The sequence below is a fragment of the Ktedonobacter robiniae genome (assembly GCF_016587375.1).
Taxonomy (GTDB): domain Bacteria; phylum Chloroflexota; class Ktedonobacteria; order Ktedonobacterales; family Ktedonobacteraceae; genus Ktedonobacter; species Ktedonobacter robiniae.
In genome coordinates this window covers 115,344-171,953 of sequence record NZ_BNJG01000006.1, presented here as the reverse complement: position 1 = coordinate 171,953, position 56,610 = coordinate 115,344, and the positions used below count along the sequence as shown (strand labels likewise).

Here is a 56,610-nt window from a genome sequence, read left to right as displayed (position 1 = left end):
TGAACGGCATGCGAATACTTGATGTGGCTGCTGGCAAAGGCGCCATTTTGTTTCCAGTCGCTGAACACATTGGACCTACGGGACATGCTGTTGGCATCGACCTGTCAGAGCAGATGGTGCAGGAAACGAACGCCGAGATTATGAGACGAGAGCTGAGAAATGCCGAGATCCATCTTATGGACGCGGAGCAATTGAACTTTCCCGATGCCTCCTTTGATGGTGTATATTGTGGCTTCGCGCTATTTTTTCTTCCTTCCATAAACGACGCCTTAGCTGAATGCCACCGTGTCCTGAAGCCTGGTGGGTATATCGCGGTCTCGACCTGGGGAAAAGACGACACACGCTGGTCGTGGTATGGAGAACTGCTCAAAGCCTCCAACATCTCATGGGACGCTGCCCCCTGGGTACGGTTTCAGGCCCTCAACAATGAGAAAGATGTGCACAGAGTTCTGACAGAGGCTGGATTTCAGGATCTTCATACCATAACGGAGGAGCGAGAGTTCGTGTATACCCATGAGGAAGAGTGGTGGAACATTCAGTGGTCACACGGGATGCGCCATATCCTGGAAACGCTCTCGCCCGTTGCCCTCCAGGATTTCAAGCACGAGACTTTTCATAGAATGCAAGCACTCAAGCAACCTGATGGCTTGCACCAGATTTACACTGCCCTGCTCACCTGGGACAAGAAGCCATTGTAAAGGAAACAAGTGAGAAGACGCTGCAATCCCGCTGGTTGGGTGATGCAATGCGACCTCTCGTAGTCTTCAGAAGCGTGTAAAAAGGCGAACATTGCGCCCTCACCCTCAAAATGGCAAGCACTCTCTCGAAAAAAGAGACCCTTGGAGATTGAGAAGCTTGACAGGGTCCTCTGAATGTTCTATTATGGACTCAATGAGTCTGTAATAAAAAGGAGAGAAGAGTGAAGTATTCACAGGCGACCAATTATGCGCTCCATACGATGCTATACTTTGTGGCTCTCCCGGTGGGGACCACCATCGGTGTCCAACGATTGGCAGAGCTGCAGAGGCTTTCCCCGACGTATCTCTCCAAGATTTTGACCAGGCTCGTGAAGGCAGGCATGATCGAGTCTACTCCTGGGATCAACGGAGGATACCGATTGAGAAGAAACAAAGCCGATCTTTCTTTCCTGGAGGTCATTCATGCCATTGAAGGGACTGCCTCCCTGTTTCATTGTGCTGACGAACTTGATCATCGAGGATGCTTGATTCAGCAGGTGATGACGCAGGCAGAACAACAGATGGAAGATTACCTCAAAGAGTGCAAGCTGGTTGAACTGGTTGGCCAGGTCGGTGATGTGACCTCACTTGTGTGAATACGCCTCCGTGTTTTTTTACGCTTATTCTGGACTCTATGGATCTCTAAAGTCTTTGATTGCAAAAGAGAGGGAAAACCATGATTGATGGAACAGCCTTGGGCCGAGGCGAATGGTACGATGTGGTCGTCGTCGGCGGGGGAGCCGCTGGATTGAGTGGAGCGTTAGCGCTCGTGCGTGCGCGACGTTCGGTGCTGGTGGTGGATGGCGGCCAGCCCCGCAACGCTTTGGCAGTGCATGTTCACAATTACCTGTCGCGCGACGGAGCCACGCCCTCGGACCTGTTGGCCGCTGGTCGCGCCGAGGTGACTGGGTACGGCGGGCAGATCATTTCTGGTGATGTCACCTCGGTCGAGCGTTTGGACAGCCAGAGCGACCGCGTCGGCTTCCGGATGGTGCTGGCCAATGGGGACAGCGTCTATGCGCGGCGGCTGCTGGTGGCGACCGGGCTGGTAGACGAGTTGCCCGACATTCCAGGGGTAGCCGAGCGGTGGGGACGTGACGTGCTGCACTGCCCGTATTGTCACGGCTGGGAAGTACGTGACCAGGCTCTCGGCATCCTTGGCACCGGGCCGATGGCCGTTCACGGGGCGCTGCTGTTTCGGCAGTGGAGCGCCAACCTGATCCTGTTTCAGCATACCTCGCCCGCCCTGTCCCAGGAGCAGGCTGAGCAACTGGCGGCCCGTGGTATCACGGTCGTTGAAGGGGAGGTCTCGGCTCTTGAAGTCCACGACGACCAGCTCGTTGGCATACGACTGCGCTCCGGCGAGTTCGTTCCACGCCAGGCTGTCGCGGTCACGCCCCGTTTCACAGCACGCGCCGAGATACTCAGCACCCTGGGGCTCTTAACAACCGACCTGGAGATCGCCGGTTCCGTCCTCGGCAGCTACGTTCCCGCCGATGCCAACGGAGCCACTTCTGTTGCAGGGGTGTGGGTCGCTGGCAACGTCTCCGATCCGATGGCTCCGGTTATCACCGCAGCCGCCACAGGTCTGAAGGCCGGGGCAGCGATCAACGCCGACTTGATCGCAGAGGACACGGCCCACGCTGTGGCTGCCCTCCGCGCTCGCGAACGAGCCAGCTCCACGCCTGCATAGAGCAGCACTCGCTGATGCAGCCGATGAATGATAGAACGATACCTTTCTGTTCTCGCTCATCGGCTGCATCATCTGCGCGGTCCTGGCCATCTTTCTTGGTCGCGATCCCGCGCTCGAAGCCGCCAGGGCAGCCCACAAGCGCGGAGAACATGTTGAGGTAAAAGCACCTGCTTCCATCGGCGACGAACTCCGATGGTGGAAATGGAACAAAGTTCTCCTTTCATCGAACAGGTACACGTGAACTATTGTGAAGCAAGGAAGGATAGATCAGATATGAGCCATGAGAGTACCCATCGACACACAGCAGATCAAGACGATCCGCACAACCACAAGCATACGGGAACGTCAGCGTTTCTGAATCGCTCCGACCGTTTTTTTGCACCACTCGATAAACACATTGTCGCATGGCTCCAGCTTGCACCGGGGAGCCGAGTGCTGGATGCCGGGTGTGGTGGTGGCGGCATGACCCGGCTCCTGGCCCAGGCGGTTGGGTCAGGTGGTGAAGTGGTCGGGCTGGATGCCAACCCTCAATTGATCGAGTGGGACCGGCGTCACGTAAAAGAGACAGACGTGGCCGGACAAATACAATTTCAGGAGGGCGATGTGTTGCATCTGCCATTCGCGGATGGCACGTTTGATCTCGTCTGGTGTAGCCGCGTTGTTCACGGTCTGAGCGATCAAGTTGCTGGGGTACGCGAACTCGCACGAGTCGTACGACCAGGCGGGCGCGTCGTGCTGCGCGAGGGCGGACTGCCCACGCAGTTCCTCCCCTTTGACGTGGGCCTGGGCGATCCAGGCTTGGAGGGACGGCTAGGGGTTTCACACGCGCAGCGGTTCGCCAACTGGCGCGGTTCGCTGCCGAAGGGGGTTGCCTACCCCTACGGCTGGAGCCACATGTTGCGTGAAGTCGGGTTGAACTCGGTGATGCCCAAGAGTTTTTTGCACGAGTTCGCTTCGCCCCTTGAAGCGTCTCAAAAGGACTATTTAGAGGCCTGGTTGAGCGGCTGCCTTCACGATCCAGAGCATAAGCACCGGCTTTCGACCCAGGATATCTCTACCCTCGAACAGTTGCTCGATCCAGCGAGCCCACAGTATGTTTTCGCCCGCGATGACTTGCATGGTATTGTGGTCGAAACCATGTATGTAGGCTCTCTCTCGGACGGAAACCATGTGTGAGCTGTTTCTTGCAAGACAATGACACGATGGGTATGATACAAATCCCAACAGTATTATGGCGAAAATCCCACAAGTATCCTGGTGAGTAAACTATCTCGAACGACTTGCTCACCAGGTGACCATCACCCAGATTTGTGGAGCCCAGAAGCGCGAAGGAAGTGACGAACGGGGCACCTACATACGGACGACTTACCGTCTCCGGTTCTTGGACGGCTAGCCAAACAAGTCAAGTTCGCTCTCAAGCAGTTCATAGAGCACCACGTATGGCGCCTCCAGAAGCAGGTCTTTTTGTGTCTCAGGCTGATAGAGATCATAGGTTGCGATACAGGCTTGCAGGTCAGCCTGTGTATTCCAGAAGGAGTGTACTTCTAGCGCCTGCGCATCTCCGTCCTGCCTACACAAGATCTGAAGGCCACGATTCCCCCGCGCCTGGCGATACTGTTGAGTACAGTCTATCCGCAAATGCCTGAGATAGTTCGTCAGGTTCTCACTGGTAATTCGGCCGTGCCATATGCGTATCAGCATACTACTCATCCTTCTCCAGGTGAGATCAGTGTAGTCCTGGCCCCGCTTGCCAGGACCACACCGGTTTGAGAGAGGCTTTTACCTGGCTTGCTCTCGCGTCGATATCGGCCAGCGTTCTGGTGACTCAGGGCGCTCACGAGCCTCTGCCACCGTTAGAGCCCTTCCTCCAAGCCTCTTTCCATTCAGTTGCTCGATAGCGGCTCTGGCATCTTGCTCATTCAACATATCCACAAAGCCAAAACCTTTGCTCCGTCCAGTCTCCCGCTCCGTGACCACACGGACCCTCTGCACTCGACCAATCTGCGCAAAGAAATCACCCAATTCCTGGTCGGTTATCCGATATGACAAGTTTCCTACATACAGTCTCATGCTTTCTTGTCTCCTGTCTGTTCACGCTCTCCGCAGCAACAGAGAATCTCCTTGTAGAGCATGTTATTCCAGGAAAGAGTCTTCGCTGGCACACCGCTACCCAATAATGATATACTGTATCATTAGTAATTGCAAGCATCTTTGAGATCTTTTTCAACCGCATATGGCTTTACCTTATGCACAGGAGGAACATATGACGCAACCATTTCATCACGAACGCACTCAACACCCTTTACACCTCAAGAAGCAGGGAGCCACGCTTTTCAATCAACAAATGTGGTGTTGGGGGCAGGATATTCGCCGTGCAGAAGGCAATCTCTTACTCGAATATGGCTTTACCCGTCGGAGACCGCCAGAAGGGGTCGTGGGCAGCAGTTCCTATGTTCTTCAGACGCAAGAACAGCACACCGTTACCCTCTGGGGATTTGGTCTCTTTTACACCCATTCCCCCTCTGAGGGCATCTTTCTCAAACGGTATAGCTTCACGCCTCGCCTGGCTCTCAATGTCGAATGGCCTCTGGACGCCTGGGCACTGGATCAGCTTCCGGCGCTCTCGCTTCCATCAAGCCCGCGAAAATGTCAGGCCGTCAATTCTCTCCTCACTTCTTTACTCTCCTGGATCAGTGCCTACGAGACCTGGGTGCTTCAAACGCAAGGCCTGGCCTATAGCTATCAGTGTCTCGCCGCCTGGGGAGAAGTCGCTTGTCCCGCTGAGGCGATAGTGTCTCAATGGCAGCACCTTGCGGATGCCTATACAGCACGCTCCAGAGCTGAGAAGAGTAGGTAGAACATTTCTCGCCTCCAGAAAGTCTCAGCACGATCAGCTCCTCTCTCTCCTCCCACCTATATGAGCATCTGTTCATGTAATAAAGTAGTGACTTTTACTAGAAAATTTGCGCAAATAGGCTTATTTTCCCTTGACATGGCTATTGAATGATGGTACAGTGTCTCGGAAGTTAATGATATTGCGTATCATTAACGTAGCAAATTCCTTTTCTCTTTGGAGGATATATGTCACGTATGGAGAAGGCGTTGCAACCCAAACGCCGATTGTCAGTCAGCCGTCGCTGTTTTGGCATCTTGCTGTTCCTTGGTCTGCTCCTGCCATTGGCGGCCTGTGGAGGAGAGAGCCAGGCCAGCAACGCCAGCGGATCGAAAGTCGTAAGCGTCGTCGCGGGCGAAAACTTCTGGGGCAGTATCGCCACACAAATCGGTGGCAAACACACTTCCGTCAAGAGCCTGGTGAGCTCACCAACCGGCGACCCACACGACTACGAGAGCACCAACGACGATGCGCGTGCTATCGCTCAGGCGGATTACGTCATACTCAATGGCGCGGGCTATGATACCTGGGGTAGCAAGCTGCTGGATGCCAACCCCTCCGATACGCGCAAGCTGCTCGATGTGGGCAAGCTGGTGGGCAAGAAAGAGGGCGATAATCCCCACCTCTGGTATAACCCGGAGTATGTGCAACAGGTCGCCAAACAGATCACCGCTGACTATAAGGCGATTGATAGCGCCGATGCCAGCTATTTTGATCAGCAATATAGCGCCTTTGAGGTGGCTTTAAAGCCCTACCTCGACAAGATCACCGAGATCAAGTCGAAGTATGCAGGGAAGCCCATCGGTATCTCCGAATCCATCTTTATCTACATGACAGACGCCCTGGGACTCAAGGTGATCACGCCGGAGGCTTACTACACCGCCGAGGCCAATGGTTCTGAACCTCCTGCGAACACGGTCGCCGAGTTTAACGACCAGATTACGAAGAACGAGATCAAGGTCTTCATTCTCAATGTGCAGACCATCGATAACAGTGTCAAGAACCTGCAACAACAGGTGGCGAAGGCTGGTATTCCTGTTGTCGAGGTCTCCGAGACGGTACGCCCCGCCAATGGCAAATTCCAGGATTGGCAGCTTGCACAGCTCGACAAACTAGAGCAGGCCCTGAGCCAGAGCCACAACGGCTAACCAGAGAAAGGCAGTGATGACATGACAGGTCCAGCAGAGACAGAACGCGCGCCACAAGGCCAGGCAACGACCACACTCTCGCAGGAACGCGATGTGCGCAACCCCGTGCTTGAAGCGCATGGCCTGACGGTGCGGCAGGGAAGCCGTACCATCTGGCGCGACGCCACCTTCGCCATTCATGCTGGTGCGTTTGTCTGCGCGCTTGGCCCCAATGGCGCAGGCAAAACCACCCTCTTGCGCCTGGTGCTTGGTCTGATGCCACCAGCGCAAGGGGAGATACGCGTGCTGGGAGCGCAACCGAGACGCGGCAATCCCTTGATCGGCTATGTCCCGCAGAGGCGCACCCTGGACGCGCACCTGCGAGTGTGCGCACGCGATTTTGTCATGCTGGGCCTCGATGGGCATAAATGGGGCATTGCCTCGCCTTTTGTCACCCAACAACAGCGTCAAGCGCGCCGCGAACTGGTGGAGGCGGCGTGTGAGGCGGTCGGAGCGACCGGGTACATCAATCGTCCGGTCGGACAGCTCTCGGGGGGTGAGCAGCAGCGCCTGCTCCTGGCTCAGGCCATTCTGGGCCAGCCACGCCTGTTACTGCTCGACGAGCCACTGGCGAGCCTGGATATCCGCAACCAGTACGCCATCGCTCGGCTGGTTGGCAAGGTCACCCAGGAGCGTCAGATGACGGTCCTCCTGGTCACTCACGATATCAACCCGCTGCTGTCAATGACGCAGCAGGTGCTCTACATCGCACAGAAGCAAATCGCGCTCGGCACGCCCGAGGAGATTATTTCGACTGAGCGTCTCTCGCGTCTCTACCGCGCACCCGTTGAGGTCATGCGCGATAGCCGGGGGCGCGTCCTGGTCTCTGGTTTAGAGTTGGGAAGATGAATACTGACACAGAAGAGAGAAGGAAGGAACTTCAGACTGATGCTGCACACGATCAATTTGCTTCTCCCATTCCTGTCCCAGCTACAGGTAAGACACGGCCTGGTCGTAGCGAGTAGCCCGACCCTGTCCTGGAATCTGCTCGCCGACTTCGGGGAGATCTTTCGCTATGCCTTTATGCGCAATGCGTATCTCGCGGGGACGCTGGTGGCGATTGTCGCTGGCATTGTTGGCTATTTTGTGGTCCTGCGCGGACTCTCCTTCGCTGGCCACTCGCTCTCGCACATCGGCTTCGCGGGTGCGACTGCGGCGATCCTCGTAGGGGTGAGTTCGCTCTACGGCCTCCTGGCCTTCACCATTGGCAGTGGCATGATTATGGGATGGCTGGGGAAACGCTTGCAGGGGCGCGACGTGGTCACAGGGATTGTCCTGGCCTGGATGCTGGGCCTGGGGGTGCTCTTCCTCTCACTCTACAAGGGGTATGCGACCGAGGCCTATGCCGTGCTCTTTGGGCAGGTGCTCGGGATCAGCCAGCGCGACGTCATCATTACCTTGATCACGACCATTGTGACGCTCGTCGTCTTGTTTGCGATCTACCGCCCCTTGCTCTTTGCCTCTCTCGACGAAGAGATCGCCGAGGCGCGAGGTGTGCCAACCCAACTGCTCTCATTGCTCTTTATGGTGGTGCTGGCCCTGGCAGTGACCGCGGCTACCCAGGTCGTCGGCGTCCTCATGATCTTCGCCCTCCTGGTCACGCCCGCTGCGATTGCCGAGCGCCTGACCTCACGCCCTCCTCTCACGATTCTCTGCTCCGTCGTGCTCTCCATCCTCTTCACCTGGCTGGGACTGACGGTCTCGTATTATCTCCCCTACCCCGTGAGCTTCTTTATTACCACCTTTGCCTTTGTGACATACGTCCTGGTACGCCTTCTCCCCATGCTCCTACGCAAGCGAGGCGCGCAGCGCGAGGCTCTAGAAGAGCCAGGAGACGAGACGCTGTTCGCGCCACAGGACACAGAACTATCGCTCGCTCCTTCACAGGGCGCTTGACAATCACTAAAGATACAATGTATCATTAGATTATGACAGAACCGAGGAACCCCATACCACAACCGAGCCGTGCCACGCCTACTGTCTTGACACCGATTGACCCGGAGACCCTGGAGGGTGCGCGTTCTTCTGCTCCATCAGAAGAGCTCCTTTCCCTGGTGGTCACGATGTTTCAGGCCCTGGGCGACTCCACCCGGCTTCAAATACTGTACGCGCTCATGCATCATACGCTCTGTGTGCGCGACTTAGCGATTCTGGTTGGTGTGTCGGAGTCGGCGGTCTCCCATCAGCTGCGGCTGCTACGTGATCGACGGCTCGTCCGGCAATGCCGTTCGGGCAACATTATCTATTATTCGCTCGACGATGAGCATCTCGCGGTCCTTTTTCGCGAGGCTGAGTATCACGCCGATCACGTCTACCAGAATCTTCCCCCTCATCCCTACACAGGATGAAGCGAACCATTATGCCCTGACAGAATACAACGGCGACACGTCGCCAGGAGAAGAGAGAGACCATGCTGAACAACTTTTTTGAACCCAGGCACCAAAGCGATCCTCGCCTCGTCGAACAGGTGAAAAGCTGGGTTCACCAGGCACTTCATCCAGATGAAGATACCTCTATCATGGTGACAGAGCTACGCTGTTCCGAACCTGGATGCCCTCCCATTGAGACGGTCATTGCTCTGTTGAAAACAGCTCATCCAACCAGCCAGTACAAGATCCATAAGACCATAGCTGAAATCACGCAAGAGGATATTGCGACTCTTACACAGCCGACAGATTAAGCCCACTTTGAGGCTTCCACGAATGTGAAGATGTTCATTCCTTATGAGCAAAGAGAGGCCATATGATGGGGTCCCTCAGGTATAGCAATAGAATGTTCTCCCAGTAGACAAAACAGGCGTCCTTTGGATATATTAGGTATTACAAATGCAGTATACGCATGAGATTCAGAATCATTTTTCATGGATGTAAGTGCACAAAATAACATTATTGCAGACCCTCACGTTGCGGAGAGCACGAGACAGGAGAACAGGAATGCAAGCCGAAGAGCACGATATCCTCAAAAGGCTCAACTATATAGAAGGGCATATCGCAGGTATTCGAAAAATGGTGAAGGAAGACAAATACTGTGTTGATATACTGCGCCAGACATATGCCGTGCGTAAGGCCATCGAGAAGCTTGAGATAGCGATCCTCAGCGAGCATCTGCAATTGTGTGTTGTTGAAGGCATCAAAGAGGGCCGGGAAGAGGCTGTGATCAATGAATTACTTCAGCTCTACAACATCGCAGGCAATAAATAAGTGCCTATTGCTCTCTACAATGAGCTGTCTATAACTCGCTGCCCTTCCACGCTATACTTTTTACCACCTGTCTCGTCATTAGAGCAGAGTGTAAAACCTGAAACCAATGACAAACTTCATAGGCACAAGGTCTCATCCCCTTTAATGGAGAGAAGAGCAGGCAGCGAATAGGTATTCTCCCTTCCGCCCGCCCTCCCTTTTCTTCATACTTGCCTATTATCCCTTTTCAGTCTGAGTAATGTGGATGTCCAGAAACGTATCCCTCTTCGGCTCAATAAATACGAGTGCTGCCACATCCTCGCACGTGATGTCCATGAGGGTCTTATGGATTTTGTATCGATAGACAGGGCGGCCCTCATTCATGAGATAGATCATCGTCCGGAAAGGAGGGCAGTCAGGCGTGGTACAACGCATCTGCTTGATCAGGAGAGACGTATCCTCCTCAAGAGCAAGCAGATCAGTAACCCAGCGTGTCACTTGCTCCAGAAGCTGAGCCTCCCTATCGTTTGTCTCAATCAATGTGTCTCGCTGCATGTTGATTTCTCTCCACGAATGCATTCTTTATCATACAAGTACCCAGGCACTCTGCTTGACAAAATTAATGATACATTATATCATTAATTTTGAGGAAGAACAAGGAAGACATGGCAGGCATGACAGCGAGGATGCGTCTGCACATGGCAACCAGTCAGGATTGAGAGAGTAAGACTATGCTTGCGAAGAATATTCAGACCGCCTTTGACCGGGCCGGACAACGCATAACGCGCCCACGCCGCTTGATTGCGGATCGCCTGGCGGAGCTGGCTGCCAGCGGCACAGATTTCTCGATTGACAATCTATGGCAGGATCTGCGTCAACAAGATCCTCATTTTGGACGTGCGACACTCTATCGCTCGATTGAAGTCCTGGTCAAACAGGGATTGCTGGATCGAATTGCGTATGCCGATGGGACACATCGTTATCATGTCTGTCACGATAACACCCATTATCACCTGACGTGTGTTCAGTGTCGGCGCTTTGTTGAGGTCGATCTGGATGTCTCCGTTGAGCAGTTCGTCTCCGCATGTCACCAGACCGACTTCTCGCTCGAAGGGCTGACCTTGACACTCTTCGGACGCTGTGCGCAATGCCGAAGCCAAGCCTATCCTTCGTCACAGTTAGAGGCCTGTTCTCCAGGCGAACCTCCAGAAGAGATGAGAGAAGATGCTCCACGGAGAAAGGACCGCTCATGAACAGCAGAGAGAGCAATACTGATATCGTCCTCAACGTCATGAATGCGCTTGAGGTCAATGATCAAGAGGTTGTCGAGAGCTACCTGGCAGAAGCCTTCACCTTCTCCGGCTGGACGCCTCAACCACTTGGAAAGCCAGGCTTTCTCAGCCTGATCAGGCACCTGAAAGAGGGGATACCAGGACTCATATTCAACCTGCATAATATTCTGGAGGAGGACGAGACGATGCTTACGGGGACATTACGGATCTCCGGTTATCAAAGCCAGAGCTTTTCCCTGCAAGACATCGGACTCCCAGATGTTGCGCTCCAGGGACGCAGTATCGCATTGCCCTCCGAAGACGTCACCTATCGCTTTGAGCAGGATCAACTGGTAGCGTTCGCCATTGAGCCTGTACCAGGAAGCGGTCTCGCAGGGCTTCTGCATCAATTAGGGGTCGATCTTCCTGTCATCCAGTAGTGCAGGTCACTCGACCGGGAGAAGAGAAGACCTGTCTCCCTCGACGGGCGCAAATCCGTCGAAGATACACTCTTGTAAGTCTTTGGGGAGAGGAACATCACCAAGCAGACGCGCCTCAATATATTCGTAGAGCGCGAGAATCTGCTCATGTGTGTTGAGCGAGTGGAACCAGGTGGAGGTGCCGTCGAAGATGAGCAAGGCCACATTGGCCAGTGAACATGGTCCCAGGCACGCTGAAAAGGTCAGATGGACCTTGTTCCGCAGTTTGCGTCGCTCCCACTCCTGGTGATAGAGGTCCTCGGGGACGGGAGCGAAACCGCGCTCGGTCTTTCCACAACAACACCCATGTGCACAGATAAAGAGCTGTCCTCGTTTCTGCACTACTTTGATTAATTTTCCATCTTCTCGCACAACTGGCGTGCTTGTTACGCGCATTGAACGTTCCATCTGTTACCTTTCTGGACATACGAAAGAGAAAAACTCGTCGCGTGCCAAGGGAGGTCAACGGCACACGACGAGTCACGAAGAGCAAGAACTAGTTGGAGGGTATCTTTGTCTGCTCAGGAGTAGCTGGCTGCGTGCAGGTTTGGAGCTGTTCCGCAAGCCCGGCTTTCTCAAGATTTTGCCCGATGAAGACAGCACGCAACAAATCGCGCCGCTGCAACTTGAAGGGGCGAATACGCAAAAAGCCAGGGGTGAACTGGAAGACATGAATGGCCTGTGGATCATCCACAAAGGTCACGAAGCCCTTGGCACGATAGATCTCCTCGGGCAACTCACGCAGGAAATGCTCAAACCTGGCGCGCTCTACCGGCTGATCAAGGGGCAAGCCCACGGTATGAAGAGATTCATGAGCGTGTCCATGCTCATGATGATGCTCATGTGCGTCATGTTCATGCTCATGCTCATGATGATGCTCGTGTGCATCATGTGTGCGCTCGTGCTCCTCCTGATGCTGAGGAGCGGGAATATGCTCCAAACGCTTCTCTCCCAGATGCAGCGCGTGCAGAAGCAAGGCCTCGACGCCCTCTTCGGGTAATCCCTCGACGGCGGGAAAGACCTGCGCTTTGGGGGCATAACGTGGTACCCACTCCAGCAGGGCTTGGCGCCACTCCGGGTCGATTAAGTCACATTTGTTCATAACCAGGACATCAGCAAACTCAATCTGCTTACGCGCCAACTCCAGATTGCCTGCCAGTTCAATGATGCGCTTGCTATCCATCACCGAAATGATGCCGCCAACAACCACCTTCTGCCAGAGGAAGGGAGCCGTCAATTCGTCAAGCATATCTGCCGGATCAGCCAGGCCTGTTGCCTCCAAGAAGACCAGGTCAACATCTGGGCGGCGTGCCATCTCCAGAATCGCGGGGACCAGTTCCTCGCCCGCCGTACAGCACACGCAGCCATCGGTCAACTCGGTCATCGCGAGTCCCTCGTCACGGAGCGCCTCGCCATCGATGGAGACATCGCCAAACTCATTGATAATGAGACCTGGCTTGAGGCCCTGCTCGACGCACCAGCCAAGCATCTCACCCAGCACAGTGGTTTTGCCACTCCCCAAAAAACCGACGAGCACATACACCGGAATGCGCTGATCAGTACGCTTGTGTGCGAGCATGCTCATATGCGTCCTCTCTTTCTACTTGCCTCGTGGTGGTGTACACACAGTGACCAGTCCGCCCTCAGTGCCAATCGCGACATACTGATCGTCGGGCGACCAGGAGAGTTGGCTGATACCGGAGCCGAAGTCGGCCTGCACCAGTGGGCGGCGTGGACGCTCAACATTCCAGAAGATCACTTTTCCCTCGTTGCTGGCGGTGGCGATGAGTGAGCCTTTGTGCTGAAAGGCGAGCGCCGTAATCAGGTTGGCGTGCCCCTCAAGCTCAATGGGCTTACTTCCAGCTGGTCCCTTGCCCGAGCAGTCCCAGACCGTCGCCGTCTGGCTGCCACCCGTTGCCAGGTAGCGCCCGGTACTGTTCCAGGACAACTCGCGTACCTTGGTTGGATAGCCCCACATTTGCAGGTCTTCGCCGCTCTGGAAGATCCAGAAATGCACGGTCGCATCCTGGTCGCCGGTCGCGATATGCTTGCCATCGGGACTCCAGGCCATCGTCAGGATCGAGCCTTTCCACTCGAAGCGCTCCAATGGCTCATCTTTGTCGATGCTCCAGAACGTGAGGCTCCCATAGGCCGCCGAGGTCAGTACATTGCTGGCAGGCTTCCAGCCAATGTCGGCGATGGTGCTGCGATGATCGGGATACTCACGCAGCAGTTTCCCCTCCACCGCGTCCCAAAGACGGAGCTTGCGCCCAGCTGCCGTGGCGAGCAGGTTCCCCTGATGGTTCCAGGCCAGGTGCTCCACCCAGGCACCGCCACCAGGCAGCGAGCAGCGCTCCTCGCCCGTCTGCGGGTTCCAGAGCTTGACCTTGCCATCCTGTCCCACACTGGCAAGGACACTACCGTTAGCATTCCAGCCCAGCTCACAGGTTCCAAAGCCATGACCTGTTAAGGTATGCGCGACCTGCCCCGTGCTGCCGGAGAAGATCGTAATAGGACCACTGACCGAAGCTACCGCTAGCCAGCGCCCATCGGGTGACCAGGCCAGGGAATTGACATGGTCATCCAGGTGCGCCACCCACCGCTGGCTCGAGGTCGGATCCAGTAATCGCTTGGAATGAGGTTTTATGCCAGGCATGCCTTGAATCCTTTGTTCAACTGTTCGCGATTGAGGTTGCGCCCAATAAAGATCAGTGAGTTGCGACGGGGCGTGCTCCCCCAGGGGCGGTCAGGACGGCCATCGAAGAGCATGTGAACGCCCTGGAAGACATAGCGCTCCTCAGCCCCTTGGATACTGAGCACTCCCTTCATACGGAAGATATCGGGACCCTGCGTGCGCAACAGTTCGCCCAACCACTCATTGAGCTTACGTGGATCGAGGTCACCCGGAACATCAATGCCCACAGAGGAGACTTCGTCGTCGTGTTCATGCTTTGGCTTGTAGTCGTGTGCCACCACAGGGGTCAGAGGACCACGCTCAGCGCGCAGTTCGAGCTGAAATTCTGTGGGATGGTGCTGGGTGTAGAGGGCATAGAAACCAGGCTGCGCAATCGCGAGCGTATAGTTGAGTTCCTGGCCCTCCAGCGCCAATTGATAGAGGATATCTGTTCGCTCAAGCACTTCACCAGGGCGGCGCACCTGCTCGTCATTGGAGAAGAGCAGCACTGCATCCATCGTGCGCGCTGCTAGGTCGTCAGCCGTGGCATTCTGGACAGGCAGGAGCGCAACATTGATCTGCGGATCAGGGCCAGGCTGAAGCGCGAGCTGATACGTTCCCGCCTCAAGTGCATAGATGCCGCCCCACTCGAAGGGATACTCTGGCTCCATGAACTGGGGATCAACCTCCATGGCCCGGTCCAGGTTGAAGCCACCCACATGGAGGATCTTCTCAACATCAATCTCAGCGTTGTGCGTGCGGTAGATCTTCGCGGCGGCATTCATGCTCTTGATGCGTGCCTCAAGCCGGTCCACATCCTCGGGGGCAACCAGGTCGATCTTATTGAGCAAGATTACATCGGCGAAGGCGATCTGCTCCTTGACCTCGCTGCTGTCATCAATGTGCTCCCAGACGTGTTTGGCGTCCACGAGTGTCACAATGCCATCCAGACGCATCTTGCTCTGCATCTCGTCATCAACGAAGAAGGTCTGAGCCACAGGGCCGGGATCAGCCATGCCTGTCGTCTCAATGAGGATGTAGTCAAAGCGATCTTTGCGCTTGAGCAGGTTGCCCAGAATGCGGATGAGATCTCCGCGGACCGTGCAGCAGATGCAGCCATTATTCATCTCAAAGATCTCTTCCTCCGCCCCAATCACAAGATCCTGGTCGACGCCGACCTCACCAAACTCGTTTTCGATCACCGCAATGCGCTTGCCATGCTCGACGGTCAAAATAGAGTTGAGGAGGGTCGTCTTCCCGGAACCCAGAAAACCTGTCAGAACGGTCACTGGGACCTGCGTTTGTATCGTCATACGTATCTATCCTTTCTGTTCATCGTGCTTCCTGCTCAAGAGTGTAGGTATTGCTCCGAGCCTGATCTTCTTGTGTATGTGTTTTGAGTGCCAGATGATGGTGCCCGTTGTTGAGCAGTTCCCCATCACACGAGGGGTCAACCAGCAAGGAGGGCGAGTTTGGCTCTGCCGAAAGGGCCAGGCTCCAGATCTCCTGGATGGGCTGCCAGCCACAATGGCGATAAAAGGCCTTTGCCCGCGCGTTTTGCGCCGTGACATAGAGCTGCATATGCGAGGCTCCATGCTGTGCCGTCCAGTTCTTCGCCTCCTCCATCAAGCACTGCGCCAGTCCTGCACCCTGGAAGTCTGGATCGACATAGAGCGCGACCAGTTCCACCCAGGCGCGATGGCGAAAGAGGGGCGAGTCGAGGTGGTTCTCTAAAAGCAACAATCCCACAGGCCGCTGCCCCCTCCAGGCCAACAGCCAGAACGTGCCCTCGCTCTCATGCGTGCGCAGAAAATGCTCCCTCAATAAGGCTTGCCAGCCATCGGCCAGCGCAAACTGTGCATTGAGCGAGGCGTTATAGGCATGCAACGCGGCAAAGAGCGTCGCGACAGCCTCAAAGTCATCGCGCGTGGCCGGAGCAAGACGCAGACGTTCTTGTCCGATCTCCTGCAAACGTTGGTTCACAATCACATGTGGTCCTTTCCAGGGTCCAAAGTATCTCTGTACAGTGACTCAGGCACGTTGTGTGCGAGGTGGCGATGGGAAGCAGCAGGCACACCCGCTAGGATGCGAAACGGGACCGGAACGTTGAAGCGTGCTCTCACGCTCCTCCGCCCTGGCTCTGGCAGCCTTCTTAAAGGCAAAGCGCGAAAGCTGACGTACCGCTACTGTTGCGCACGCGGGACACCACGCCGTATCATCGGCCTCACGCACCGGTCGTAACTCGTCAAAATGAGTTCGGCACGTGGGACACACAAACTCGTACATCGGCATAACACAACTTCCTCTTGGTCTGCTAATGATATAAAGTATCAATAGCGAGATCTTTAGCAAGTATACTGGATACGGTCACGTTCTGTCAATGATACGCGATATCATTAGCAATCTCTTGGTGAAAAATGAGTACCTGAAGAGAACACCATTCCTGATCTTCATAGCCTCTGCCAGGAACGCTCACAAGGCGGCTCGGCAAAAAGGAATCTTACATAGCCGTCAAACAGTATATAGCAATTTCTTCGTAAATAAGGCGTAATATCAATATTGGCACCAAAAACCCTTGCTTTTCTCTCATGCGTATGGCATACTCTAAGCAATAAATGAGATCTCGTCTCATTTGCAAGAAGAGGTGGATGTGAGGCGGTATGAAAATTGCGCTGTTGTGGCTCCCGTCTCTGGCGCGTGCGCGAAGAAAATACCGTGCTGTCCTACTTTGGTCGCACTTTCCAACGGGGTCACGCTCCTGGTGACGGGGCCATTCCAGGAACAGGATCTGGGACTCAAATGCTCTCACTCAAAAGTGGGTGCGGTAGAACTGCTCCTCAATCACTGTGTTGAGGGGTCAGATGAGTACGTCGTCGTGGTTATGACGGCTGGTGTGGATACCTTCACTTCTGGTTTGTTCACACGCTTTGATCTGACGTTCCTGGTCGTTGAATCTACCAGGAATGCACTTGGTGTCTATCGCCAGCACGCTGAATATGCGTGCGGCTAGGACGTGAAATTGCAGGTCATCGCGAACAAGGTTGAGACCGAGGAGGATCTGGCCTTTGTGCGTGAGCAGGTGAAGGATGGTCTCCTCACCTGGTTTGGGCGCTCAGACTATGTGCGAGCAATGGAGAAGGGAGATGTTCTCCCGTTCACCTCCCTGGAAGCAGGCGCCCATTCCGCGCTTACAGCCATGAAGCGGGCTGTGGATAACTGTCAACAGGACTGGGACAAATTCTACCACCAGGCCGTCGAGTTTCACCGTCGAAACGCTCTTGCCTGGATGAATACATACCCTGGGGAAGATGTCACCACGCAGATTGCCCCTGACTTTTCCTTGAGCACATTGCTCACCTCTCTCTCGTTGTAAGTAGAACGACTGTTCTCCCCTCGCTTGAGCAGAGAACGTCAGCAGCAAAAAGGAGTTTCACAATGTCTCTCACGGTTTCCCCAACATTATTGGAGCAAGCCCAACAGGGTACTGTCTCGCAGAACGATTTTCTGGCCTGTATCAAGGACTCACTTCCCTATGCCTGGAATCTCATCGAAGGACTCGCGGGCAAGCTTCATCAGAGTGAGGCCAGCTTTGTTGACAATCAGACGCCACCTCCCAGCGAGCAGGCACGCGGTCAACTGCTGCGCGTCCTCGCCAGTGACTCCATGCGCACCGCTTTAGAGAGCCATTTTGGCGTCAAACTGGCGTTCCAGAACTGCCATCGTGTCGCGCTCTTTCAGAAGGACCAGCTTGACCAGGAGAGCTACCAAGAGTTCGTTTCGCCTAGAAGTCAACTGCTCAACCAGAGTCCTGAACTCATTGATTGCTAACGAAGCAAAAGGGAACACCTCAATGCCGAGGCGTTCCCTCCTCGCCTGTTTCTTCAACTGATGAAATTCTCCCCACCTATCTGGGGGGTTGCATATCCCCCCGAAACGGTGTACTCGTTTCGGGGGATATGCAACCCCCCAATGTTCAGCCGAACGTTGGGTCACAGATCACTGGCTCTATTTCTACGAGTGTAGCGTGGGCTGCATTGGGATCTTGAAGGACTGGCTGCTACGCGCAGTTTCAACAGCCCTTGATGATGGCGTGAGTAGGCTTTCCCTGGATTGTGTCCAGGACCATGCCCTTCCTGTGGATATCTACCGGCAAATGGCTCTGGATGCCTATGAAGGAGAGCAGCGACTGAACCACACCGAAGTCAACCGGGAACATGTGTGGCAGCTTTTGCAAGGAGGTGAACTGATCGCTCCCGTTCCCCCGCTTCCTCCACGTGAGACGTCTGACACATGGTCCTCGGCGCAGGCGCAGGCTTTGAGTACGACACAACCATCAGAGGGAACGGAGCCTGTGGATGTCCCGCGAGCGGCTAACAGTGAGGCTGTACCACCACCAATCAAAAAGATCCGCACGCGCAAGAAGGCCGAGGCAGCTTCTGGTGAAGCCGCAGAGCCAGGAAGCCGAATCCAAGTTGAACCAGCAGAGACACCCCCTGTCACTCCACCAAAACGGAGCCGAAAGAAGAAAACGGGAGACGAGACCGGTTCCCCCAAAGATCAGGGGTAGTGTTGCAAAAAAATTTGAGCGGAGAAAATGGAGCCAGTAATTACAGCACAAGAATCATTATTCTAGAGAAAGGGCGCACGTTTTGCATCTTTTACTAGTGAGGTATGTTTGTGTGTACTTCAATTTGCAGAGCTTTAATTTTTTGCAACACTACCTTCTCGCACGCCTTTCGGGTCCAGTGGTTTCAGAAGTCCCCAATTCCGTTCAGAAGTGTTCTAGCAACCCGTAGCTGCCTCCTAGACGCCGGATGTTTTGTGTCCTACTCTCTTGTACAGCAAGTTCGTATCCACATTGGGATAATCTCCCATCTGAATTTACAGCAGATGAGACCAATATCATCGCCTTTTGGCTGAAGTGTCTCAACCGATTTCACTTCTTTCAGCTGACGACGCTTCCAACAGAGGTTCCTCGCGTCAGCATAGGTCGCAGGGTTAGCCCGACTTCTCCGGTCGGTTCCAGATCATCGATACATTGTCAGCGGGCTTCACACCTCCAAGAGTGCCGCTCTTGGACGCATGCTGTATTGTTTTCCGACTTTGACTCTTGTGAGAGTACTTCAGATCGTGAAAGCAAACAATCAGTGAATATATTTCTGCCTGCTTGCTAAAAGCAAGCAGGCAATGTAAGTTCTCTTGTTCGCTTGTTTCAAGCAATTAGCCAAGCATTCAAACGAGCGCCTGCTCGTTTGCTCGATGCTCTTCCTTTTCGTCATGTATACTCCAGGATAGGTGATCGTTTTCTCTGCCCTCCACTTCTCAGGAAGGCGATGCTATGGAAGTCGAATATGTTGGAAAGCGTGCTCACCTCTTCCACCTGCTCCAACAGCATCCTGAGTGGACCCTCCAACAATATGCTGATGCGGTCGGCTGTTCTCAGAGCATGGTGTGTACCTGGCGACAGCGGTTTCGAGAAGCTCAAGCTCAGGGAACACTTGATGCATCCATCTTCTTTTCTCGCTCTCGTGCTCCTCATCACCACCCGCCTCGCATTGACACTGAAGTCAAAGAGCGGGTGCTTTCGATCCGCCAGTCTCCCCCAGAGCCGTTGCAGCGTACTCCTGGGCCGTGGCTATCCTGTATTACTTGCAACGCGATGAAGCCTTGCAGGCAAAAACAGCCCACTTGCCTCGTTCGACACGCACCATCTGGCGCATCCTGGATGCTGCGGGAGCCATTGAGCGCGACTCTCCTCGCCAGCGTTCTCCTCGTTTGCCAAGAGCTCCATTGGAAGAAGTGCAACTCGACTTTAAAGATGTTCCCACCGTTCCTGTTGATCTGCATGATCCTGATGCCCGCGCGGCAACACGTGATCGAAGTCTGCAATGCGGGTCGACGCTGGCACCTCTCTCCTCCTGCACGCTCAAGCTCATGAAGACTTCCATGCCGAAACGGCGTTCCAGGCGGTGGTCACCTTCTTGCGTCGCTACGGCTGTCCCAGCATCTTGACCTTTGACCGCGATCCTCGTTGGGTAGGCAGTGCAACGGCACGCGATTTTCCCTCGGCCCTGTGCCAATTTCTCTTGTGTGTTGGCGTGCAGCCCAACGTCTTGCCTCCCCGCCACCCAGAACTCAACTGCTATGTGGAAAGATATCATCGGACCTACAAGGAAGAATGTCTGTTTGTGCATCGTCCTGGAACCCTCGAAGAGGTTCGCAATGTCACCGAGACCTTTGAGCACTTCTACAACACGCAGCGTCCTCATCAGGGGCGCAGTTGTGACAATCGTCCTCCCAGCCAGGCGCATCCTGTGCTGCCCACCTTACCCGCGCTTCCAACCGTCGTCGATCCGGATGCCTGGTTGCAAGCAGTTCACGGGCGGACCTATGCACGACGTGTGAAGTCTGACGGCCGCGTGAGCGTTGATGGGGCCGACTACTACATCAAGCAGGCCTTGGCTGGACAGCTCATCACCTTGTGTGTCAATGCTGCCGAGCGCTGCTTCGAGGTCCTGCAGCATGAGAGTATCATCAAGCGGCTTCCCATCAAAGGGCTGCAAGGCCAACGCATGCCGCTGGATGACTACATTGCCTTGATGCAAGAGCGCGCCCGTTCAGAGGAACGACAACGCTTGATACACCTGCGACGGCGACACCTCCAAGCTCGATAATCTTTGTGTTTGCTTGCGGGAGTTGATTCGTCGAGGAGACTGCTGTCCGCTTTTCTGCTTGCTCGTTTCCTCTCTATCGCTTGATCGCCTGCTTTTCTCCCTGGTTGACCCTTCCCTCATGCTTCTTGCTCATGCTCTCGTGCTTACTCGTTTGCTTGTTGCTTAGATGCTTGTTTTTTGTCATCTCAAGTACTCTTGCAAGAGCTGAAGTCGGAAAACAATACACATGCCGCTTCGCCCTTCCATCGCTATCCAAATGGAGTCCTCATGGGCAACACTTCCGCTCGTTAGAGGGCGCACGCGAATAAGTTGACAATATCCCCTCGAGGTCAGATCTGCGGCAAGAAATGTTGCTGACCCACCAGCAGCCTGGATTGCCTCGACGACAGCCCTTCCCCGTTGCGCGTTGCGTCCGGTAATCACTACCTGGGCCCCTTCGCGAGCAAATGCTTCAGCAATCGCCTGTACAATCCCTGAAGTGGCTCCTGTGACCAGAGCCGTTTTCCCCTGTAAACGCATAAATCTCTCTCCTTACTTATAGCAATAATGTAGTGGACTTGTGACCCTTCCCTGGTGAAGAATCTGTCCTGCTTTGATGTGGCCAATGGTGTCATCCCTCGCGTCGCAGCAGTGTTTCTGCTGGCGGATGACCTCTGACGCCCGGAGTATACTGGAAGCGCGGAGAGGACGTCATAGGTCGAAAGAGCTATTGTTGGGAGCAGTGACAGCCGGGACCTGGCACGAAAGTTCTAGTGCGCAACTTGACGTTCCTGGTCAGTTGAAGCGAATGAGCAAGAATGCAGCCAATCAGAAGAGTCATGCCACAGTGAGAGGAACAGAGAGCTCTTTCATGGACAATGGCACTGCATGCATGTTCCAAGGAGTTGATCTGCTCATCGCCAAAAGGCAAACAACAGGGAGCAGAAAGGAAGAACGAGTATGGGCCACGAGAACCATAAACCTCACAACATCGCGCCAGAGCCGGTCCTACGCTCATCCCCTTATCCTCTGCTTGCGACCAAGTTTCTTCCCCCCGTATTCACCCATGAGATCGTTGTTCGCCCACGTCTCCTGGCCTTGCTCAATGCCGGCCTCCACCGACGCCTCATGCTCATCTCCGCCGCCGCAGGCTTTGGGAAAACCACGCTGCTGGCAAGCTGGGTTCGCACGTTTCCTCCAGACCACCCGCCAGTGGCCTGGGTGTCGCTTGACGCAGGCGACAACACCCCCCTGCAGTTTTGGATGTATGTTTTGAGTGCGTTGGAACAGTGCCGGCCCGGGCTCTCGCCTCTCCCCGTTGCCTCCTTGTCCGAACAGCCACAACCTTCCTGGCAAGCTATGCTCACGGCTCTCGTCAATAACCTAGCCCGGCAAAGCGAACCCTTGGTGCTGGTATTGGATAATTATGAGGAGATGACAGAGCCCACCATCCAAGCCCAGCTTGCCTTCCTGCTTGAGCACCTGCCGCCCACGCTGCGTGTGGTCCTCTCAACACGGACAGACCCTCCCTTTTCCCTTGCCCGGCTGCGCGCGCAGGCCCAGGTTCTGGAAGTGCGCACCGAGCAATTACGAGCAACGAGCGAGGAAATGACCGCCTTTCTGCGCCAGGTGATGAATCTTCAGCTTTCCGAGCAAGACAGCCAGGCAGTGGACGCACGCCTGCAAGGCTGGTGGGCGGGCATGCAGCTGGCAGCGCTTAGCTTGCAGGAGAAGGCGCACCCTACCGACCTGCTGCAAGCGCTCCAGGGAACGCAGCATGAGCTTTTCGAATACCTGGTGCAGGAGGTGCTTCATCGCCAATCAGCGCAGGTGCAGAGCTTCCTCCTGCGAACGTCCATCTTATCCTGCTTGCACACCTCCCTGTGCAATGCTGTCCTTGAGCAGCAGGATAGCCAGCACTTCCTGGAGGAAATAGAACGGGCCAATCTCTTTCTCAGTCCACTCGACAATCAACACCAGTGGTATGCCTACCACCCCTTCTGGGCCGCGGTCCTGCGTGCGCAGTTGGAGCAGACCGCTCCCGCAGAGGTGCCTGGCCTGCATCTGCGGGCCAGTCAGTGGTATGCAGCGCAGCAGATGCGCGGCAAAGCGATCCAGCACGCGCTGCAGGCGCACGAGTGGTCCTGGGCCGCGTTGTTGATGGAGCAGATTCCCCGTCAGGACCTCTGGAGTCAGCTCGAGTACGCGTTGCTCCCTTCCTGGATGGAGCAGCTTCCCCGCGAGGTTCTGCGTGAGCGGCCTCGTTTGTGCCTGGCCTCTGCCCAGAGCTTGTTCTGGATCGCTCCGCCAGAAGTCACCGAAAGCTGGGTGCGCGATGCCAGACGCGCCTGGACACAAGCTCATCTCCGGGAAGAACAGACACCCACGGCGCGAGATGCACACGGACCAGAGGCTCCACTCCATCTTCTGGGGGAAATCGCCGCCTTGCAGGCCACGATTGCGGGGTTCTATCATGGGGATGCGGGAGCAACGCGAGCTTTTTGTCAGGAGGCCCTGACCCATCTTGAGGAGCAGCAATGGGCCGCACGAGTCCAGATGGCGTTTGCCCAGGCTCGGGCGAACGTTTCTCAGGGGTATGTCGAGCGCGGTGTCCTGCAACTGCAGGCTGAATGGAGCCGGATCAAAGCGAAGGGCGATCAAACACTCGAGAGTATCTACTGGCGCGAGGCCGTCTGGGAAAGCACGATGGCGGGAAAACTCCACCAGGCATGGCAATTGAGCCAGCAAGCAATTCATGCACTCCAAACTCTTAAGGGACCTCAGCCAACGCAGATATGCTGGCCCTATACCTATCAAGCCAGGATCTTGCACGAGTGGAACCGATTAGAGGAAGCCCACCAGCTCGCGGAACAGGCAATCGAGCTCGGTGAACAGACCGAACTTCTGGCATTTTTACCCCTCGCCTATACCCTGTTGTTGCGGATTACCCTCTCGCAAGGGCGCTTGGAGGAGGCCACAAATGCCTCTCAGCAACTGGAATACACCTGGCGTAACTCACCGTCCCCCTATCGCACAGCGATCTGGAGCAGCGTCGATCAGATGCGTTTTTGGCTGGCAGGTGGCGATCTGGAGCAGGCACGACGCTGGGCGAGAGAGGTGCGGCAGGGAGATCCGCTGGACTCTCCGCTGGCACGGGAACGACAGAATGTTGCCCTTGCGTACTTACTGCTGGCCGAATCCCAGGCGGACCAGGCATTAAACTTGCTCATCCCCCTGGTAGAACGGGCAACGGTCACGCAGCGGTGGAACCATGTGCTGGAAATGTGGCTCTTGCAGATCCAGGCGTATCACATGCTTCAGCGGCAGCGAGAAGCCTTGGCTCTGCTGGCCCAGGCGGTGCACCTGGCGGCGCCAGAAGGGTACATCCGTCATTTTGTGGCTGGGGGAGCGGCCATAGCTGCATTGCTCTCCCAGCTCAGGGAACAGGAGCTTCAGGAGGAAGATCGCCTGTATCTGGAAACGCTTTTGCGTGTGTTCAACCAGCAACTGCCGGCCCAGCCAACCCATCTGGAAAGCGAGCCATCTCCAAGCCCACCCCAACCGTTGCTGGACCCGTTAAGCGCGCGTGAACAGGAAGTGCTCCGCTTGCTGGCGCGTGGTGCCTCGAACCAGGACATCGCAGAAGCCATGGTGGTCGCAACCAGCACCGTGAAGCATCATATTAGTAATATCCTCAGCAAACTTGAAGCTACCAATCGCACCCAGGCAGTAGCCCGCGCGCAGGCTCTTGGCTTCCTTTCTTCAGCCCCCCTTGAGTGAGAGCGTGCTTGCCAGAGGCAGGTCTATCAGGCAGGTCTAACCCGAATAGAGTAGGCTGACCAGAGAAGTCGAGTTGCGCACTAGCACTTTGGTGCTGGGTTCCATTTGTCACTTCTCGCCTTCCAATAGCTCTTTCGACCCATGACGTCCTCTCTGCGCTTCCAGTATACTCCGAGAGTCAGAGGTCACCCGCCAGAAAAAACGCTGGTGAGACTCGCTGGATGATTCTTTTCCTGAAGAAAGCAGGGGCGTTCTTCTTGATAATGATGAGGTATGTGAAAGGGGGGCACAGCGTATGTCGTTACTCACCAAAAAAAGAGTGCGGAAAGTGGTGGAAGAGGAGCACTGTGCGTTGATTGATGCGCTCCCCCAATTTGTGTGGATCATCCGACCTGATGGCTCTATCGCATACACGAACCAACGTTGGCGCGACTATCGCCGTCTGCTGTCCCAACGTGCTGAAGAGCAGACGGAGTGCCAGCATCCGCCTTTCGATGGCTGCCCACCCGTTCAAGACAAGCAGCCCATGCTGCCCCACGCGGACTCCTGCCCTGAGAAAGAGATCTGGCTTCAAAATCTCCACCCTGAGGATAAAGAGCGTGTCCTGGAACTGCAGCGCCAGACATTGGCAACGGATGAATCCTACGAGTTTGAGTATCGCCTCAGGGATGGACGCACGGGCGAGTATCGCTGGTTCTTATCACAGCATGTGCCACTGCTCAATGAAGCAGGGCAGATTGTCCAGTGGTTGGCCACCTGCACCGATATCGAGGAGCAGAAACGAGCCGAGCAGCAACTCAAAGAAAGCCAGGAGAACTGGCAGCTGTTGGCTGAAACGGTGCCACAGTTCGTGTGGACAACGACGCCAGATAACTCGGCGACCTACTGTAATCAGCACTATCTTGACTACGTTGGTGCCTCCCCGGAAGACGTTTTGGGCTCTGGATGGCAGCACTTCGTGCACCCGGATGATTTGGAGCGCACCCTGGCGGTTCGACAACACTCGCTCGAAACGGGGAGCCCCTATGAAATTGAATATCGTATCAAGGACAGCGAAACAGGGAGGTACCACTGGTTCTTAGTCCGCGCGCTGCCGGTGCGCGATGACGCAAGCCAGATCGTTAAATGGTTTGGCACCTGCACCGATATCGATGAACAGAAACGGACGGAGGAAGCCTTACGCCAGAGCCAGGAGACCGCGGGCGCCCTTGGGAACTCCAACATTACCGGGATCTATATCAGCGAAGGCGAGCAGATTGTGAACGCCAAAGACACCTTTCTGCGCATGACCGGCTATACTCGCGAAGACCTACGTGAAGGACGCATGAGTTGGTGGCACTTGACCCCTCCGGAAGGTCTGGCTCGCACCTTAGAGGCCGGCCAGGAACTGGCTACCCGGCAATCGCTGACACCTTATGAGAAAGAGTACGTGTGTCAAGATGGCAGTCGCCTGCCCGTGCTCGTGGGCAAGGTCGTCTTACCGCATTCCCCACCCCAAAGGATCGCCTTTGTGCTGGATAACTCGGCGCGCAAGGAACTGGAGCAACGGTATTGTCAACTTAAAAAATTTCGTTGATGAGCTTTCACTACTTCGATGCCAGATCAACCAGCATTCTCGAGCAACCAAGGCAAGAAAAAGGGCGCAATCCACACGTTGAGGCCTGTTTCTCTTCTATAAGCTCTACAATTTTAATTAAGTTGACAATACCGACCAGACAGACCCAGGCACCAAGCGAAGCGGAGTATGTGTCTCCCGTGACCCGAACCTGGCTGCACGCGCAGCTCGCTCCCACGATTGAGGGCTGAAGGTGCAGGTCCACCAGGACAGAGCAGCAGCCCGACGAGAGGCGCCGGTTCCCCAGGACGAGCGTCTCTCCATCAAGGGCCTGAATGGCTTGTTTAGCAGGATCGGCGTGCTGACCCCGAGGAGATCGTCCTCGAGATCAATGAAGTCCCCTTGGCGGAAGCGCGCGTCCGACGCGAGGAGGTCATTGGCCAGCCGCTGGCCGAAGCCCGGTGGTGGTCCTGTGCTCCGGCCAGTCAAGAGCAGTTGTGTGCCGCCATCGCGCGAGCTAGCAGGGGAGAAACCGTGCGGTTCGAGACCCTGGTTCAGTTCAGGGAAGGCCTGGACCGTCACCAGGACGTCGAGATCACCCCGCACAAAGATGCGGATCACCACATCGCGTACCTCGTCTATGTTGGGATCGATATCACCGCGCGCAAGCGCGCCGAAGCGGAAATCCATGCCCTCATCGATGCCATTCCCCAGCTGGTCTGGACTGGGTGGCCGGACGGCTCTCAGGACTCGTGTAATCAACGCTGGCGCGACTATACCGGCCTGAACACCGAAGAGGCCCAGGAGGGGGAGGGATGGATGCAGTATACGCATCCTGAGGACCAGCAACGCGTCCTAGAGACATAGCAGCGCGCCGTCCAGACCGGCGGGGTGTATGAAACGGAACTGCCTGCGTCATGGGACGACCGGGGAGCATCGCTGGTTCTTAGCCCGCGCCATGCCGGTACGTGATGAAAGAGGCCAGATCATCAAATGGTTTGGCACCAACACCGACATCGAGGACCGGAAACAGGCCAAGCAGCAACTCAAAGAAAGCCGGGAGCACTTGCGCGTGCTCGCCGAAATGGTGCCGCAGTTGGTGTGGAGCACAGGAGCGGACGGCTTGACGGAAGACTGGAATCAACGGGTTGCGAACTATTTCCATGCGACGCCAGAGCAGTTACGAGGGTATGGCTGGCGTCAGTTCCTGCATCCAGAGGAGTATGACACGTGCGCGCAGTCCGGGACCGCTCACTTGTAAGGATGGTAGCCGCCTGGACATGCTCATGGGAGGAGTGGCCTTTCATGGGGAGGTGCTCCAGGGCATCGGCTTTGTGCTGGACAACTCAGCCCGCAAGGAGCTGGAGCAGCGCAAAGATCACTTTCTGGGGATGGTCAGCCATGAACTCAAAGACGCCGCTCACGTCCTTGAAGCTGCAAACGCAACTATTACGAAAGCAACTGGGAAAGCAAGGCATCGACAACGCGGATCCCGTTCTTTCCCGGATGGAGGCACAACTCAACATGGTTACCCGATTGGTCGGAGAGTTGCTCGACCTCTCCAAAATTCAGGCTGGCACCCTGGAGTATGCCCAAGAAACGGTGAATCTGGACGACGTGCTCCAGGAGGTCGTTGAGATCGTGCAACAGATGCAGACGACCCATACTATCGTCGTGCATCGTGCCGCGTCCCCCCCGCTTCTGGTCGGGGATAAGGACCGGCTCGAGCAAATGTTGCTGAACCTGATCAGCAACGCGATCAAATATTCCCCAGGAGCCAACACAATAGAGGTGGATATCAAGACATCCGAAGAGGCCGTGACGCTCAGCGTGCATGATCAGGGTATCGGCATTCCACAAGAGCAGCGCGAGAAAATCTTTGAGCGCTTCTATCGGGCGGTTGCTCCACATCAGCGCGCCTTTCCAGGCCTCGGAATGGGCTTGTATATTGTCGCGGAGATTGTGAAATACCATGGAGGATCCATCACGATGGAGAGCGAAATGGGAAAAGGATCGACTTTTCAGGTGACGCTTCCCCTGAAAAGAACATAAGGAGCGCACATGTATACGTCCCAGCCACAGGCATGTAGTGATGTTATAGTTGTCAAGAGTATTCTCATTGTCGAAGATGATCCCATCCTTGGCAATCTCCTGCTGGAAGTGCTCCAGGAGGAGGCAATCTATCAAGGGCATCTTGCTCCGAGCGGCGAGATGGCGCTGATTATGCTGCAAACGATCACGCCTGATTTGTTTCTCCTAGACTATCATCTCCCTGGGATGAATGGGCTGGAACTCGCCGACCAGTTGCAGCGGAGAGAAGGAGGTGAGCACACACCCATCCTCCTGATGAGTGCCGATTTGCCACAAGAAAACGGCGCCCTGGATCATCTCAGAACGCTGCAAAAACCCTTTGATCTGGAGACGCTGCTGCAATTGATCGCACATCTTCTTGCATGAGAAGGACAAGAGTTTTTTAGCAGAAAGAGATGGTGATCGTATCATCCCTTTCTGGTAAGGGATGGTGATCCTTGCCGCCATTCCCCTCATTGCAGGTGTATGGCTGCGTTACGTCGGCCTGCTTGGCTGTGTTGCAAAAACACGAAGAGGAACACCAAGAACGGAGTTTCACCGTTCTTCTGCTGTGTTTAGATAGCCACTCCGAACAGTTCTGCGATAAACGCTACCTGTCTCAAGCTGTCTCCTTTGCTTACGCTTTGCATCTGTCCTTTTCTCATCATGTTTATTGCTTCATATCTCTGTAAAGTCTGCCAAGCCGTCTCGAACGAAAAGAAACCCATGCCTGGTTTCACCAATCGCTTCATGAAACGATGGTCTTGTTCGACCAGATTATTGGGATCTTCCGCAATTTCCGTGCTCCTGCTAGGCTGCGAGCAAAAACCGCTGACGACGCAAAATGGCGTTGAGCCGTACGGTGCGCTGAGCAGAGACTGCAACCACCTCTGGAAGTCGCTCAGCGAACGTGAGGCGAGGACACTGCGCATTCTGGCAACAAAACGCCGTACCAAAAGCTTCGGTTGAATGGCCCGTCTACTGCTTGGGAGATCACGAGGCGAACGAGTGTAGTAACTATGCACGCACTGACTTACGTGCTAGCAGGATGGACAAAGAGCGGTTGAACTGGTTGAATGACCACCGTATTCTCAACAACAAGCACGTGCTCGATTTCAAAACCGGGAAGCGAAAAGGGAAGATGAGACAAGAGAGCCACCTTGAAACGAAACTGGGTTGAACATGTTCTTCATCTTTCTTTACGAATCAGGGTTGTAGTTTGAGCACGGAAGTTGCGGAAGATCCAACTATCGGGATGGTGTCGGTACATTAGCCTCGCCATCAGTGTCAGCGTAAAACCACATAGGATCAAGTTCTCTAGCAAGTATCTTGCTCTTGTAAATATACTGTATACCTTGATCTCTGTCCTTAGGAGCAGTTATCAATCCCGCCTGGAAAACGGACACTTACTGAAAGCATTTCCAGGTAACAGAGATACGTCTCCTGATCTTGCTATCAATCTTAGTATATCCCTGACTATTGCTCTCATCAGCGAAAATATATAAAAGTAGCTACCACTGGTTGTGCTAGGTTCCCGAACAGATAAAAGCAGAGCAAGTAACGGTTGCAGAGATAATATATCCAGACAGGAGGGTACCTCATGAGCATACACTCCAATCTTTTTACTGTAAATGATCAGGCATTCCAAAAGTTTATTAACCAGCCTGATCAGCCCGTCATTATAGATTTCTGGGCGCCCTGGTGTGGGCCCTGTCGTGCTATCGCTCCTGTCTTTGAGCGCTTGAGCGATCAGTATCAGGGGAAACTGCGCTTTGCCAGAATGAATATTGACGAGAATCCCAATGCTGCTCAGACTCTCGGCATTCAAGCCATTCCTACACTGATCGTTTTTTACAAAGGGAACGTGGTTGAGCGCATCGCTGGTCCAAATCCTGCTCAATTGCAGTCTGTGATTGATCGCATTCTGGCGAAGATATCAGGCTCGGTTTCCTGATTGGCTTATAGTGCTCCATCCCTCAAAGGCGATAACAAAAGAGGCGACGCAAGTGGCGGCGCCTCTTGGGAGGCCGTCCCCAGATCCAAGGCTCGCTCGGTTGTTGAGTTGGGTCGTGGCCGCCTGCATGGCTTGTTCGATCTCATCGGCGTTGGCGAAGCTCTGGCCGGCGAGCGCATCACGGCGGAACAAACGCCACCAGCCTCCTTGCAAGTTCAGCCAACACGCGCCTTTCGGATGAAGACATGCTGGAGACGCGGATGCTCCGCCAGCCAGGTGTGCATCTGCAGGCTATTATGACTGCTCAGATTATCGGTAATGAGAAAAATGTCGCCAGCGGGGTTGTCCGTTTCGATCATTTTGAGCAATTCGATGTAATTGGTGGAGTTGCGCGAGGCGGCACACCGCGAGAACTCTTTCGGCTGATTGACTCTTTGTCGTTACCATGTTATATTAGTACCAATATAACATGGTAACGACACCTAAAAGAGAGAAATATGATGGGTCAGATTGAAGAAAATGCCAGTCAGCATGGACGGACTATTCCCGTTGAGCGGGTGCAAATTGGCGCACGCATGGAAAAGAACTTGGTCAAAGTCCTTAAGATATTGCTGAAGCGGTCGATGATAATGCCCAGTTGCCTCGAGAAGAAGATAGCAGTGCTCAAGAGGACAGTAGCTTCGTATGCGTTCAATGAAGGTGTGGAAACCTTCGCGGGAATTCTCAAAAACGAGCGCGGGACATGCCTCAAAACGCTCGTGGCGTTCAAGGAGTGTTCTGGAGAGAAAGCCTGCAACGTGCCGAAACTTGCCGACATCAACACCAATATAAACGGCTTCCTGTCGCAGGAGAGGAATGGTTCTCAGATCCGGCCGTGAGAGAAGCTTTTTTGCCATCATATTGCCTCTTTATGGGAGAAAAACACATTGGCGAGAAGATGACTGGTCGAGTTGACTCTGCCCATACAACCAGAGAAAAGGCCGTGGGTGGATAGGCAAGGAACTGTGGAGACGCAGCTCCCACAGACAGACCAGGGGTTCTTCACGGCCCCACAGACGTATCAGGGGTCCCACATCGTCTCCCCCACTGAAAACCAAGGGGTCTACCCACCTCTTCTAAAGGAGTCTTCAGTTCCCGGCTTGAAGGAGCTAATTTCAAGCTGCCTATCCATCTCCATAGTATCTCAATGGTATTCCTGCTGCAATCTCAACGACAGGACGCGGAAAGCATGATGCTTTCAGGAAGCAAGACCCTTCCCCTTTGCAGCAAACCGTCTCCACCTGGATGCTCTGTGATGGACGACTCGTGCCGAGACGAGCGAACGAGGGATATACCGCAGAGTTATTCGTACACGCTCGTCTCGTTTGCCAAGCCTATCACAGGCATCCAGGTAGTACAGTTTGCTGCACCACCCCAGGTGCCTCAACTCACTCACTCAGGATGCCCGCAGAGCAGAATCTTTCTTTTGTGTATGAGAAAGATCTCGTCTGTCCTCTTCTAAAGCGGTTTGATGCCCGCTACCAGGAAAGGCTTCGGGACCATGCTCAGCCAACTCCTTGCGCCATTGGTGGATAGAGGTATCAGAAATGCCTAGCGAACGCGCAATCTGCGTAATCGGTTTTCCACTCGTCTGCGCCAGCCTCACGGCTTCCCACTTAAATTCGGGCGGATAGGTCTTCTGCTTTTTCTGCATGATCTCGTTCCTCCTTCGAGAAGAGTATATCCGAAGATTTCACTACTCTACAAAAGTGAGGCAAGCTCAGCTCAACATGGCAGAAATATGAAGAAGAAACCTTCTGTTTGCTTCTTTGGGAAGTTCTCTCAGAAGGTTTCTCAACAGTGATACTCTATGCACTTTGCCACCACAATGTAGCTCATCGAAATGGTGCCGTAGTGCTAAACACTTACCGATATTTTTACTATGCCAGTCAGTTATGAATGAGCCCCTATCAGAACAGGTTCTTTCTGTTGGGTGAGGTAGTGTTGCAGACGCTCTTCTCCCCTGATACTCACCATAAAGGTCACAATATCTCCAGGCTCAATGACGCTACTTCCTCGCGGGAACAGCAGTTCACCTGCACGTCGAATGGAAACGACTAAGCTTTCGGCTGGTAACTGTGCATGACGCAAGGCAACACCAGCTAACAGCATTTCTGGCTCGATCACTGATTCTATCATGACCGTACCATCGACCATCCCTCGCATGCGTCGCGCGTCCTTGGCTATCGTTTCTCGGTAGAGACGAACGACATGCGAGACCGAGATCAACCCAAGTACATTCCTGGATCCAGTGAGCCCCTCCGCATCTACCACAGGTGCCCAGCTCACGCGGCGTGTGCTCAGCCCTTCAAGTGCCTCATCAAGGGTATCCTCAGGATAAAAGGTGAGAATATCCGATTGCATTGCCTCATTGACAAATTGATGCGCTCGTTCTTCTGGCGGGATACGCTCAATATCTGCAAGTGTTAACACGCCAACCAGGTTGCCGTTTTGATCTATTACTGGCGCACCGCTTTCAGCATGCTTTGTAAGCAGATCTTCTGCCTCCGAGAGGAACTGTCCAGGAGCGAACTGGAGAATGAGTGGTTGCATAGCCTTGCTGACAGCAAGCGTCGAAAGAAGCGGGAAAGAAAGCTGGAGCCGGTGTGCAGGTGAATCTGCACGGGTTGGCACCTGGCTGGTATACATCGTAGTGCCTCCAACCAGAATGGTAGCAATACCAACGGCAATCATCGCAGGAGCCAGCATAGAGAGGTTTCCAGTCATCTCAGCAACCATGAGCATGACCGCGAGTGGCGCATGCGCAATTCCCCCAAACAACGCCATCATCCCAACGATCACAAACGGAGCTGGCGTGTCGGGTATCCCTGGAAAGACGTGATAACAAAGACGCCAGAAGCATGCACCAACCATGCCTCCAATGACCATACCGGGACCAAAGATACCACCCGACCCGCCTGAGCCAATCGAGAGGCCTGTGGTCACAATCTTCGCAAACGGCAAGAGTAAAACCACCCACAGAGGAAGCGAGAGGAGCCCTTGCCCCATACTCACCTGAACCCAACCATAGCCCATGCCTAATGCTTGCGGCATCACCAAGCCAATTAAACCAACAAGCAAACCGCCGATGGCTGGCTTCAGCCAATTGGGAAGCTTGAGACGATGAAAAAGATGGGTGAGCCCATAGAAGCCGCGTGCATAGAGCAGTCCGAGCAAGCCACAGAGAACGCCAAGTACAACATAGTAGAGCAATTGGGGGGGTGAAGTAAAGGCGAGGTTAACTGGTGTAGAGAAAATGGGTTGCCACCCAGACCAGGCCCCAAAGACACTGTATCCGATAATGGAGGCCATGAGGGCGGGAATGATCGCCTCTACCTCCAGGTCATCTTTATAAAGGATCTCAGCAGCCAGAATTGCTCCACCCAAAGGGGCGCGGAAGATTGCCCCGATCCCGGCCCCAATCCCAGTGGCAAGTGCGATACGGCGATCCTGGGCATCCAGTCTGAGAACCGTTGCCAGGATCGAGCCAAAGCCTGCGCTGATCTGGGCCGCCGGGCCTTCACGTCCTGCTGATCCTCCAGTTCCAATGGTAATCGCTGAGGCCACCAGTTTGACCAAGGGGATACGCGCTCTAATCGCCTTCCCCCGATGGAAAGCACCAATTGCGGCATCAGTTCCATGCCCTTCTGCTTCAGGTGCCAGGCTAAAGACGATAATACCTGAGATCAATGCACCAAGAGTGGTCACGACGGGGAGAAGCCAGGGGCGCGCGGAAGACCAGAAGGACATTACAGCTGTCTGTTCTCCCTCCCCAGCAGGGCTGGGAGGAAGATAGCCGATAAGATGTCCAAGAAAAAGATCCGTTGCAAAGTGGATGGCAGCATAAAAGGCAATGGCTCCTATACCAGCCACGACTCCAATCAACGTGCTAATGAACACCCAATTTAGTAGGTATCGGGGGCTTTCAAAGCTGCGTGCCCCTCGCCTGATATAAAAAAGACGGCGCAAAAAGGTCACCATAGCAGATGAATTCATAAACGCAAAATCTCCTCCTGAAAGAGCATTCTTTCATTTTTCTCCAAAATATGAGTGGGCAGTCATTCAATAAAAGCGCAAAAAAAGAGAACGGCTGTCATCCTATGCAGATCCAATGCCCTGGACAAGCGTTTCAGCAATCAAGCTTGCCTGTTGAAGAATAGCTTGTTCAGACTGTCCAAGGACATTGGCGGAAAGCACGTAGGATTCCATAAGCGAGAGTATCATCAGGGCAGTTGCTTCAATATGAGGACAACGGATTTCACCGCGCGCCTGGCTTTGCTCAAGCATCAAAGCGATGGTCGCGAGGTAATCGCGTAGAAGTTTCGTGGCCTCGGCCTGGAAGGCACGGTTGACTCCATACAGTGCACTCATATAGACATTAAAGCTATCGCGTTCTTCCTGAGCAAGGTGCGTAAAGGCGCGGAAAAGACGCTCCAGCCGTTGTTGCAAGGTTCCATCGAGAGCGATAGCTGTACGGATAGCGAGAATATGATCTTGTGCAATATAGCGAAGCATAGAGAGGAATAATTCACGCTTGTTTTCAAAGTAGAGATAAATGGTTCCCTTGCCAATGCCCGCTTGTTCGGCAATGGTGTTGATATTGGCCTGATCAAAGCCTAGACGCGCGAATTCGCTTGCAGCCCGGCGAATAATATGGCGGCGGGTCGCTTCACGCATGTGTTCATCAACAACTTTTGGCATGGGCTCTCCTCTCCCCATCGCTTCACAAACAATGCATCAAAAAAATGGGCTATTGGTCATTTTTCCTTTCTGTAGTATAGGACAACCAACCTCGTCCTGTCAAGCCAACGATGACTCCATATAAGAGATGATATAGGTCGTTTCTTCCAGTGTGACAAAGGGAAATCTAAACGTGTTTGTCCATGTAGCGATAAGGAAGAGACGGTTGCCGAGGAGGCACAGTTAGGCGAGAAAACGAGCCACAAAGCAGCGCATGTATGATAACAGCTCATGCTGATTTTTTCGTGCAGGGGAGCCCTTTCCCTGGCACTGGTCCTGGCTCTGCCCATGGAGATTCCTCATCGCTCAGTCTTAGTGATTTCTACCTATGCCGTGGTCTTCTTTACCTTGCTGATACAAGGGATTACTTTGCGCTGGTTCCTCAAACGTATCCCTTCGTTACAAGCGTCTCTTCCGAGCGAGGGAGGAAAGCCTTCATCGGAGGAGCAGGTAGCTGAGGCTTCAGTGTAGTATCTGGTGATGCAAGCGCAATGGTGGCGCATACAGTTTCGCGAAGATGAGCAGAGCAGTAATCGTACTCACGAGTGCCCATAGAAGCGCATAACATAAGTCATCCTAAATTTTTCAGGGATGAGCTTGCCAAAAGAGCCCTCCCGAGAGACACTTGAGAAAACACGATTTTCCACCTCAAGTGCTCTGCAGGAAGGCTCGACATATCACAGGGCTCGACATGTCAATTCAGTATCTCAGTACTACAGCCCCACTTAGCGAGGTATGTATGTTACGAAGTGGCTTCGTAGGCTTCTTCTTTGTAGAAAACTGGTAACGTGGCAGTGAGCTTGTGGAGCCACCCCACGTTTTAAGTGGGGCTGTAGTACTCAGATAGTGTTTTAAAACGGTCGCGATGGGAAAGCTGGCACGAGCGTGGTGAGCATACGGTAGCTGGCAGAGAGCTTGATAAAGGCCTCACTGCTCTGTGGGAGCCCTCGTGATCGCGGCAAAGCCTCCTCCAGCGCACGATCCAGGAGAAACTGCGCTCAATGATCCATCGCTTGGGCTGAGGCCGCAAGCCTGTGGGAAACAATGCGTCCCAGTCCACCTCCTCCCCTTCGGGCACGAGCAGGCCTCGTTTGGGGAGCGTGACTGCATGGATGGTCTCAATCGTCCAGCCCAGCGTTTCTTTCACCCAGGTCAGAAAGGTTCCGCCGTAATGACTATCGCCCCAAATGAGCTGCAGACGGGGAAGCGCATTCTTGAGTGGCTCGAGCAGGGCAGTGCCGCCCTGGTGATCAGAGGCCTGGGCTCCTGTCACCTTCACAGCCAACAGATTGCCCTGCGTATCGACGAATGCATGACGCTTGCGGCCCCACGTTTTTTTTTCCGACGTCGTAGCCCTTTTCAGGACCCCGAACCGCACTCGTTTTGATGGATTGACTGTCGATGATCGCCGCACTTGGCTCTTCCTCTCGGCCTTGCCTGGTGCGCATCCGCATGCGTAGGGTTTGCAGAATACGATCCCAAACGCCTTCGCGCTCCCAGCGGTGAAAATTGTAATAGACGCTTTGCCACGCGGGAAATTCATGGGGCAGCATGCGCCAGGGACATCCACTGCGCAAAACGTACAAAATTGCATTGACGACCTCGCGTCGCGAGACAAACGGCTTGCGGCCCTGCAGGGATGGTTGAGGGATCAGGGGTTCCAACAGTTCCCACTGCTCATCCGTCAGATCGGAGGGATAGGCTTTCCTCCCCAGTGTCACCTTCATACGCCTTCTGCACTTTCTTTCTGCTTCTTCGACTCGTTACATCAACCCCTTTCTTCTTCCTCTCGGCGAGATGACCACTTTCAAACACTATCTTAGATCGTGCAAGAGAATTTGCCGTAGAAACCCAGGCCAGAGGCTTAACCTAAAAAACTGCCGTCAATAATAGCGATGCACAAACGCTCTACGAGGTCGCAGGGTGGCAGAAAGACAGACAGTTCTATTCATATAATCTGTATTTATAGCGAAGAAGTTGAGTTGAAACTAAATTCTGCTTTTTTGTTCTCCATGAAAGATCAGCATTTTTGGGGGTTGTAGACATACGCTCCTGTCTGTTCTTCTTATTGAAACGTTTTGAAGACCTCGCTTGCTCGTAAATGGCCCCCTTATTATAGCTATGAATGGCTCTTTTAACAGTTCCATTGTCGTAGTATACTGCTGCCATCGAGATGGTAGTAAGTGCGAAGAGTTGACAGATTTTAGGGCGAAGAGTGATCAATCGGCGCGAAGAGTGATCAGCTCATCTATTGCTGATGAGCAACATGGCTCTACAAGCAGATTTACCACTTTCAATAGTGTAAATTCATGAGCAAAAATTGCTTGGATTGTGAGCTTCTGCTGCCCTGTTCCGGCCTTTTTTGGGCTGAAGCAGGCGCGTCTCGCTGGGGTTCATGCTACTATAGCCCACTCATAACAGGCAAAAACAGGAAAATTCGCACGCGAATTGACAGAAACGCTTGAGAACGATCCGCATCTCAAGCGGCTTCCCTCGTCGCCAATAGTTGAGCTGATCACTCTTCGCGCCGATTGATCACTCTTCGCCCTAAAACCTGATCACTCGTCACCTTATTTACCAAGCCTTGCTTAAGGAAAACAGGCGCTGAAAAAACCTGAGATCCTTTTACTTCCTAACAAAAATTCATTGATGGAGACCCCTATGCTCGATTTTAGTGCAGTGACAAGCGGCTCTCAGACCCTGGCAGGCATAGCCGCTGGTCTGACAAAGACCGATCTTTATCAGCTTACCGATGAAACGATCAATGTAATGCAAGAGATCATTACTGATACAGTTGATGCGGACGTGACATTCGTGCCGCTAGATCCCCAGGCGAACGATACCTTTGGGAATTCTGAAGAGGCCGCCCTGGCGTGGACCCTGGGCCACGTGGTGGTTCACGCCACCGCTTCATCCGAAGAGGCCGCCGCCCTGGCTCTCGTGCTGGCCCGCGGTCTGCAGGTTGAGGGTCGTTCGCGTTACGAGACTCCCTGGGAGAGCGTGACAAGTATCGCTCAGGTGCGCCAGCGTCTTGAGGAGAGCCGTCGTATGCGTAAAGCTATGCTCGACGCGTGGCCTGACGAGCCTCACCTGGATACTATAATGACATATTCATTCTTCCCGCAAGCTGGCGAACTCAATGCCATTGGCCGCTTTATCCTGGGTTTATACCACGATGCATCTCATCTGGATCAAATGCGTGAAATAGTGCACCAGGCAAGCGCGTCTCGTGTGTGACATTGTTGTGATGGGGCGGCTAAAGTGGTTCTGTCAGAACTCAAACTCCATCTGGGCATGAGGGTGACACTTCTGATATGCTCGTGCTATTATTTTGACGGAATGAGGAACGTTGACCGATGAACTGCCCCAAATGCGCCACAGCTGAGACCAGGGAAAGATCAAAGAAAACCAAATGTGGCTATGCCACGTTCTTCTGCCCTCACTGTCAATCTCCGTTCAATGAGCGAACTGGCACTCCCTTTAACCATCTCGAATTCCCCACTGATATCGTCCTGCTGGCTGTCTTGTGGCGACTACGCTACAAATTGAGCCTACGTGACGTTGCTGAGATGTTTTTAGCGCGTGGATTTTCGTTCACTCACGAAGCCATCCGAGACTGGGAAGCGCGTTTTGCACCTTTGAGAACAGATCAGTGACGTGTCAAGCGGCAAGGGAAGGCCGGAAAATCCTGGTACATGGATGAGACGTACGTCAAAGTGCATGGGACGTGGTGCTATTTGTATCGAGCGATCGACCACGAGGGCCATCTCGTTGATTCCATGTTGAGCGAGAAGCGACATATGGAATCAGCTCAGGCGTTTTTCAAACAGGCGGTGACTGTAGTCGGCTCTGTTCCCGATCAGGTCACAACGGATGGCCATGCGTCCTATCCCCGTGCCATACGCGAGACGATGGGATGTGAGGTCATACATCGGACGAATACATACCTCAATAATCGGCTAGAGCAAGACCATCGTGGGATCAAACAACGATACTCTCCCATGCGTGGTTTCGGAAGCTTCACATCAGCAGCGCAATTCTGTTGTGCCTTCGACAAATTGCGCAACTATCTCCGTCCTCGCCGCACCATGGGCGAAGTGGTCTCACTCCTGGAACAACGGCAGGCTTTTCTCCAACGTCTAGCTGCTCTCCAGAGAATGATACAAGCAACCTCATAAGTTAACGAGCGAGAGGCGAGCATTCTATTCGTCTGAGAAGCTTTTCTGTGATCTCAGTTCTGACAGAACCGATGTTGGTGCCTCCAGATGGTGACGGCGAAACCAGACGTAGGCTTCCTCTCTCAGCACATCCTCCTGATGTTCGAGGGGGAGCACCTCAGCAACCAACCACTGTTTCAGCTCTTCACCATCGGCCACGGTTGATTCTCGGAAATCAAAGAGTTTGCGGATCTCTGCCCGGTGGTACTCAATGGTCCGGCCTTGCCAGGCATATTGCAGATACATCTCTGCAGGTACATCAACTTGGTCAGCCACAAACGTAATGACGTTGCCAGGAATATCATTTTTGAAAGTAGGAAAGCGCGCCTCACGCTGAAAAAATTTGAGCAACACCGCAAATCCCAAGCGTGTTGCTCCCGTCTTGTTCCCAACCTGGGCTAAGTCCCAGGCACTCAGCATCCAGTGTTCAATCAAGTCTTCAATTTCCCATTGTCGCTTCATGCGTTCGCTCTTCGAGCTCCTTTCAATTTATGAGACTGCGAGTTCCTTGAATCGTGAGAGTCGGAACTCGCGGCTTCTTCATGAATAGAACGAAGAACAGCAATGAGTACAACATCAGATGCTTCTCGTAGGCAAAATGGGGTCAAGTTCCTTTCCAGAAAAAAAGGCGGAACTCTCGATGAGGAGGGCAATTCCCTCTTTTCGTGAAAAGTATACCTGATATGGAGCGGCTTTTCCAGGCATCACAGCGTCAAATTCCACTCTTCAGTGTACATTTCCATCCTTCAGTCAAAAATCGGTCAGCCTTTCACTTAAGGTTCATAACATCCAGGCAAGAACTCTTCAACAATCCCCTGGCAGAGTTCCTGCCTGGATGTTATGAACCTTGGACAACAGCTGACCTCTGAAGTGCAGCGTGCATCCCCTCCACCCACGCCTCAAGCTTTTCGGGAGCTTGAGGCGTCTCTTCCCCTCTTCCATCTGATCAGAGGGAAAAACAAGGAGGCTCATCTGAGGAGGGACCTCACGACTTACTTGGAAGTCGAAGAATCTTCCTGGGCTGAGTGCCTGGCTTCAACGAGCGATAGGAGCCCTCCTGGTGTCTCCTGTGAACCTCTGGGTTGTAGAGCATCGGTGGCGGTGGATTCTCTCCTGATGGTACCCTGCTGAGCGTTTCTTGGTCGGTCTTCAACAATGCAAAGATCATAGAAACCATTTGTCCAGCGATTCGCCCGATCACTTTCTTTTTCCCACGATAATCTTTTATGCGGTCGTCGTAGGTCGCCAGACGAGGGAGCAAACGGCGGTAGATCCGTGCCCATTCACAGTCAAGCGTTGCTGCCCGCACAGCCATGAGATAAAGCATCTGTTTCACTGGACGCACCCCTCTGTGAGAGAGCTTAGTTCGATCAAAGGTAACTCCCGTTTGATGTCTTGTCGGTGCCCAGCCCAAGTAGGATTTGAGTTCACCCGCTTTCTCGAAATTATCAATGTGTCCTATCGTTGCAATGATGGTCGCAGCCTGCACAGGGCCAATGGGTGGCATCGAGAGCAAAATTTGTCCTTCACGGCTGGTCCTGACGATGTCTGTAATCTCCGTGTCGAGGCGTTCTAAGTGTCCCTGGACCAGATGCAATTCTTTGATTAACAACTCTTGCTCAAGCTTCATCCCACGTAAACGGTCCTTGTTGTTGATACCAATTGTCTTCTCGGCTAATTGCTGAAGACGGAGCAGATTAGCTTCTGAAGGAAAATATTTCACCCGCGTTTCTCGGAGTGCAGAAAGACTGGCAGTGGCAATGTCGTGCGGCGTTGGGAACTTTTCTCGAAAGGTAAGAGCCACTTCGAGATTAGGGTCGTGAAAAATTTGCGTAAACTCAGGAAAGAGTTCATCACAAATGGCGGTCAACTTGTTTCTCAGCCGTGTGCGCTGATGCGAGAGTTCATAGCGATGTTGCATAAAGCCTCGTAATTGCTGTGCGGCTTGCGTTGGGGGCAGAGTCCGTCGAACCAGCTGCATTTTCTCTTCAACCTGGGCACCTAGTTCTAATTGGGTGTAGAGCCTATTGGCCAGTCCAAGAGCATCGCGCTTATCTGTCTTCGTCATGCCTTTGGGGCGCTCTTGCACGTGGATGCGGTAGACGGTGATATCCCACTCCAGAAGGTACTGCTCAAGATTTTTGTGATAATGCCCCGTGTGCTCAATCAGGACCGTGGCTTGTTCAAGAGGCACGTATTCTCGAATGCGGTCTACAAAGGCAAGAAAGCCTTCGCGTGACTGCTCAAAGGCAAAAACTGGACATCCCTCGAAACGCTCATGTCGCTGGAGCAAGGTTCGTGAAAGAAAGCCTGCCACATGCCGGAATTTGCCCACATCGACCCCGATGTAGAGCGTTTCATGAGGAAGCATTGGAATGAGTGCCAGGTCTGGACGGACTTTCTTCGCGCCTGCCATCTGAAGAACCCTCCCACACGCAACTGGGAAACGTCACTATGCTGTGAGTGTTGGCTGAGAGAGGCCGGGAACTGTGAATGTGTCCTACCCAGTTACACACAAAAGGTCTGCACTGGCGTCCTCATAGGTTCATGAAGGATCGTAACACATTCCCCACTTAAGTGAAAAGAGTCGAATTCCAAATTTACCAAAGGGTTCTCCAGTTCCCACTTCTCAGAGTAGCGAGCTCTCAGTGCCTCCCTCAAAATGAGTATCGCAGAAGGCTTGGTTGCCTGTCAAGCTGGTCTGTGTCAGGCTGTTGTGTGTAATTTACCAGGTGTGCTATACTAGCAGCATAAGGGTCTCGTTCAGCTGCACACGTTCGCGTCGCAAGATAGCAGACGGCATGTGAAGGAGACCATTGAGAGGTGTTGCTGCTGTTGGCTCAGATCGCAGCAAGAGCGCGGTGGGCGAGCAGAGGACGCAAGAACCCTCCAATCCGGTGAGAAGTTTACACCTCTTTCAGCTTTACTCTGCCTCGCGCAAAAAGTTGTGGCGCACCCGTCGCAATCCCTACGATATGCGTCATCAAGTGATTCACATCACTCTGACGCGATGTTCTGCAAGGCCCCATCAGCGAGTGCAAAAGCACTCCGAACGGAAGGATCTGCAATGTCCGACTTCCGGACCCAGGTCATCCAGGCCAAGATCGTGATCCTCGCCAAGGACAATGTCGATCACGCGCTCGCGGACGACGGCTCCGGCTCGATGAACACGAAGGACGTCCGCACCGGCGGCCGCTTCCTCTCCGGCACCACCACCCGGTGGGCCTACACCGTCGGGCGCTCCATCGAGCTCGCGCGGCAGGCGGAGCGGTTCGACCACGACGGCATCGACTTCGCGATCTTCAACCACGGCATCAGGATCTACGAGAGCCAGACGTCCGAGGCGATCGCGCAGACGCTGCACAGCAACCGTCCCGGCGGCGGCACGGCGACCCACCTCGCGGTGGAGTGGGGCTACCAGCTCTACCAGCGCAAGGTGGCGGCCGGCGGCTACAACAAGAAGTTCCGCCTCACCGTCGTCACCGATGGCGAGACGGACCTGAAAGCCCTCCAGGCGACCATCGTCCGCATCGCGAACGAGGTCGGCGCGCAGGCGGGCAAGCAGAAGAACGAGGACGGGTACCCGTTCAACATCACCTTCCTGCTGGTCGGTGACGAGAACGAGATCCCGATCGACTTCTTCGAGCAGCTCGACCGCGGCCTGAGCAGGTTGACCGACCACGACATCGTCAAGGTCGGACGGCTGGAGAACGCGGAGATCAAGTCGGCCTAGCCGACCTGGTCACCGACAGGATTGAAGGCTCCCGTCTGACGTCCTGAGGCAACATCGCACCACGCAACGGGCACCCCCTCCTCCCCACCGGGGAACGAGGAGGTGCCCGTTGTCGTTTCACGGATGCAACGGAATATTTCGACAATCATGAGATAATGAGGGAGGGCTAAGATCCTGGCGAAAAGGTGCATTAGCGCACCTTTGTTCTAACTATTACAGGGGTGTGTATCCTCTTAACGTCTAAATCCTTGCAAGGCATAGACAATTTGTAGCGGTCTCACGACACATATGACATTCCAAACTGGATAGGTAATAACGTCCGTTATCGCAATTCAAGCTCAAAAAACCTTACTGCACAAAATTGTCAGGATCTTAGTCCATCCTCATGCTCAACCATCTTACAATCAAGCGATGGAGCGCTTCCCAATTCCGTAGTAGGCCATTATGCAGCATTTGCTGTTTTACGCCCGCTACCTTGCGGCTGAATAGTCCGTAAGCAAATGACAAAAACGAACCTGTTCATTGCGCGGTGAGGTGGGGATCACATAGCGGATCTCCACCTCATCCATCGTGACGACCACGCGGTCGACGAGCAATTCTACCAACTGCCTTTTCTGCTCAAAGGTGGCCTGAGAGAGGCCACAACGAATACGCTGACAAAATTCGTTGATCGAGCAAGTGATGCTGGCTCATTCCATGTACTGTTGGACACTCGCTTCAATCTGGTTCGCTTGCGCCTCCACTGCTGCCAACCGCTGTTCCACGTCTTGCCGCCGCCGTTTGTATTCTCCAAGAGGAAATGCCTCGGCGAGGTAAGCCTCAGTCAGCCGTTCCAATTGTCCACACAGGGTGTTACGTGCTTTGCGGACCTGTGTCCGGCGAGCTTGAAGTTCTTGCGGAAGCCATGCCCCCGCTTGTGCGCGCTGTAGCGCCTGTTCAATGACGACCGGGTATTGCAGCACTTCACAGAGGTCTTGCCAGACCAATGTATCCAATTGCCCGGCAGGAATATAACGAGAATGGCAGCATTCCTCTCGTCGAGAATGGATAGGCCCCTGCTTTCCTCGGCAGACATAGTAGGCATGTCCAGAACTCGTCCGAGCCAAACACGAAAGGTGGCACAGACCACAACTGACCAAGGCACGCAACAGGTACTGATGAGAGGTATTGTTCCGACGGGCAAAGTGCACATTGTCTGCCAATTTTGCCTGGACCCGATCAAATTGCTCTTGTGAAACAATCGCTGGCACCTGCCCCACCACAATCCACTCATCAGAGGACGTTTCTTGCGTACTGGATCGACGCCCAATTGGTTGCAAAGGGGAAAAACGACGGTGTTTCGCGACAAGACGTTCTCGACCCGCATACACCGTCCCGGCGTAAACCGGATTCCTCAAGACGTCACGTAAGGTGGTCAGGCTCCAATACGACTTTCCCTTGGGAGTAGGAATCCCGAGCTGATGTAAGTGCTTGGCGAGTTGCTCCAAGCCATGCCCGTCTTGCAGATAATACGCAAAGATTTCTGCCACATGGACCGCTTCAGGTTCTTGAAGACGGACTCCTGATGGATCCCGTGGATGATCAGGATCTAAGCGATACCCATAAGGAGGGCAACTCCAGGGAAGCATCGTCCCTGCCCGGAATTTTTGCAGACGACCTCGACGCATCCGTTCAGCAATGAGGGTACGTTCATATTCGGCCACTGCTCCTCGGATTTGCAACAGTAACTGATCGTGAGGATCCTGACTCATGGGATGCTCAACAAATTCCACCTGACAGCCCCCTCGCTCCAATTCCTCAACGAGGAGGACTTGATGCACATATTTGCGGGCGAGACGATCGGGTGCTGTGATGAGAACCCGATCAAAGGTCGCTCTTCCTACCTGATCTCGTAACCGATCTCACCCCGGCCGTTTGAGACTGGCTCCGCTGTAGCCATCATCTCGAAAAATCTGGACGTCTTCCCAGAACCAGTTCTCACACTGGCAATGTGTCTGTAATCGTTCCAATTGCTGCTCGATGGTCTGTGTCTGAACTTGGCGATGACCCGAAACACGAACATAGACTGCGATGTTCATCAATTTCCTCCTGAATGACTGACTCCTGTTGCGGAGCATTCGTCTTGCGGAGCATTCGTCCATCGCAGAAGGCATTGGTAGGCCTGATCCCAGCGGGAGAGGGCACGGAGATGCTCAACTCCCTGCCGACGGCACTTCCAGTGGCGCTGCTTCATCAGTCCCCTCCACGACGATACCTAATGATTTCTTCTCTGTTGAGAAGATACGAGGAGGGGACAAAGAACGTTCTATTGCGGATGATGTGCCAAGCGCCAATGAGAAAGGTGGAGCTGAGCATGACGGCTCATACAGAATTTGTCATTTGCTATCATACCATTTGGTGACACCTTACGTTGCGCTACCCCTGATACCCTCTGGAAAGCGTATACCCCTGAGTGGGATTTACATCAACTGCGCCATACAGCGATTAGCGTTCGCGCAGCCCATGGGTATACCGAAGTCGATCTTAAACGCTTTAGCGGACATACCTCTTTGCGGGTTGTGTTGCAAGAAATGCGAAGAAAACAAAGCGAGCGTGGAATGGCTCTCCTTGTTGAGCTTAGGCAACGCTTCCAAAGAGCCTAGCAACCAGTGCGACCTGCCCTCCCACATCGCCTTTGGCTACTCCGTGCACTTGCCCTTTCCGTCTCATGTTCATCATCTCAAAACCTTGCAGCGTTCGCCACGCTGTCTCGAAGGAAAAAAAGCCCATTCCCGGCTTCGTCAATCGCTTGATGAACCGGTGATCTTGCTCGATGAGATTGTTGAGGTACTTCACTTGTCGTAATTCACAGCTTGCGTGGATATATCCTTCTGCTTTGAGGTCATTAAATGCTTTGGGGTAGGCTGAGTTTTTGTCCACGTTGATGACACGAGGCTCTGTGGTATGAGAGGCAGCAAGCATCTTGAGAAAGAAGCGCGTTGCGGCGTGCGCATCTCGTGTCGAACTCAAAAAGAAATCTCGAACTCAAAAAGAAATCGAGCGTGTTGCCTTTTGAATCAGCTGCACGATAGAGGTAAACCCACTGCTTTTTCACCTTGATGTAGGTCTCGTCCACACGCCACGAGTCGTTCGTCGGCTTCACGTAAGGACGACACCGTCGCTCAAGCTCAGAAGCATACTCCTGCACCCAGCGATAGATCGTGGTGTGATCGACGTGCAGACCCCGTTCCAGCATGATCTCTTCAAGATCGCGATAGCTCAAGGCATACCGCAAGTACCAGCGCACGCAGAGCAGAATGATGTCGGTCTGGAAATGACGCCATTTGAACGGATTCTGTTCGATCATAATGGAAAAACTCCTCTGCTCTGCTTCAAATAAAGAAGAGTTTATCATCGCCTCTTCATTCTTGCAACACAACCCCTCCAGCTTCAGCAGCTCATTTATCAGGTCTCTGAAGCGATCAGACGGGAGGTGCCCACGGAACGGCTCTCCATACAAACGCTTGGCGGTCAACAAGGCAATCGCCATGTGCATTGGCACGTTGCTCCCTTGCCTCCAGGTGTTCCCTATGAACTTCAGCAAACCGCTGCTCTTGACTCCTCAAAAGGGGTGCTCGACATTCCAGATGAGGAAATGGCCTCACTGGCTCGCTCCATTCGCCAGGCTATGCAACAACTCCGTCCTTCCCTAATGCCCCCTCCCTCGAACTGATTCATCCAGTTCACAGCGCGTCGTGGGGCTTCCCATCCAATTCCTTGCACGTAGCTCATTGCGCATCTCGTGAGCCAGGCAATCCCTCTGTTCAAACAGCACTGAAACGGAGGGTAGGTGGTCGTGCTCGTGACCTCGATCGCGCTGGACGCAACTCAACCTGCTCTTCAACATGCAGCCTCCCACTGCTCATCCCCTGGGGCAGCCACAGCGGCGACACCTCCACTTGAGAGAAAATCCGCGCGGACCTCACCCGCTCTCGCCACCACGGCAGATCAGCCTTCTTTCTGCAACACAGCTTGTTTTTATACGACTTCAGAAATTGAGCAAGTCAGTCGATCTCTCTTTTTGGAGAGGATACTGATTGTATCAGTTTTTCTTCGTTCGAAAAAAATGGTTCCTAGCAGATGATAAGCGGAAGATACCCGAGAGAGAAGGAGCGAAAAAGATGGCAGATATTCCCAACTTGCCACTTTTTGATGAAGTCGCGGCATCACTACGAGAAAAAAAGAGGTATCAGAAGGAACTATCGGAGCAGGAAGTTGCTCAGGTGATGGAAAGTGTCGTTCGAAGTCTGCTGGCAGGACAAGCAAAAATCAAAGCAGTTGTTCCTAAACCAACAGTTCATATTGAGCATGAGGTCGGTACCGTTTCTGGGAACGTTCGTGTAGAAGCCCCCATAAAAGCCACTATTACCATTGACTGTGCTTTAGAGAACGATGTAGTTCCGCAACACTTGAAATTAATAGGATCGAATATTAAAGAGGATGCGCCATTGCCAGCAAAGCTTGCCCTGAAAGCTCTCAATCTGAAACAGAGAGTGAGTGAGAAACTGGCTGATCCTAATCAGGCTTTAGGCGCTGCGTTAGCACGTCAACTACAGTCAAGAGGGGTAAGGTTAACAGAGACGGGGTTGCATTTTCATGAGCGCATGCTGGTTATTGACTTAAAAGGTGAGCCGATGAGCACCAGTAGATAAGCCAGGTGAATGACGCGAGCCACATGATTTCAGGACGTCTTCGTAAGATGATGCATCGGCAATGCTGACAAGGTATGTGGCATCGATGGCGAGGAAACAAGCGGTGGGCGATCCCGACCGCTCGCTCATACTTTTCTTTTCCTCGCCATCGGTGCGATAGTACCCATTCCTTTGGAAGTGAAGCCGTTCACTCCGCTCCTCATCGACATTCACTGCCCCATTCTCTCTCTCAATTTCATACACACGAAACACGAAATACGCACAGCATTCACCCAGAGCGACCACCACCATTGGTCAGAAAACGTGCGGTCAGCAGACAATGCCTTGAGCCCCAATACTCGCCCTTGGATTTGCCATGCCACGAGCAGAGGAGTCAACCGAAGATCCCTGGGCCTAGTTGCCGGTTGTTCGCCATTATAGACGTGCGCGAGGCTATTGGCCAGCGTTTCAACACGTCCATTCTCAGACAGCAACTACTCCTCAACACAGCGCTGTGCCTCACGCGTCCCATAACTCCCGTCAGTATTCCCAATAAGGCGCAACAGGGGAGGGATCGAGAACATCGCCAGGAACTCGACTCTCCCTCCTGCTGACCCCTTTTTGCTTACCCTCTCCTCGCTTCCGGCGGACTCAACACCACCACTTGCCGATCCACAATCTGCACACCAGGACGCAACCGAATGGCGTAGGTCCGGCTGTTGATCTCACCGAGCACCTGCCCCTGCTCTCCTATACTCGAAAGAGGCACCCACTCGCTTCCCTGCTTGGCAAGTGAGGCCAAATGCTCCACCTCCCAGGGCAACGTCGACTGCACCCTCACCCCCTCTTCGGTCTTTCTCAATCGCATGACTTGTGCGACCCTTCCTTCTGCCAAAAATATGCCTCTATTGTACCTCATCTCGTCTCTCCCCTCATCCCCTGGCGGACACGGGGCACCTCCACCACACCGCACCATGAGGCACACACCCTCTCCACTGCACCTCGCACATCACGGCGTAGACGATGGCGAGACGACGACTGCTCCCCCTGCACCCACCACCACGAGCGGATGCGCCTGGCTGCAATCTTTCTCCCTCCCTCACACACCAATACCTCACCCAGGGCAAAAATAAAACTCATCAGATATGATAGGATCAAAAGAGAAGAAGAGAAATATGATGACAACGCAAGCCCCATTCAAATGGCGTCATTTTGAGGCAGAGATCATTTTGCTGTGCGTCCGCTGGTATCTCAGATATGCTTTAAGCTATCGTGATCTGGAAGAAATGATGGCAGAACGAGGTTTGCACGTTGACCATACCACCATTTACCGCTGGGTACAGCGCTACGCGCCAGAGTTGGAGAAGCGCTGTCGCCCTCATCTCAAAGGGACGACCAACTCGTGGCGCGTAGATGAGACCTACGTGAAGGTGCGCCGCTTCGGCGCTTGTGATGATTCCATCTCGAGGATGGCAAGGTTGAAAGCAGATGACCTTGAGGACGACTGGCCGACCTGGCGTCGAAAGACAAAGGGGAAAGTAGCATGCTTGTAAAGCGGCGGAACACGAAGATAGGTAGTGTAGTGCGCCGCAAGTCCTGTCCGCATGGTGAAGCTTGAATGAGTTGAACCCAAGTTCCCAACGATGTGTAGGTCATCCATCGCAGCCTATCTGAAGCGATGACACTGGAATACCTCTCAGACTTTCACGGAGAGGGAACGCTTTCTCCAGTGAGTGACCAGTAGTGAACTGGTTGAAGGGGACGAAATGGGCACCTAAACGGACTGAACGTCTCACAGGCACAAATGCGGGATCGCCTAAGGGATGAGAATCCGATGGCGACGGAGTTCCCGTAGTAGCCAAATGCCCAGGGTAATTCCTGGGACACGACGAAGGGGAACAGGGAGTATCGTCGGGAAAGGGACGCGTAATGCGGAGAGCCAACTCGGAAGAACGGCGAGAAACTGGAGAGCCGTGTGCTGAGGAAACCTGCAAGCACGGTTCGGGGGAGGGCGTGCGACACGAGGCCGTATGAATAGCTGTGAGACTGGCATGAACAGGATCTCACCTGGGGTTCTGCCCCCGGTACCCTACCAAGACATGCGGCTGGAGTAATCCGGCGGTGTGAAGCTCTTGGGACAATGGATGCCTCGCTTGTAAAAGCGGTAGTGAACCCGCGAGGAGTTCACTACGACTGCTAGCATCAAAGCGGTCGGGAACTAGGGTTGGATCGTATGGTTAACAGATGTGAACTGTCCAAAACGTCGTCACCGAAAACAAGCCAAAGACAGACGGAAGCTTGGTCGTATGCAGAGATGTTGTACCTTGGTCTTTAGGGAAGGAAGCCGAAGGCTCATCAAGCACCCCAGGGGAGTTCGAGGCTTGGTGGAATGGCAGGATGTTGCTCATGCCAGGAGCGCGGAGCAAGCGATGCCGCCAGGCCCGACCCTTGACCGGGGTGACCAGACTCGGCGCGAGCGAGAGCGATCAGGTGATGATGGTGCTCCTCAATGCAGAACCCTGGTCGCTCTCGGCGAGAGCCGCTCAGTCAGCCCGGTCAAGGGCGACATCGCCCGCGCTCCTGGCTTGCAGAGACGAAGGAGAAGAGAGTGTTTTCCCATATACCTCTGTTTGCATTCTTTCACATTGCTAGATAGTATTACAGATGGATAGGCAACTTGGGGCTAGCTACCTCAGAGGAGAAGCCGCAGACTCCTTAAGCCAAAGTGGGTATGGACTCCTTCAGCATCAGTGGGGGAGGCGAGCAGGACTCTTGATACGTCTGTGGGCCACAGAGGACTCCTAGTCTGTCTTTGGGTGTGACGCCTCCACGGCTTCTCGCCTATTCACCCACAAAGATATATTTGCCTCCTGGAAGGAGGATCTCGTTGATGAGAAAACGAGTGCAACAAGGACCTGCTCTTCATGCTGTTCCTCTTCTCAAGCATGAGCCGTTGTACATCGGCATCGATGTCGGCAAGGCGAAGCATGTGGCCGGCTTTGTCTCGGCCACCCTTCTGGAGCGCCATCAACGCTTTGAGGCGTGTCCAGCGCTTGCCTTCGAGAACTCGCGAGAGGGCTTTCGCGCCCTTCTAGAGCGGATACAAAGCTTCGCGCCTCTTGAACACTGTTTCATATTGATGGAAAAAACGGGGCATTACCACTTTGCACTCCAGCAATACCTGCAAGAATGCGATATCCCAGTCTACACGATGCATGTCCAAACAAGGCCAGCTGGGATGCTCAAGACGGATAAGCGTGATGCCCTTGGTCTTGCGAATACGTTGTACAACCAGTTACAGCTCGGTATCCAGGTAGCAGACAAAACCCACTTGGTCCGGCGAGCAGAGCCCCAACAGCAGCATCGGCGCAACTCAAAGGACTGATCCGCCATCGCTACGAATTGGTCCGAGAGAGTACACAAAGAAAGAATAAACTGACAGCGATCTGTGATGAGATTTTTCCAGAATTAACCGCTGTGCTCAAAGACCCAAATTTGCCCACTGCGCTAACCCTACGTGAGAAGTTCCCGACTCCTCATGCGATTGCCACAGCAAGTCTCATGGCACTGCAGGAAGCCAGGGGCTACACGCGGACACTCCCTGACAGCAAGCTCTTAGAATTGCAGCGACTTGCCGTTGGCAGTATTGGCACGAAGGATGTCATACGCCAACGTGGTCTCGTGCTTGAACAAGGCCAATTGATTAAAGAACTCAGGCTTTTGCAGGAGCATGTCGGGCAATTAGAGAGCGAGATCAAAACCATTGTGGACCAGGCGCGTGAAGGGAAAATTCTCCTCTCAATGGGAATTGGACCAATCCAGGCAGCCACGATCATTGCAGCAATTGGCTCCATCCTCAACTTTCCCAATGCGGGAACGCTCAAATCATATTTCGGTTGGGCGCCAATGCGGGAGCAGACTGGGACGACATTTGATCGAAGCCATCTGACATCCAGGGGAAGTCGGACTATGCGGCAGATGATGTTCCTCATTGTTGCAAGCGTCACCCGCCAGGAGACAGAATGGGCTTATCTCTACAAGCGCTTGGTCCAAGCCAAGTGTCCTTACGATGAGCATACTGGGGAGAGAAAAGGAAAGCTTCGTGTCATGGGTCGTGTAGCTGGACAGATGATTGAAACGATGTATGCCCTGCTGAAAATAGATGCTGAGATACTGAGTAAAATACCACCAGATCAGGAACCTCCCCCACCTATCCTGTATGACCCCGCTCTCCATCGCAGACACCGAGAGGGTCATTACCAGCCGCTAAAGTCATCTCCACATCCAAGTATCATCATGCTTCAACCAAAGTAAGATTCCATACACACAAAAGATTAGCATGCAAGAGCTTGAATATAATGGCCACGTTTCATCGTGTTACTTCTGGAGAGGTACTCAGGGGTCGCTCCCTTGAGCGATGGACCCGCCAAACCTTAGATTCCATATGAGTCAACCTTTAAGACGTAAGTGGGGGATGTGTGCGAAATCCTTCATATGCCTTTGAAGGACCAGAACAACTTTTCGTGTGTATCTGGGCAGGCCACATCCACGGGTTCTGACCTCTCCACCCACCAATAGAGAGGGTAAGGAAGCCTCATTTCACACGTGTGTGAGGGGACCAGCCCATGCCAAACAAGAAAACCTCTCCCGACCTCAAAGTATTGCCGATGCTTCCCCATGAGTCCATCTACATTGGGGTAGACATTGGGAAGCAAAAACACATTGCTGGTTTTGTTTCAAAAACCCTTTTAGAGCGCCACAAGCACTTCGAGAACTGTCCGGCCTTCTCCTTTGAAGCATCTCGTGAGGGTTTTCGATCATTTGTTGAGCGTATCCGTGACTATTGCCCACTCGAGCACATTTTTGTGCTCATGGAGCTGACCGGCCACTACCATAGGTCGCTACAGCAGTATCTGCTCGAGTTGGATATCCCCGTGTATGTGATGCATGTTCAACGCCGGCAAGCAAGCATGATTAAGACGGACAAGCGGGATGCATTAAGCCTGGCTAACCAACTCTACACGCAACTAGAATTGGGAGCACAAGTGACAGACAAATTACAGGCCGTGCGGCGTACTGTCCCTCCATCGGCAACTGCATCCCAACTCAAAGGCTTAATGCGTCATCGCTACGAACTGGTCAATGAAGCCACACAGAGGAAAAACAAACTGACGGCCATTTGTGACGAACTCTTTCCAGAATTAACCCAGGTCTTGAAAGATCCCAACCTGGCAACCGCATTGGCACTGCGCGAGCGGTTTCCTACACCTCATGCTCTTGCTACAGCGAGCTTCACAGCCCTTAGCGAAGTGAGAGTGGGGCGGCGAGCATCAGACGCTGACTTGCTCCACTTACAGCACCTTGCCACGCAAAGTATCGGCACTAAAGATGTAGCAAGGCAACGCAGTCTGGTGCTGGAACAAAGCTTGCTGATCAAGGAATTACGACTCATCCAGGAGCATCTAGAGCGGCTGGAAGGGGAAGTGTGCCAGATTGTCACGCAAAGCCGCGAAGGGCAAATTCTCACTTCCATTCCTCCGATCGGCCCGCTAGATGCCGCAACCCTCATTGCAGTCATTGGTTCCATTGCCAATTTTGAGAAGGCATGCGACCTCAAATCGTACCTGGGCTGGGCACCCAAGCGAGAGCAAACAGGGACTTCCTACGATCGAACCAGGCTTTCTCAGGGAGGATCACGTGAAGCGAAGAGAGCGATGTATCTCATCGTCTGGAGAGCCATTCGGACGGATACCGAGTGGTCGAAGCTCTACAAGCGTTTAGTTCCTCGCTTATGTTCCTACGACGAGAGAACGCAGTCTTACAGAGGAAAAGGGCGAGCAATCGGTCATGTCGCAGGCCGACTGATCACCCTCGCCTATGCATTGCTGCGGTATGACTATGAAGTAGTGAATCATCTGGCTCCTGGTACTGATCCTCCAGCGCCAATGCTCTATGACCTCGAAGTTCATCACCAGCACCGCTCAGGTCACTATCATCCTCTCAAAAGAAGACCTAGAGAGAACCGCATCGTACAGGTTGAGTCGTAGAATTTCTCCGAAGACAAAAGGGAAAGAGAGCCAGAGGCTCATCAAGCATCCTGGGAGCTTGAGGCTCGGTCGAAGTGCTCCCAGCGTGCTCATGCAAGCTGGAACGCGGGGCAAACGATGCCGCCAGGCCCGACCCTTGACGGAGAGGCTAGACTCGGCACGAGCGAGAGCGACCGGCTGCGGTAAAAACTCATCAATGCAGGACCCGGTCGCTCTCGGCAAGAGCCAGTCAGCCGATACCGTCAAGGGCGGCATCGTCCGCGCTCCGGCTTGCTGGTGGCAAAGGTGGAGCATGTCACGAAGAAGCTCCATGACATGCAGTAGTGGTCTTTTTTTCTGAAAGTTCTATATGCCTTACGTCTGAGGCTGACAGGCTTGAGCCAAAAGGCAGTGTGGATTGGTCCAGGGTGTGTCCCCTTACTCTGGCGCAGACGCTGTATCCACCGGCGTAGAGACAGAACCTACTCGATCCAGGTATGCATACGGAACGTGGTAACCCCGTAGTCCTCCCGAAAGGGATAGCCAACCGTGAGGACGGCCTATGGGACTGCGGGCAAAGGAAAACGGAGAAAGCGAAAGCCACCTGTAATGAGGTGGATAGGGATGACGTCGAAGGACAACATGATCCCGCGCGAAAGTGAGCAGACTTCCGTTTGGTCTTTCTTGACGAGAAAACTTGACGAACAGACATAGGAGGCAAAGCAGATGACAGCGAACACGTTTGCTGGTGCAGCTTCCCACAGCGTGACGAAATGGCACCAGATCAATTGGGCAGCCGTTCACCGCAATGTGCGTCGGCTCCAAGCGCGTATCGTCGTGCGCCCGTAACAGGCCATCAATTCAGCGGGGTCTCAGACCCTACCCCCTGTGGGAATGGGGGTTGCTCAGTGCCTTACTCCGAAGCCGAAAGGCTGAAGAGGACTAAAGCATGGCATGAGAAGGGAGAACGCAGGCTCCAGCAAGCGGGCGAGTCTCTCAGAGCAATTTTGACATGGTGAAAAGCTAGACTGCTTTAAACCCAGAACCGAGCGGGACAACGGGTACCGGATGGGAAGCTGGTGACGCCCATTCTCTCCTGGATCGCGATGATTTGCGCGATACATTGCGATACCCACCCAGGAGACGCACCCCCAATAAAGGGTGAAAGGTTCAAACAGGACACCTACATCAGAAGCATCTGGATTGACGGCTAAACGGGGATGATCCGAGTCTGAAAGCGAGCTGTCATAGGTGACACCTCGCTATGGTCGAGGGACCTGAAGATCAGACCAGATCACGGAGCGTCCGTAGTAGTCGATGGGAGAGGAACGACCCATCCACGGAACGCCGGAAAGCGGCGTGCAGGGCGAAGGGGCGCAGGTTTTCCAATGGCAAGGAACGAGAGAGGAGCACACAGTGCAAGAACCGAATACGTTGCTTGCGATACTTCGCGTAATGGCAAAAAAGCCAGCAGTCACATTCGACAAGCTGTTTCAAAAGCTCTACAACATTGAATTGTGGCTCCTGGCATATGAAAGTATCGCTCCCAAGCCTGGGAACATGACTGCCGGAATAGATGGGAAGACCATTGACGGTGCTGGTTTCAAGTTGATTACCGATCTGATTGCTGATCTAAAGGCATCGCGGTACACACCACGCCCTGTCCGTAGGACATATATCCCAAAAGCGAATGGCACGCCCAGGCCGCTCGGAATACCCAGTTTTCAGGAAAAACTGCTTCAAACAGTCGTGAAGCTCATCCTGGAAGCCATCTACGAACCCACATTCTCAGAGATGTCACATGGTTTTAGACCACAACGAAGTTGTCATACAGCTCTGGAGCAAATCAAGAATGAGATGTATGGTGTGAGATGGTGGGTAGAGGGAGACATAAAGGGTTTCTTCGACAACGTCTCCCACGATACCTTAATTACCATTCTGAGTAAGCGTATCACCGATAAGCGTTTCCTTCACCTCATAGGGCAATTCCTCAAAGCGGGTTACGTCGAAGACTGGAGGTATCACCAGACGTACTCAGGGGTACCCCAAGGAGGCAATCTCTCACCTCTACTCAGCAATATCTACCTGAATGAGCTGGATCAGACAATGGCGAAGAAGATCGCCGAGTTCAACCAGGGCGCAGACAGGAAGAGAACGAAAGAGTACCAACAAATCAGTGCAAAGGTCGCCAGGGCCAAGAAGAAGGCGAGGAAGACAGGAGATTGGACGCGCTACAAAGCACTCCGTAAGGACATGCTCAAAACGCAGGCCAAAGATCCTCAAGACCCAGACTATCGACGACTTCATTTCGTGCGGTACGCCGACGATTGGCTCGCAGGAGTCATCGGCAGTAAAGCCGACGCTGTGGACCTCAAGAAATGGTTAGAGACATATCTCAAGGAAGAACTTCAGCTAGAGTTATCAGCGGAAAAGACGCTGATTACCAACTCGAAGCGACGAGTTCGGTTCTTGGGATATGACATCAAACGTTGGGCTGGAGAACGCATCTATCGCTTCCGAACAAAAAAGGGCCAGGTGATTACGAAACGCACTGGAACCTATCAACTCCGGTTCCTCATGCCTCGGAACAAAACAATGGCGTTTGCAAAACAATATGGAGACACAAGGAACTGGCATGGCAAGCATCGAAACAGCTTACTCAGACTCAGTGAACTGGAAATCCTCATGATGTACAACGCAGAAATCAGAGGGTTTCTGGGATACTATGCCCTCGCCGACAATCTTGTTGAGGTAGCCGACAAAGTGCTCTGGCTCACTACGAGCAGCTTCTTCCGTACTCTAGCAGGAAAACGGCAGAGTAGTGTCAAGAAAGTAGCAAAAAGCCTGAAGAGAGGAGCAGGACGATATGTCATGACGCTGCAAAGGGAAGGGAAGCCAACGAAAGAATATGAGTTGGTCTCCTCAACTCGCCAACTCAAACGAGAAGGAAGCAGGTCGCGACAGATTGACCTCCAGCCCAACACATGGATGTACAGAAATCGAACGGAGCTAGGCAAGCGCCTCCTCGCTCATCAATGCGAATGGTGTGGAACAAGGCTC

54 protein-coding genes and 9 pseudogenes (2 of these 63 running past the window's edge) are annotated in these 56,610 nt (G+C 53.7%); 38 read left to right on the top strand and 25 right to left on the bottom strand.

Annotated features, from left to right (window positions below; translation table 11 throughout):
* The 4 genes from JMJ04_RS44685 to JMJ04_RS44670 form a co-directional block, all read left to right on the top strand.
* Window positions 1-698 carry the 3' portion of a class I SAM-dependent methyltransferase gene (locus JMJ04_RS44685; protein WP_201376809.1) on the top strand. It extends 145 nt beyond the left edge of the window, so the window shows 698 of its 843 coding nt (coding positions 146-843); its start codon lies off the left edge, out of view; the stop codon is at window positions 696-698.
* 221 nt (window positions 699-919) lie between these two features.
* Entirely contained in the window at window positions 920-1,333 is a 414-nt protein-coding gene (locus tag JMJ04_RS44680; RefSeq protein WP_201376808.1) for an Rrf2 family transcriptional regulator, read from the top strand.
* Between the two features lie 80 nt (window positions 1,334-1,413).
* On the top strand, window positions 1,414-2,430 hold the full coding sequence (locus tag JMJ04_RS44675) for an NAD(P)/FAD-dependent oxidoreductase (protein WP_201376807.1): 1,017 nt from the start codon (window positions 1,414-1,416) through the stop codon (window positions 2,428-2,430).
* A gap of 273 nt (window positions 2,431-2,703) precedes the next feature.
* Window positions 2,704-3,606, top strand: coding sequence for a class I SAM-dependent methyltransferase (locus tag JMJ04_RS44670; protein ID WP_307811825.1), 903 nt, complete (start codon window positions 2,704-2,706; stop codon window positions 3,604-3,606).
* 213 nt (window positions 3,607-3,819) lie between these two features.
* Here JMJ04_RS44670 and JMJ04_RS44665 read toward each other — a convergent pair whose 3' ends face one another.
* Entirely contained in the window at window positions 3,820-4,131 is a 312-nt protein-coding gene (locus tag JMJ04_RS44665) for a hypothetical protein (RefSeq protein WP_201376805.1), read from the bottom strand.
* A gap of 78 nt (window positions 4,132-4,209) precedes the next feature.
* Window positions 4,210-4,500 carry an RNA recognition motif domain-containing protein gene (locus JMJ04_RS44660; RefSeq protein ID WP_007917817.1) on the bottom strand — a complete coding sequence of 97 codons (291 nt, stop codon included), beginning with the start codon at window positions 4,498-4,500 and terminating at the stop codon, window positions 4,210-4,212.
* Between the two features lie 193 nt (window positions 4,501-4,693).
* Here JMJ04_RS44660 and JMJ04_RS44655 point away from each other — a divergent pair, with 193 nt between their 5' ends.
* From JMJ04_RS44655 to JMJ04_RS44625, 7 genes are all read left to right on the top strand, one after another.
* A complete protein-coding gene (locus tag JMJ04_RS44655; RefSeq protein WP_201376804.1) occupies window positions 4,694-5,287 on the top strand; it encodes a hypothetical protein in 594 nt (197 codons plus the stop codon).
* A 233-nt stretch (window positions 5,288-5,520) separates the two neighbouring features.
* Complete coding sequence (locus JMJ04_RS44650) at window positions 5,521-6,471, top strand: metal ABC transporter solute-binding protein, Zn/Mn family (RefSeq protein ID WP_236039163.1); 951 nt, start codon at window positions 5,521-5,523, stop codon at window positions 6,469-6,471.
* A gap of 21 nt (window positions 6,472-6,492) precedes the next feature.
* A complete protein-coding gene (locus JMJ04_RS44645; RefSeq protein WP_201376802.1) occupies window positions 6,493-7,359 on the top strand; it encodes a metal ABC transporter ATP-binding protein in 867 nt (288 codons plus the stop codon).
* 39 nt (window positions 7,360-7,398) lie between these two features.
* Entirely contained in the window at window positions 7,399-8,406 is a 1,008-nt protein-coding gene (locus JMJ04_RS44640; RefSeq protein ID WP_201376801.1) for a metal ABC transporter permease, read from the top strand.
* A gap of 32 nt (window positions 8,407-8,438) precedes the next feature.
* Window positions 8,439-8,858 carry an ArsR/SmtB family transcription factor gene (locus JMJ04_RS44635; protein ID WP_201376800.1) on the top strand — a complete coding sequence of 140 codons (420 nt, stop codon included), beginning with the start codon at window positions 8,439-8,441 and terminating at the stop codon, window positions 8,856-8,858.
* A 62-nt stretch (window positions 8,859-8,920) separates the two neighbouring features.
* Entirely contained in the window at window positions 8,921-9,190 is a 270-nt protein-coding gene (locus JMJ04_RS44630; protein ID WP_007917828.1) for a hypothetical protein, read from the top strand.
* A 253-nt stretch (window positions 9,191-9,443) separates the two neighbouring features.
* A complete protein-coding gene (locus JMJ04_RS44625; RefSeq protein ID WP_007917829.1) occupies window positions 9,444-9,710 on the top strand; it encodes a metal-sensitive transcriptional regulator in 267 nt (88 codons plus the stop codon).
* 216 nt (window positions 9,711-9,926) lie between these two features.
* Here JMJ04_RS44625 and JMJ04_RS44620 read toward each other — a convergent pair whose 3' ends face one another.
* Window positions 9,927-10,244, bottom strand: a complete 318-nt coding sequence (locus JMJ04_RS44620; RefSeq protein WP_201376799.1) for a hypothetical protein — start codon at window positions 10,242-10,244, stop codon at window positions 9,927-9,929.
* Window positions 10,245-10,420: 176 nt separating this feature from the next.
* On the opposite strand from JMJ04_RS44620, the gene JMJ04_RS44615 reads away from it, so the two are divergent.
* Window positions 10,421-10,942, top strand: a complete 522-nt coding sequence (locus JMJ04_RS44615) for a Fur family transcriptional regulator (RefSeq protein ID WP_201376798.1) — start codon at window positions 10,421-10,423, stop codon at window positions 10,940-10,942.
* Entirely contained in the window at window positions 10,939-11,400 is a 462-nt protein-coding gene (locus JMJ04_RS44610; protein WP_201376797.1) for a nuclear transport factor 2 family protein, read from the top strand. Before JMJ04_RS44615 ends, JMJ04_RS44610 begins: the two co-directional genes overlap by 4 nt.
* Window positions 11,401-11,406: 6 nt before the next feature.
* Here JMJ04_RS44610 and JMJ04_RS44605 read toward each other — a convergent pair whose 3' ends face one another.
* From JMJ04_RS44605 to JMJ04_RS44580, 6 genes are all read right to left on the bottom strand, one after another.
* Window positions 11,407-11,835: a (2Fe-2S) ferredoxin domain-containing protein gene (locus JMJ04_RS44605; RefSeq protein ID WP_007917833.1), complete on the bottom strand. Its 429-nt coding sequence runs from the start codon at window positions 11,833-11,835 to the stop codon at window positions 11,407-11,409.
* A gap of 100 nt (window positions 11,836-11,935) precedes the next feature.
* Window positions 11,936-13,024 (bottom strand): CobW family GTP-binding protein, encoded by a 1,089-nt coding sequence (locus JMJ04_RS44600; RefSeq protein ID WP_201376796.1) that lies wholly within the window; start codon window positions 13,022-13,024, stop codon window positions 11,936-11,938.
* A 15-nt stretch (window positions 13,025-13,039) separates the two neighbouring features.
* Window positions 13,040-14,095, bottom strand: coding sequence for a WD40 repeat domain-containing protein (locus JMJ04_RS44595; RefSeq protein WP_201376795.1), 1,056 nt, complete (start codon window positions 14,093-14,095; stop codon window positions 13,040-13,042).
* Complete coding sequence (locus JMJ04_RS44590; RefSeq protein WP_201376794.1) at window positions 14,083-15,426, bottom strand: CobW family GTP-binding protein; 1,344 nt, start codon at window positions 15,424-15,426, stop codon at window positions 14,083-14,085. The genes JMJ04_RS44595 and JMJ04_RS44590 overlap by 13 nt, the downstream gene beginning before the upstream one ends.
* A gap of 19 nt (window positions 15,427-15,445) precedes the next feature.
* Window positions 15,446-16,096 carry a GNAT family N-acetyltransferase gene (locus JMJ04_RS44585; RefSeq protein WP_236039162.1) on the bottom strand — a complete coding sequence of 217 codons (651 nt, stop codon included), beginning with the start codon at window positions 16,094-16,096 and terminating at the stop codon, window positions 15,446-15,448.
* A 48-nt stretch (window positions 16,097-16,144) separates the two neighbouring features.
* Complete coding sequence (locus JMJ04_RS44580; RefSeq protein WP_201376792.1) at window positions 16,145-16,405, bottom strand: FmdB family zinc ribbon protein; 261 nt, start codon at window positions 16,403-16,405, stop codon at window positions 16,145-16,147.
* Window positions 16,406-16,763: 358 nt separating this feature from the next.
* On the opposite strand from JMJ04_RS44580, the gene JMJ04_RS44575 reads away from it, so the two are divergent.
* From JMJ04_RS44575 to JMJ04_RS44550, 6 genes are all read left to right on the top strand, one after another.
* On the top strand, window positions 16,764-17,123 hold the full coding sequence (locus JMJ04_RS44575) for an ATP-binding protein (RefSeq protein WP_201376791.1): 360 nt from the start codon (window positions 16,764-16,766) through the stop codon (window positions 17,121-17,123).
* 3 nt (window positions 17,124-17,126) lie between these two features.
* Window positions 17,127-17,486, top strand: coding sequence for a hypothetical protein (locus JMJ04_RS44570; protein ID WP_201376790.1), 360 nt, complete (start codon window positions 17,127-17,129; stop codon window positions 17,484-17,486).
* Between the two features lie 62 nt (window positions 17,487-17,548).
* Entirely contained in the window at window positions 17,549-17,941 is a 393-nt protein-coding gene (locus JMJ04_RS44565) for an SCO5389 family protein (protein ID WP_201376789.1), read from the top strand.
* A 196-nt stretch (window positions 17,942-18,137) separates the two neighbouring features.
* The gene (locus JMJ04_RS44560) at window positions 18,138-18,680 is read left to right on the top strand and encodes a hypothetical protein (RefSeq protein WP_201376788.1); all 543 of its coding nucleotides are present in this window, start codon (window positions 18,138-18,140) and stop codon (window positions 18,678-18,680) included.
* 771 nt (window positions 18,681-19,451) lie between these two features.
* Window positions 19,452-20,051 carry a helix-turn-helix domain-containing protein gene (locus JMJ04_RS47795; protein WP_236039161.1) on the top strand — a complete coding sequence of 200 codons (600 nt, stop codon included), beginning with the start codon at window positions 19,452-19,454 and terminating at the stop codon, window positions 20,049-20,051.
* Window positions 20,002-20,787, top strand: a complete 786-nt coding sequence (locus JMJ04_RS44550; RefSeq protein ID WP_236039160.1) for an integrase core domain-containing protein — start codon at window positions 20,002-20,004, stop codon at window positions 20,785-20,787. The genes JMJ04_RS47795 and JMJ04_RS44550 overlap by 50 nt, the downstream gene beginning before the upstream one ends.
* A 273-nt stretch (window positions 20,788-21,060) precedes the next feature.
* Here the strand turns inward: JMJ04_RS44550 and JMJ04_RS48350 are convergent.
* Window positions 21,061-21,306, bottom strand: a pseudogene (locus JMJ04_RS48350) (SDR family NAD(P)-dependent oxidoreductase); the annotation flags it as partial.
* 420 nt (window positions 21,307-21,726) lie between these two features.
* Between JMJ04_RS48350 and JMJ04_RS44540 the strand changes: the two are divergent.
* The 4 genes and pseudogenes from JMJ04_RS44540 to JMJ04_RS44525 all read left to right on the top strand — a co-directional run bounded on the left by JMJ04_RS44540 (window position 21,727) and on the right by JMJ04_RS44525 (window position 28,558).
* On the top strand, window positions 21,727-24,546 hold the full coding sequence (locus JMJ04_RS44540; RefSeq protein WP_201376787.1) for a winged helix-turn-helix domain-containing protein: 2,820 nt from the start codon (window positions 21,727-21,729) through the stop codon (window positions 24,544-24,546).
* A 325-nt stretch (window positions 24,547-24,871) separates the two neighbouring features.
* Window positions 24,872-26,095 (top strand): annotated as a pseudogene (locus tag JMJ04_RS44535) (PAS domain-containing protein); the annotation flags it as partial.
* Window positions 26,096-26,220: 125 nt separating this feature from the next.
* Window positions 26,221-28,153 (top strand): annotated as a pseudogene (locus tag JMJ04_RS44530) (ATP-binding protein).
* A gap of 9 nt (window positions 28,154-28,162) precedes the next feature.
* Window positions 28,163-28,558 (top strand): response regulator, encoded by a 396-nt coding sequence (locus JMJ04_RS44525; protein WP_201376761.1) that lies wholly within the window; start codon window positions 28,163-28,165, stop codon window positions 28,556-28,558.
* Window positions 28,559-28,746: 188 nt separating this feature from the next.
* Here the strand turns inward: JMJ04_RS44525 and JMJ04_RS44520 are convergent.
* Window positions 28,747-28,953, bottom strand: a pseudogene (locus JMJ04_RS44520) (DDE-type integrase/transposase/recombinase); the annotation flags it as partial.
* 818 nt (window positions 28,954-29,771) lie between these two features.
* Between JMJ04_RS44520 and trxA the strand changes: the two are divergent.
* On the top strand, window positions 29,772-30,125 hold the full coding sequence (trxA, locus tag JMJ04_RS44515; RefSeq protein ID WP_201376785.1) for a thioredoxin: 354 nt from the start codon (window positions 29,772-29,774) through the stop codon (window positions 30,123-30,125).
* Here trxA and JMJ04_RS47790 read toward each other — a convergent pair.
* Both JMJ04_RS47790 and JMJ04_RS47785 read right to left on the bottom strand, forming a co-directional pair.
* A complete protein-coding gene (locus JMJ04_RS47790) occupies window positions 30,108-30,317 on the bottom strand; it encodes a hypothetical protein (protein ID WP_236039159.1) in 210 nt (69 codons plus the stop codon). The two genes, trxA and JMJ04_RS47790, sit on opposite strands and share 18 nt — an antisense overlap.
* Before the next feature lie 23 nt (window positions 30,318-30,340).
* On the bottom strand, window positions 30,341-30,484 hold the full coding sequence (locus JMJ04_RS47785; RefSeq protein ID WP_236039158.1) for a hypothetical protein: 144 nt from the start codon (window positions 30,482-30,484) through the stop codon (window positions 30,341-30,343).
* 138 nt (window positions 30,485-30,622) lie between these two features.
* Here JMJ04_RS47785 and JMJ04_RS44505 point away from each other — a divergent pair, with 138 nt between their 5' ends.
* The gene (locus JMJ04_RS44505) at window positions 30,623-31,003 is read left to right on the top strand and encodes a hypothetical protein (RefSeq protein WP_201376784.1); all 381 of its coding nucleotides are present in this window, start codon (window positions 30,623-30,625) and stop codon (window positions 31,001-31,003) included.
* A 566-nt stretch (window positions 31,004-31,569) separates the two neighbouring features.
* Here JMJ04_RS44505 and JMJ04_RS44500 read toward each other — a convergent pair.
* From JMJ04_RS44500 to JMJ04_RS44490, 3 genes and pseudogenes are all read right to left on the bottom strand, one after another.
* Window positions 31,570-31,818: pseudogene (locus tag JMJ04_RS44500) on the bottom strand (transposase); the annotation flags it as partial.
* A 239-nt stretch (window positions 31,819-32,057) separates the two neighbouring features.
* A complete protein-coding gene (locus JMJ04_RS44495) occupies window positions 32,058-34,160 on the bottom strand; it encodes a chloride channel protein (protein ID WP_201376782.1) in 2,103 nt (700 codons plus the stop codon).
* 102 nt (window positions 34,161-34,262) lie between these two features.
* Window positions 34,263-34,865 carry a TetR/AcrR family transcriptional regulator gene (locus JMJ04_RS44490; protein ID WP_201376781.1) on the bottom strand — a complete coding sequence of 201 codons (603 nt, stop codon included), beginning with the start codon at window positions 34,863-34,865 and terminating at the stop codon, window positions 34,263-34,265.
* Window positions 34,866-35,135: 270 nt separating this feature from the next.
* On the opposite strand from JMJ04_RS44490, the gene JMJ04_RS44485 reads away from it, so the two are divergent.
* Complete coding sequence (locus tag JMJ04_RS44485) at window positions 35,136-35,375, top strand: cation:proton antiporter domain-containing protein (protein WP_201376780.1); 240 nt, start codon at window positions 35,136-35,138, stop codon at window positions 35,373-35,375.
* Between the two features lie 349 nt (window positions 35,376-35,724).
* Here JMJ04_RS44485 and JMJ04_RS44480 read toward each other — a convergent pair whose 3' ends face one another.
* Both JMJ04_RS44480 and JMJ04_RS44475 read right to left on the bottom strand, forming a co-directional pair.
* The gene (locus JMJ04_RS44480; protein WP_236039157.1) at window positions 35,725-36,189 is read right to left on the bottom strand and encodes a hypothetical protein; all 465 of its coding nucleotides are present in this window, start codon (window positions 36,187-36,189) and stop codon (window positions 35,725-35,727) included.
* On the bottom strand, window positions 36,155-36,631 hold the full coding sequence (locus JMJ04_RS44475) for an IS5 family transposase (RefSeq protein ID WP_201369692.1): 477 nt from the start codon (window positions 36,629-36,631) through the stop codon (window positions 36,155-36,157). The genes JMJ04_RS44480 and JMJ04_RS44475 overlap by 35 nt, the downstream gene beginning before the upstream one ends.
* Window positions 36,632-37,565: 934 nt before the next feature.
* Between JMJ04_RS44475 and JMJ04_RS44470 the strand changes: the two genes are divergently transcribed.
* Entirely contained in the window at window positions 37,566-38,141 is a 576-nt protein-coding gene (locus tag JMJ04_RS44470) for a DinB family protein (RefSeq protein WP_201376779.1), read from the top strand.
* Between the two features lie 119 nt (window positions 38,142-38,260).
* Window positions 38,261-39,082 (top strand): annotated as a pseudogene (locus JMJ04_RS44465) (IS6 family transposase).
* Between the two features lie 24 nt (window positions 39,083-39,106).
* Here JMJ04_RS44465 and JMJ04_RS44460 read toward each other — a convergent pair.
* Both JMJ04_RS44460 and JMJ04_RS44455 read right to left on the bottom strand, forming a co-directional pair.
* Complete coding sequence (locus tag JMJ04_RS44460) at window positions 39,107-39,583, bottom strand: DUF4158 domain-containing protein (RefSeq protein ID WP_201376778.1); 477 nt, start codon at window positions 39,581-39,583, stop codon at window positions 39,107-39,109.
* 523 nt (window positions 39,584-40,106) lie between these two features.
* Window positions 40,107-41,537 (bottom strand): IS110 family RNA-guided transposase, encoded by a 1,431-nt coding sequence (locus JMJ04_RS44455; protein WP_201376777.1) that lies wholly within the window; start codon window positions 41,535-41,537, stop codon window positions 40,107-40,109.
* Between the two features lie 651 nt (window positions 41,538-42,188).
* Between JMJ04_RS44455 and JMJ04_RS44450 the strand changes: the two genes are divergently transcribed.
* Entirely contained in the window at window positions 42,189-42,854 is a 666-nt protein-coding gene (locus tag JMJ04_RS44450; protein WP_201376776.1) for a vWA domain-containing protein, read from the top strand.
* Here the strand turns inward: JMJ04_RS44450 and JMJ04_RS44445 are convergent.
* From JMJ04_RS44445 to JMJ04_RS44435, 4 genes and pseudogenes are all read right to left on the bottom strand, one after another.
* Window positions 42,851-43,045: a hypothetical protein gene (locus JMJ04_RS44445; protein WP_201376775.1), complete on the bottom strand. Its 195-nt coding sequence runs from the start codon at window positions 43,043-43,045 to the stop codon at window positions 42,851-42,853. The two genes, JMJ04_RS44450 and JMJ04_RS44445, sit on opposite strands and share 4 nt — an antisense overlap.
* Window positions 43,046-43,543: 498 nt before the next feature.
* Entirely contained in the window at window positions 43,544-44,482 is a 939-nt protein-coding gene (locus JMJ04_RS47780) for a recombinase family protein (RefSeq protein WP_236039174.1), read from the bottom strand.
* Window positions 44,483-44,545: 63 nt separating this feature from the next.
* A pseudogene (locus JMJ04_RS47775) lies at window positions 44,546-44,932 on the bottom strand (recombinase family protein); the annotation flags it as partial.
* Between the two features lie 538 nt (window positions 44,933-45,470).
* Window positions 45,471-46,200: pseudogene (locus JMJ04_RS44435) on the bottom strand (IS6 family transposase).
* A 183-nt stretch (window positions 46,201-46,383) separates the two neighbouring features.
* Between JMJ04_RS44435 and JMJ04_RS47770 the strand changes: the two are divergent.
* Window positions 46,384-46,566 (top strand): hypothetical protein, encoded by a 183-nt coding sequence (locus JMJ04_RS47770; protein WP_236039156.1) that lies wholly within the window; start codon window positions 46,384-46,386, stop codon window positions 46,564-46,566.
* Window positions 46,567-47,014: 448 nt separating this feature from the next.
* Complete coding sequence (locus tag JMJ04_RS44425) at window positions 47,015-47,545, top strand: hypothetical protein (protein ID WP_201376774.1); 531 nt, start codon at window positions 47,015-47,017, stop codon at window positions 47,543-47,545.
* A gap of 604 nt (window positions 47,546-48,149) precedes the next feature.
* On the opposite strand, the gene JMJ04_RS44420 is transcribed toward JMJ04_RS44425, so the two are convergent.
* A complete protein-coding gene (locus JMJ04_RS44420) occupies window positions 48,150-48,392 on the bottom strand; it encodes a transcriptional regulator (RefSeq protein ID WP_201376773.1) in 243 nt (80 codons plus the stop codon).
* A gap of 310 nt (window positions 48,393-48,702) precedes the next feature.
* On the opposite strand from JMJ04_RS44420, the pseudogene JMJ04_RS44415 reads away from it, so the two are divergent.
* The 7 genes and pseudogenes from JMJ04_RS44415 to JMJ04_RS44390 form a co-directional block, all read left to right on the top strand.
* Window positions 48,703-48,960: pseudogene (locus JMJ04_RS44415) on the top strand (IS6 family transposase); the annotation flags it as partial.
* 945 nt (window positions 48,961-49,905) lie between these two features.
* Window positions 49,906-50,196 (top strand): hypothetical protein, encoded by a 291-nt coding sequence (locus JMJ04_RS44410; protein ID WP_201376772.1) that lies wholly within the window; start codon window positions 49,906-49,908, stop codon window positions 50,194-50,196.
* Window positions 50,197-50,414: 218 nt separating this feature from the next.
* On the top strand, window positions 50,415-50,909 hold the full coding sequence (locus JMJ04_RS44405) for an IS110 family transposase (protein WP_201376771.1): 495 nt from the start codon (window positions 50,415-50,417) through the stop codon (window positions 50,907-50,909).
* A gap of 176 nt (window positions 50,910-51,085) precedes the next feature.
* Window positions 51,086-51,838, top strand: coding sequence for a transposase (locus JMJ04_RS44400; protein ID WP_201376770.1), 753 nt, complete (start codon window positions 51,086-51,088; stop codon window positions 51,836-51,838).
* Window positions 51,839-52,149: 311 nt separating this feature from the next.
* A complete protein-coding gene (locus JMJ04_RS44395; RefSeq protein WP_201372733.1) occupies window positions 52,150-53,571 on the top strand; it encodes an IS110 family RNA-guided transposase in 1,422 nt (473 codons plus the stop codon).
* A 705-nt stretch (window positions 53,572-54,276) separates the two neighbouring features.
* Window positions 54,277-54,399, top strand: a complete 123-nt coding sequence (locus JMJ04_RS48345; protein ID WP_268887446.1) for a hypothetical protein — start codon at window positions 54,277-54,279, stop codon at window positions 54,397-54,399.
* Between the two features lie 567 nt (window positions 54,400-54,966).
* Window positions 54,967-56,610: the 5' portion of a reverse transcriptase/maturase family protein gene (locus JMJ04_RS44390; protein ID WP_201374034.1), read on the top strand. It continues 246 nt past the right edge of the window; the window shows 1,644 of its 1,890 coding nt (coding positions 1-1,644); the start codon lies at window positions 54,967-54,969; its stop codon lies off the right edge, out of view.

Coding starts and splice junctions, on each gene's coding strand:
- JMJ04_RS44565 (WP_201376789.1), top strand. CDS start 17,549: ATGTCTCTCACGGTTTCCCCAACATTATTGGAGCAAGCCCAACAGGGT.
- JMJ04_RS47785 (WP_236039158.1), bottom strand. CDS start 30,484: ATGATCGAAACGGACAACCCCGCTGGCGACATTTTTCTCATTACCGAT.
- JMJ04_RS44455 (WP_201376777.1), bottom strand. CDS start 41,537: ATGGCAGGCGCGAAGAAAGTCCGTCCAGACCTGGCACTCATTCCAATG.
- JMJ04_RS44620 (WP_201376799.1), bottom strand. CDS start 10,244: ATGCAGCGAGACACATTGATTGAGACAAACGATAGGGAGGCTCAGCTT.
- JMJ04_RS44670 (WP_307811825.1), top strand. CDS start 2,704: ATGAGCCATGAGAGTACCCATCGACACACAGCAGATCAAGACGATCCG.
- JMJ04_RS44630 (WP_007917828.1), top strand. CDS start 8,921: ATGCTGAACAACTTTTTTGAACCCAGGCACCAAAGCGATCCTCGCCTC.
- JMJ04_RS44590 (WP_201376794.1), bottom strand. CDS start 15,426: ATGACGATACAAACGCAGGTCCCAGTGACCGTTCTGACAGGTTTTCTG.
- JMJ04_RS44645 (WP_201376802.1), top strand. CDS start 6,493: ATGACAGGTCCAGCAGAGACAGAACGCGCGCCACAAGGCCAGGCAACG.
- JMJ04_RS44445 (WP_201376775.1), bottom strand. CDS start 43,045: ATGCACCTTTTCGCCAGGATCTTAGCCCTCCCTCATTATCTCATGATT.
- JMJ04_RS44600 (WP_201376796.1), bottom strand. CDS start 13,024: ATGAGCATGCTCGCACACAAGCGTACTGATCAGCGCATTCCGGTGTAT.
- JMJ04_RS44610 (WP_201376797.1), top strand. CDS start 10,939: ATGAACAGCAGAGAGAGCAATACTGATATCGTCCTCAACGTCATGAAT.
- JMJ04_RS44450 (WP_201376776.1), top strand. CDS start 42,189: ATGTCCGACTTCCGGACCCAGGTCATCCAGGCCAAGATCGTGATCCTC.
- trxA (WP_201376785.1), top strand. CDS start 29,772: ATGAGCATACACTCCAATCTTTTTACTGTAAATGATCAGGCATTCCAA.
- JMJ04_RS44425 (WP_201376774.1), top strand. CDS start 47,015: ATGGCAGATATTCCCAACTTGCCACTTTTTGATGAAGTCGCGGCATCA.
- JMJ04_RS44625 (WP_007917829.1), top strand. CDS start 9,444: ATGCAAGCCGAAGAGCACGATATCCTCAAAAGGCTCAACTATATAGAA.
- JMJ04_RS44605 (WP_007917833.1), bottom strand. CDS start 11,835: ATGCGCGTAACAAGCACGCCAGTTGTGCGAGAAGATGGAAAATTAATC.
- JMJ04_RS44525 (WP_201376761.1), top strand. CDS start 28,163: ATGTATACGTCCCAGCCACAGGCATGTAGTGATGTTATAGTTGTCAAG.
- JMJ04_RS44400 (WP_201376770.1), top strand. CDS start 51,086: ATGGCACTGCAGGAAGCCAGGGGCTACACGCGGACACTCCCTGACAGC.
- JMJ04_RS44675 (WP_201376807.1), top strand. CDS start 1,414: ATGATTGATGGAACAGCCTTGGGCCGAGGCGAATGGTACGATGTGGTC.
- JMJ04_RS44420 (WP_201376773.1), bottom strand. CDS start 48,392: ATGCGATTGAGAAAGACCGAAGAGGGGGTGAGGGTGCAGTCGACGTTG.
- JMJ04_RS44615 (WP_201376798.1), top strand. CDS start 10,421: ATGCTTGCGAAGAATATTCAGACCGCCTTTGACCGGGCCGGACAACGC.
- JMJ04_RS44540 (WP_201376787.1), top strand. CDS start 21,727: ATGGGCCACGAGAACCATAAACCTCACAACATCGCGCCAGAGCCGGTC.
- JMJ04_RS44460 (WP_201376778.1), bottom strand. CDS start 39,583: ATGAAGCGACAATGGGAAATTGAAGACTTGATTGAACACTGGATGCTG.
- JMJ04_RS44475 (WP_201369692.1), bottom strand. CDS start 36,631: ATGAAGGTGACACTGGGGAGGAAAGCCTATCCCTCCGATCTGACGGAT.
- JMJ04_RS47795 (WP_236039161.1), top strand. CDS start 19,452: ATGGAAGTCGAATATGTTGGAAAGCGTGCTCACCTCTTCCACCTGCTC.
- JMJ04_RS44495 (WP_201376782.1), bottom strand. CDS start 34,160: ATGAATTCATCTGCTATGGTGACCTTTTTGCGCCGTCTTTTTTATATC.
- JMJ04_RS44405 (WP_201376771.1), top strand. CDS start 50,415: ATGAGAAAACGAGTGCAACAAGGACCTGCTCTTCATGCTGTTCCTCTT.
- JMJ04_RS44640 (WP_201376801.1), top strand. CDS start 7,399: ATGCTGCACACGATCAATTTGCTTCTCCCATTCCTGTCCCAGCTACAG.
- JMJ04_RS44655 (WP_201376804.1), top strand. CDS start 4,694: ATGACGCAACCATTTCATCACGAACGCACTCAACACCCTTTACACCTC.
- JMJ04_RS44580 (WP_201376792.1), bottom strand. CDS start 16,405: ATGCCGATGTACGAGTTTGTGTGTCCCACGTGCCGAACTCATTTTGAC.
- JMJ04_RS44395 (WP_201372733.1), top strand. CDS start 52,150: ATGCCAAACAAGAAAACCTCTCCCGACCTCAAAGTATTGCCGATGCTT.
- JMJ04_RS44635 (WP_201376800.1), top strand. CDS start 8,439: ATGACAGAACCGAGGAACCCCATACCACAACCGAGCCGTGCCACGCCT.
- JMJ04_RS44650 (WP_236039163.1), top strand. CDS start 5,521: ATGGAGAAGGCGTTGCAACCCAAACGCCGATTGTCAGTCAGCCGTCGC.
- JMJ04_RS44595 (WP_201376795.1), bottom strand. CDS start 14,095: ATGCCTGGCATAAAACCTCATTCCAAGCGATTACTGGATCCGACCTCG.
- JMJ04_RS44485 (WP_201376780.1), top strand. CDS start 35,136: ATGCTGATTTTTTCGTGCAGGGGAGCCCTTTCCCTGGCACTGGTCCTG.
- JMJ04_RS44660 (WP_007917817.1), bottom strand. CDS start 4,500: ATGAGACTGTATGTAGGAAACTTGTCATATCGGATAACCGACCAGGAA.
- JMJ04_RS47780 (WP_236039174.1), bottom strand. CDS start 44,482: ATGCTTCCCTGGAGTTGCCCTCCTTATGGGTATCGCTTAGATCCTGAT.
- JMJ04_RS44470 (WP_201376779.1), top strand. CDS start 37,566: ATGCTCGATTTTAGTGCAGTGACAAGCGGCTCTCAGACCCTGGCAGGC.
- JMJ04_RS44665 (WP_201376805.1), bottom strand. CDS start 4,131: ATGCTGATACGCATATGGCACGGCCGAATTACCAGTGAGAACCTGACG.
- JMJ04_RS44550 (WP_236039160.1), top strand. CDS start 20,002: ATGCGGGTCGACGCTGGCACCTCTCTCCTCCTGCACGCTCAAGCTCAT.
- JMJ04_RS44505 (WP_201376784.1), top strand. CDS start 30,623: ATGATGGGTCAGATTGAAGAAAATGCCAGTCAGCATGGACGGACTATT.
- JMJ04_RS48345 (WP_268887446.1), top strand. CDS start 54,277: ATGACAGCGAACACGTTTGCTGGTGCAGCTTCCCACAGCGTGACGAAA.
- JMJ04_RS44490 (WP_201376781.1), bottom strand. CDS start 34,865: ATGCCAAAAGTTGTTGATGAACACATGCGTGAAGCGACCCGCCGCCAT.